This is a genomic window from Enterobacter sp. FB, from assembly GCF_000805795.1.
Taxonomy (GTDB): domain Bacteria; phylum Pseudomonadota; class Gammaproteobacteria; order Enterobacterales; family Enterobacteriaceae; genus Enterobacter; species Enterobacter roggenkampii.
The window spans coordinates 1,195,836-1,247,122 of record NZ_JSZC01000013.1 but is presented as its reverse complement, the minus strand read 5'-3'; the positions used below and the strand labels follow the sequence as shown (position 1 = coordinate 1,247,122).

Genomic DNA, 51,287 nt, shown 5'->3' with positions numbered 1-51,287 from the left:
ACCCAAAGCAGCCTTTACGACAGTCTCATATCTTGTGAACTGAGGTGCAAATTCGAGGGCGTGATGCAGATCGCCAAAGGCAGTATGCAAGTCCTGAATGAGTCTGATGTTACCAGCAATGGTTGAGCCAAGCGTCTTGTGCGTCTGCTCCATTGCTTTTGCATTAACCTCTGCCATCTCAGTAGCATTCAGGTTAAGCGTCTTGAAATCTGCCTGAGCTCTCGCCACATCCTTCGCAGACTTTAATGCAGCGTCGAGACCTTTGGTTAAGCCGAAGCCAATGGCCATTAAACCGCCGCCGACGGCAGTCATTTTACCAATGGATGTTAATTGGTTTCTTAGTCTGGCAGCGCTGTTTTCAGCTGCAGCAAAATGCCTTGTTAGGCCAATCAGTCCTGCAGTTACGTTTTCGGTAAGACTCAGCCTGACCGCAACTTTATACGCTTCGATATCCATTAGATCGCTCCGGGCAGGCAATAAAAAACCCGCCGAAGCGGGTTAGCCTGATTTTTTTAGAAACATTCGCTGTATCGAATATCTTTCACCACCAGGTGAAATAACCATGGCGCACTCGACACACTTCTCATCCTGCCCATCAACCTTAAAATCTAGGCTTTTCAACCTATGCAATGGCACAGCATCGCCATTTGATGACTGGGCATAACCACTATCACCTTCTCTCTCAAATACATTTACCCTTTCACCTTTCAGGCAGGTATCTTTTGTGCATGTACCATTTTGCTCTGCATAGATTGATTCCATAGAGCAGAACGCGGTAACAGGTAACGCGAGAAATGAGAGTGCGATTATGGCGAGCTTCATGCAGAAATCCTCAGAGCGATATTTATACAAATATATCACTCGCCTGGCGTAATTCAACGCAACTTACAGGTCTTTCCCATACCCAAGTGAAGCGTGAACTACATCACCACCACATATTGCATTCACTGCGGCACGGCCAATTATCCCTTTGATTGCTGCTTCATTGTGGATTACAGCAGGGCCAAGAACCGGCCTTGGCGGCATTTTAACGGTGCCGAATTCATGGAATGCTAGCTTTTCCTCTTCGGAACCAACGATTGCCTCAAGCCCCTCTGACTCAGCCTTAATGCTGTCTCGCATCTTGCCAGTCCGTTCTAGTGGAGCATTTAGCGGATAGCCAAGCCTGGCCTTTTCCTGTTCTGTAGATTCTGCCAGGTCTTCCCATGCAGCAAATGGACCGACAGCAGGCTGGTAAAAGCCAATCTCATCCTGAGCGGTTTTCTTTATCTGCTCCGCCACCTGAGCGAGTGCCTTTTCTGCATGTTCCTGGACGGCTATTTTGGCTGCCGCAAATGTCAATGCCGCATCCATCAGGCTTGAAAGCTCTTTCATTCTTTCTTCTCCCATTTCCATGAGTTGAAGTCAAAAACACCGCCTTCAAACTCAGAAAACACGATGGACATAGCATGTTTTTCATAAGGCATTAACTCAGAAACAGAGAATGCAACGTTGAAAGGAACCCCGTTTTTCATTAACCAGCATAACTCTCGAAAATCGGGGTTCTTTGCTAGTTTTTTGTTGCTTCTTTCTCCGCAGATACGTCATCTGCCACAGACTTGTAAAGATGAGCGGCAATGGCATTCATACCATCACGTCCAAGAATTTTCATTCTACCTTCTAGTTGCTGAAGGTTCTGTGGCACAGAATATGACTCGCCATCAATCTCTGCTGCACATGCCGCTGGAATGGCGTACGCCTGCACATAAACTACGTTTTGTGAGCGCTCAGAGCCAATGGCAAAGATGAGGCGAGACTCTTCCAGAGGGTCAAGCTCACGAATTACGATCTGACGGCCGCGACCATCGGTGATTACGTTTGAGTCTTGCTCTGCAACCACTTCGTTAACCTGTGTGGTTTCTTTTACTGTTACGTTTGGCATTTATCAGGCTACCTGTAAACGGCGTTTAGAAGTGAATGTGAAGGTCTGACGAACAGTCTGATCGCCCTGCTTTTTACCCGGGTCTGTAAAGTTAAACTGAACGCCGGTATAGCGATACACAGATGTTCCGCCATCAGATTCCGTAATGGTTTCTGTGATGGTGCCTGCGGCGCGGTTGATGCCAGCAAAATAGTCTGATTCCCACTGAGCCCACCATGAGTCAAGCGTGGAATCTTGGCGTTCAGCTTCAATCGTTCCCTCCCAGTTTTTGGGGATCATGAGGGTATCGGTTTCGCCGGTAATTTTTGTGACGTCGATTTGGTTTACTTTCGGCTTTGCGTCGAAAGAGATAACAACAGGAATCGTAACAACCCCGTAAGCAGTGTTGATGTCAATCTGGACGTCGCGACCCACTGTGTAATTAGATAAAGGCATAGCTTTTGCTCCATAAAAAGCCCTCACGCAGAGGGCTTATATTTGACTTGTTTACAGGGTGGCGTTGCTTGAAACGGACACTGTTACGCTTGCACCACCTTCCAGGTTAATCAGGAAGAAGCGCGTAGTTGCCAGGTATTTAACCTGTACGTCTGCAACCATGTAACCAAGAGCTACTCGGTTGCTTGGGTTGTTGCTGGCATCGAGTTTGACGCTGAATGCAGGACCGCCGTTCGGGTCGCCAATCATCCCGGCGTCTACCAGTGATTGCAGGAATGACTCAATCGTGGACTTGGTTGAGCGGCGCAGGTCGGTAGTTTGCGGCTCACCTACAACGTAACCAAACGATGCTGCCAGAGTCGCTGACAGGTAGTTGGTCATGCGGGTGTAAGTATCATCGTTCTGGGTTGAAGATGATGCAGCGTTTCGACCAGATCGCAGGCCGAAGTAGTTACCGCCAGGGCATGGGTTGGTGATAACGTCCAGACGTGCGTTGCTCAGAGCGCCGATTTCGCTGATGCTGTAAGGCTGGTTAGCTAGCTGGCGCTGTGTCGCTACGACGTTAGTGATTGCCTTGTTGAGCGCGGAGATATGCGGTGACTGGGCAGCATATTTCGCAGCAACAAACGTTGCCGGTGCGCACATACGAGAACTCAGGCCGTTAACCGTGTCATTCCAGTAAATCCAGTCGCCAACCAGCACCTTCATTTGCCAAGAATCGACACCTGAGGAGTTCAGAGTGGTGGCGAGTGTGGAGTATGTGACGCCTGCAGCTGCCTGGGCGATACCAAACACCCCTTCAGACAGGCAGTAGGTATTAATAGTCGGCCACTGAGTTGAATCAGTAACGTCCACAAGGTTAAGCACCTGCACGCCTGAGCCACGCAGTGAATACATACCTTTGCGGGTTGTGCTTGTGCCATCAGTACCTACCAGCACCGCATCAGTGATGGTTGTGTTGCCATCGGTACCACCAGTCAGGGCCCATACCGTGGTCGTATCAGGCACTGCTGTCGAGGTTCCGATAGAGGCCAGGACATACTGACTTGCGCCACGTACAGCAGTAATGCCGTTGTTTACCGCGCTGACAAGGTTCGCCCACAGAGTCGCGCCGGAGCCAGTGATATTGTCAAACACTTCAGGAGTCTGTCCAGGGAAGTACACAGTCAGCTTGTAGCTGTTTACTGCTGTACCAGTGGCGATCTGCGCGGTAATGGTATTGCCTTTTGTTCCGGTGTATTTCGCCGTCAGCGTCATACCAGTCACAGGTGTGCCAGCGGTGTCTTTCAGTGCAATCGCAGCTGCAAGGTCAGTGCCGTCAGTTACGCGAACGCAGCGCAGGTTAGTTGCGCCAATTTGCAGAGAAATCGCGATAGCAGTGCAAAGGTCGTATTTACGCACCTGCTGAGCGCCGAAGTAGATAGCCTGGTCTGTGTCGGATCCGATGAGAACCGGAGAGTTTACCGGACCCCATGAGGCAATGCCGACAATACCCAGGCCATCGCTTGGCACGCCGTTGATATAGCGTGTTTTTGGTGCCTGGATGCCAACGTAGAGGTCAGCAGCAGACAGCGCGGTAGTGTTCAAGCTACCTACTTGATAAACGGGCATATTGGTTCCCCAAATAAAAAACCCGACACATTGGCCGGGTTATTAGTTGACTGAATGGTTTACTCTGCTTTTGCTGCCTTGTAGACATAGCAGGCCAGTTCTCCAGCTAAAATCTCCTGGATTTTGGCTGCGTCCGAGATGCGATCACCAATCTGGTAATCCATGAATGCATGACGCACAACCAGCTCATAACCGAGGTCGGCTGATGCGGTAGCTTTGGCATTATCGGCCATTTTGTTACTCCGGAATGGTTTTGATGAGGTTTCCTGACATATCGCTGACGTTCATCGTCTGAGCGACAATCTGGGTTGCGGTTGCGGTCTGAAGTGAGCTGAAATCAGCGCAGAAAATCATGTCATGACGGTAAACAAGGTACGACTGAGCCGAATCACTTGGCATTGAGCGCTTATATCTCAGAACAGTCGGCGAACCATCTGGCATATTCAGCGAAGTTAACGCAGAAAGGCCATTGTCTACGGCAAGAACTGTAGCAGCGCGAACTGCAGGAGACCCTGCCCAAACCGTAACCTGAAAGTCCTTTTCCTGACGGCGAAGAATGCGACCTACTACGTCTTCTGATCCGATTCGAATCTCAAATGATGCTGTTGCCGGTAGCGTGATTACCGTGCCTGAACTCGATGCGCCTGATATCTGCACCGCCAGAGCCGTTGCTATGGTTGCCAGCGTATCGCCTGACTGCACCGCGTAGGTGTGATGCTGCTTATTGCAGTAAAGGTTGATGTTTGTCGGGATTGTTACCGTACCAGCCAGCGTGATTTGCTGCCCGTTCACCGTAGCGGTAATACCTGAAACGCCTTTAGATAACCGTCGCCACGGCCTGCCGAGTGATTCTGTGAGTTTTTTTTCTGTGGTAAGCGGGTAAACGCTTATGTGGCACTTACCAGCCTTCAGATCGCGCTCCAGACGTTCTGGCTGAGGCCATCCAGCATAGATGTACGCTGAAAATCCGGTCACAGATGGGTTTGATGTGCCATTCGGGTACATAATCCCGGCAATAATCGACACCAGAGTGTTTTGAATGCCGTATACGTCTGCCATATCACGGCCTCACTTGTTGCGCTGTCAGTCGCCAGCCCAGGTCTGTCTGCTCTGCCGATGTCAGCTTGTATCGCCCGCCTATTTCGTCGGTGATGATGTCAGCAGTACGCAGGTAGACGCCTTCAACGAATGGAAGCAGCACGTTAAACCAGGGGTTTTTTGCGTCAGCCGGTAGGCCAACTTCGTTCTTCTCGCCTTTGCTACCCTGAAGCATTGAACATGGCCAGTTGGTCATGATCGGCACTTCATTCGCCGCAGTGTCTCCACCATAGCCAAGCTCACCAGGTCCGGCATCCATAGACGGGCGGGAAATCGTGATTGTGCGGTTGCAGCTCACCATCAGGATTGGCAGCAACTGCTGCATAGCAGCAACGAACAGCGTCCCCTCTATTCCAACAAAGTAATCACCAACCTGCCCCTGCGTTCCGTCGAAAATCCCATACCAGGTCGCCTTACCATAAACATTCGGCTTGCTGTATTTCATGTCACAAGCGTTGAGCGTCATTTTCAATGGTGTTAGCGCATTACCGGCATCAAGCGGGTTTGAGGCTGATGTTGGACGAAACCGCTGGTAGGTGGTTCCGACTACACGAGCCGCCTTAGCGTACCCTTTGTACATCTTGAGCTGGATTTTCTCGCCATCCATGCATCACCCCCTGACGACCTGACAGCCACCCTTACCTAACCATGGCCCAGGAGGAATACCGATAAACGAGCACATCTGGCGACGCCATTTATTGAAGAGGTTCATCCTATCTGAGACCTCGTTTTTGTTGTGCGTCCAGATCGCCGCGATATCAGTGTCCAGGTTGTCACTGGCATCCGTAATGGCTGTTTCGAGCACTGAAAGCTTTTCGAGGTAAACGGTGATTAGCACGTTTTCTTCCGAGGCACTCATGCTGTTAAGGCGGCTATAAAGCGTCTCCCATACACCAGGAGACACCCATCCATAAGCAAAGTCACGACTGGCATCTGTTGGAGTGCTGCCAATCATTGGATATCCGGCGTAACGACGTACGTCCGTCTTCTGCTGGTCAGTCAGCATCTCTCACCGCCTGTTATTTGTCTTCTACCCAGCCGCCAGAGTAGTAATTCACAACCTCATCAGGGTGAACCTGTGCGGTGTGCGGGGCGTCATATTTGTCAGGGTCGCGAACCATCGTTACATATGCAATGGCATCTTCCTGCGACTGCTCATCAGCATCATCTTGCTGCGCTTCAGGTGAGCTCTCGTCCTGGTCTGCCACACCTTCAACCACATCATCAGCCGCCTCTGCATGCTCTACATCTTCTGCGACTGCCGCGCCTTCTTGCTGCTGTAACTCAGCCAGCTTTTGAGCCTCGCGCTCTGCACGCTGCTCTTTAGTCAATCCAGCCATCTTTTATCTCCAGAAAGAAACAAGGGGCCGAAGCCCCTTTAGTTGTCAGCCAATCAACCAAGCAAAATTGCAGTATGAGCCGGTTTGATGTTCTGCACACCCCATGCCGCAGCGATTTCGTAACGAACGCGACGGTACTGTTTGTACATGGATACTTCGAACGCCATGCCAGTGCGCGGGTCCTGAATCATCATGCGGTCATCGGCCATATCGCCTTCTTCCGGCAGAGCTGGCGCACGGGTTGCCAGTACGATAGCGGAGCGGCTGAACGCGAAGTTAGCGGTATACGCAGCAGCCAGAGTCACGGTTGAGCCGCTGTTTACTGCTTCACGCAGACCAGGCGCACCGATGGTCAGGTTGCCGCCAGACAGCGCAGAGGTAACGACGTACTTGTAGTTACCGATGGTGACCACGTCACCTGCGATGATGGTACCGGAACCAGTCTGGACAGGAATTACGGTAGCACCGATTGCCAGAGCACCGTTGGTGACATAGCTTGCGCCAGTACCAGCAGTGTGACGGGCTACGCCAGCAGATTCACGCAGCACAAAACCGTGCAGTTCCAGCAGAGTACCCTGAGCACGCAGCGCGGTAGTACCGGCTTCGTTCGCTTTGGTTAACTGAGCGTTAGAGCGAAGGTTTGCACCAGCGGTGGTGTCGATAACGCACTGCAGATCGCTCAGAGGAGCACCGTTATCGGACAGGATTTTACGAACCTGCGCGGTGTCTCCGAGGCCTGAAGCGAAAGGAGTGGTGCCAGCGGTACCAGTAGCACGAGATGCCAGATATGCTGTCTTACCACAGTCCACTTCGATTTCGTTTACCAGGGTACGCATTGCCTGGGTAATTTGGTCACGACGCAGGTTAGCGTAGCCAGGACCAGTGTTGATACCTTTCTGTTCTTCACCAGTCCAGCGGAACGGAACCATACGGGATTTGGTGATGGTGAACGGAGTGTTGCCAACGGTCTGATCACCATCATCTGGTGGCAACTGACCAGGGCTCACGTCCTCAGCAGCCGCTGCTGGCGTGATTGGGATACGGATTGCCTGGTTCAGAGCAGCACGCTCAGCGGTGGCGTCCAGGGTGACGGACGGGATAAAACCTGCCAGTTCACGGGATACGATATCCAGTGATTCGTACAGGTCGGGGACAAGGCTGGTCAGGGTGTTAGCCATTTATGAATTTCCTTCTTAATCGGTAATGGTTACGCCGCCTTTGATTTGCTCCATCTGCTTGGCAGGAGGTAGCGCTTCAAATTGCGCGCGTGAAATTGAGGTTTGGTTATTGCCGCCACCCTGACCGCCTTTCGCGCCGGAGCCTGAAGCATTCGAGCCCTTGAGGATGTGGTCTTTGTATGGGTAGCTATCGATGAGGATTTCCAGCGCTTCGTCAAATCCAGCCACTTCACCAGGGTTGCTGCGACTGAAAAGCTTGTTGCCTTGCTTGTCATACGCCACTACCTGGTCGCCTTCGAGTTTGAAAGCGTCACCGAAGCGTGCCTGAACCATGTCGGCAGGAATTGCCATTTTTTCGGTAATGAACGGAGAGCGCAGGAAGCTGCCGCCAACCTTTTCATTCACCAGGGCGGCCTGAAGTGAGTCACGCTCCTGAACGATAGGCGCATACTTCTCTTCGATCGCCTTAATGGCCTCTGAGCGGACTTTGTCGACTTCACCGGCATCCACCAGTTTCTTAGCGTCGAGATTTTTGATGGTTTCCAGTGCCTGCAATGCCGCTTTTGGGTCCTGAATGCCTTCAAATGCCTTCAGTGCTCCCTCAGCTGTTTCTGCACGCTCGCGGTGTGATTTTGCTTCACCGTTCAGGCGAGAAATAGTTGCTACAGTACCGGCAACGTCAAAGGCGATCTCTTTACCTTCATCGTTGATGTACACAGGCTTGCCATCAGAGACTACTACGTGGCCGTTCTCATCGAGTTTCAGTTTCATTTATGGTCATCCAACCTTGCTGTGAGCCATCCGGCCCGGTGCGCCGCTCTGCATCCGCAGATTTCGGCCATAAAAAAAGCCCGGTGATTAGCCGGGCTCGTATTCGTTGTTAACGCTTACGCGTTGAGGTTTGTTTTCGTGCTTTCTGAGCGCTGAGGCTGCGACGCAATGCGTTTTGCCTCTTCATCCCAGGTTATGTTGTCTTTCACCAGTCCGCGCCGCTGCAGTTCGCTAAATAGAGTCTCGTTAGAGATGACGTCAGCGATATTCGCGTCGAGGAGAAGTTGTGCAGTGGCCTCAGCCAGTGAAGCAGCGCCGAAGTCGTTATAGATGGTCAGAGAGCCGCCAGCCTTCTCTCCAAGCCACTCAGCGGTAACCTGAAGCATCTGGTCTGCTGCGTCTTCAAAGTCCTGCACAATGCGTTGTAGAGCGCATGTACCAGCTTCATCTTCGGCTCTTGTCTGAGCAACTGTAATTCTGCCAGGCTTAATGACGAGGAGCTCAGCACCAATCTGTCGCATCAGGTCTTCAAGGCGCTCAAGGTCTTTGCTGCCGGACTCGATAGCTTTCCCTGAGTGCTCGACATACTTGAGGTCGGCTGCATCTTTCTCTGAGATGACAGCTGTCGAAGCACCTACCGTAATATCTTCGTCAGGGTCGAAGCCTTTGCCGAAAAGAATCGGCACGCGGGCAACGTGAAGAATGGTCTGCTGGTCGCTCTTTGACTGCCAGTGCTCGACGTTTAGATAAGCGAGCTCAGTCAGAGGTGGTTTTGAGCACATAAAGCCAAGCTTTTTACCGTACACTGGCACTGCAGGTACGTACTTCAGGGTTGTAGTGCCCTCGTCGTGCAGTACCCACTTAATTTCACCGCTTGTTTCGTCCTTTTGCTCGCGATAAACCCTCCATCTCCCGGAGTCAAGCACGCGAACCTGCTCAACACGCACCTCGGCAAACTCATCCTGAGGGTCTTGCTCTGTCACGCACTCAACGAAACGGAGGTGTGTTAACAACTCGCGCCCGTTAATGCGCTCAGAGCGCCAGTCAAGCAGGCTGTTTGCGCCGATTGATACCCAGTAAGGACGAACGCCTGATGCCTTTGTCTGCGCAACAGTCATCTCGCCATTAGTTGGTGGGTAATCAATCAGGACGATGTTAATTCCAAACCCCATCGCCCCTTCCAGCACGCCAGCCAGGAATGAGTGAAGGTTTGTACCCTGCATATCAATATCGTCGAACAGCTCAACGATGCGAGCAGGCACATCATCAGCCCACGTAACTGGTCTGGAGAATGGTTTGCCACTCAGAACTTCAACAGTGCGGGAGAATGCAGGGAGTAACGTTGCTACCGCCAGGCGGCGTTTGTAGAAATTATCGTCTTCGTTAGGCCATTGCGGGAGATATGTTTTCCCGGCCTCTCGCATCTCTTCCGTGCCGCCCAGCAAAGCGGTAATCATAGGCCAGCATTCTGCAATAGCCTCGACTTTTGCTGATCGCACTCTTACAGAATCGGTCATAGTTAATTCCAGTTATGCAGAAAACTTCCTGACTTTCGCACCGCGTCGCTTAATGAGTGGTGATAGCGCGTAACGAGTGCCGTCCATATAGTGGTTATTGGCGTCGACAATATCGGTCAGCACATCACCTGTAAGGCGATCGACTTTGTAGCTGTAGAGCCTTGCCTCTTTCAGCCATTCTTTGCAGCGCGGGTGAATGATGATTTCTTTGTAACTACGCAGGTGAGCAATGCCGTCTTCTACACTGCCACCCCATTTCTCGACGCCGGTAATCTTTGGCAGACTTTTACGCTTGCCATTACCTGTCGACCTGACATGACTGATTGTCTCTGGTCTTGCTGAGTCTGCGCGTACAGCGTGAAGCTCTATGCCTGGAATGCGTTGAATCATGTAATCGGCAATGTCGTCGTTTTCAAGCCCGACTTTACCTGCCTCATACTCAATCCAGAGGCGATCATCATGCACCCAGCATTTCACGCCAGCTGTCGGGTCCTGACTGAATCCCCAGTCAATGCCGTAATATGGCCCATTCCATCCTGATTCAGGCTCAAACTCTTCTACGCGATATTTGCCAGAAAGAATCTGTGCTTCGCTATTCTCACGATATGCGCCATCCCATATCCATGCATAGGCATTGTCATCAAGGCGCTTCTGGTCGTCGATGCGCTCTTTTTCAAGCACATCAGGAAACCACGGGTTATCCGTGTAGTTCATCTCTACGGCTATGCAGTGCTCTGATGGCTCTTTACGAAACCGCTTGTCCGTAGGGCTGCCGTTTTTCTCCGGGTTCCATGTAACCCAAATCTCTGAACCATCCTCACGAACAGTCGGAGCGAGCTTTTGCCAGGCCACTTCGCTAACAGACTCAGCTTCATCCACCCAGCACAACAAGATCCGCGCTTTTGACTTGATGCTGTCCAGGTTATGACGCAGTCCGCAGAAAACGTAGTTGATGCTTTTGTCGATGGTGCGAATGTATTTCTCGCCGATATCGAAATTGGCTGCCAGCCACGGAACCGCCCTGATTGCCTGCTTCACCTCCTCCATGCTCGACTCTTCAAGCGAGTTCATAAACTCACGAGCACAGAGAATCACCCCACTCTCGCCATTCATCATCGCCTGATAAGCCTTAACGGCTGTCATCATGGCAAACGTACGGGTTTTGGCGCTTCCACGCCCACCGTAAGCGCCGCGATAGCGCATGCCAGGCTTAGTGAATACAGGAGCAAGTTTCGCAGGTATTGGGAGTTGAACGGAGTCACTCATGCTTTGGCTCTACGGGAAGCAGCTGAATAGTTGTCGGCTTAGGCGTCATTGAGCCATCGGATGATTTAACGTCGATGTCCTGCGTGACTTTGTCTCCGTATTTCTTGGGGTTCATGCGGGCCAAAGCCCATTTGCGAGTGTCGATACGCAGGCGCGCCTTTGCAACCGCCGCTGCTTCTTCTGCGACTCTGTCAGCAATATCAAACATATCCTCAAATATTGCATCAGCGCGGGTATCAGCGGCTTTCGCGTATTGGTCGCGAAACTCTTCATGAGCAGCAAGCCAGCGAAAAACTGTGGCCTTGTTTGGCATGCCTGGACGTTCACAAACTTTGCGTAAGCTTTCACCTTCGGCGAGCAACGCACAAATATCAGCGGCCACCTCTGGTAAATAATCAGAAGGGCGGCCTGTTTTTTTCTCGGTCGCCATGTTGTTACCTTATTCGTCTTTTACGCGTTTTTGCATTTCTGTTTCAGCAGTGAATGTCTGAATGTCACCGCCACTATAGAGGTCTAATTCGGTTGCGACTTTCACAGCGTATTCTGCGCCCTTGTCACAATGCATAACTGCCCTTGCGATCATGCTTCCAGAGCCAATGGCGTAACTGTCAATCTGCAAGCTCACTGATGCGTGAATGTTTCCACCGTTCTTGGAAATTATCCAAGCCCTGCCTATTCCGGTGATGGCTAGCGCTGTGAAGTCAGGCTCAGGTGTGAACTCGCTTTTATAGGTGAGATTGCTTTCCATCAACTCGAACAACTGAGACTCGATACCACAATCGCCTGCCGTTCCTACAGCTAGCACCACCTCATCGTTCACGTACCATGGCGCGTTATTGGGATAGAAAATCTTTTGTTCACGCAATGTGCATACAGCGTCATTCGCCGATGACTGACTATCAGATGCCAGCGTTGCTCCATCCCATGCAATAGTGGTCATTTAGAATTTCCTGCTGGGTTTGCTTGATACTAGCCCGGTAATTTTGACACCAGGAAGCGATGAAACTTATATAAAGCTCTAAAATGCACACCATTAAGACGTGCATTGTGGAATTTTATAAAAATGTCTTTCCATCAGTCCGCCATAGCCATGCGATGTTTTTGCGCATAAGGAGACGCAGGAGGTATCACACACTATGGCTGCCGGGGTTACATCCCCACTCACCGGCTAGGGTCGAGCAAGTATCCGTTATCAGGCTCACTCGTAAATGAGCCTTGTAATGGCTAATTGCTTTTTCTGATGCTGTTTAAAAATTCTTTCTTTGGATGCCTGTAGTTAAGAATGTCATCAGGCATTTTAATAAACCGATTGTTTATGTCTTTCGCTGTAACAAAGCAACTATGCACACCGCATGCTCCAGTGTGGATTGTGTCGCTATATTCGAACAAAAGTTCCGCCATTTTTGATTGCCATTCTTCTGGCATTGCCTCCATAAATACTCTTGGCAATACGCAAAAAGCGGCGTGCGACTGACCAAACCATAGTTGCAGGTCTTTACGATATTCTTCATTCATCGTCTTTACCTATTTGGCTATTTACTATTCACTAAACGGCTTTATGCCGTATTTCAGAGCAAACTGAGCTGTGGTCATTTTGGTTACGGTGCCGGTGGTGTTGTCACCAACATAGACAGCCTCGCCTGATTTGGCTTTCACTGCCTTCCAGATAACGCTTGGCACGTTGACGCCGTTCCCGATCGTCTTGTCGCCTGGAATCATTCCGGTAACTACCCAGGCATCACCTTCTGCCAGCACCTGTTTGCGCACGGCTTCTTCCATCAGTCGCCAGGCCTTTCTGTTGAGGTCTGGTAACTGAGGTGTCATATTTGCAAGGCTGAAGGTTTCGAATTGCTCCTGGGCTGTTCCGGCGTCGCCTGCTGCAGTCATGTGGCCCATATCGTATCCGGACTTTGCGTAGTCCTTCTGTGTGGACTCAAACTGCTTAGGGACTTTTGGCTCGCTGTGGAAAGCGTCCTTACGCTTAAGCTGGAGAGAGCCTTTAACGTCTTCTGCCGTGAGGTGCTGAGCACTAACCACCGGGTCTTTCAGTGAATCGCTGTAAAGCACTGAGAACTGAGTGAAGCAAATCTCCTGGTCGTACTTAACCGGAGGAGGATTGTCATTCAGGAATTTGCCCGCGCAAGATGAACCGGCTAACGCTGAAAACGAAAAAGCCGCTACGAGAGCGGCTATCAGGTATTTGGTCATGGTTTTCTCTACGCTGCATAGAGCATTTTCATCTGCCCTTTAACATGAAACGCCGCCATACAGCGGGATTCAAAATCCCGGTAGTCAGCGCATCCATTTGCGATACTGGTTACGGCGATAATTTGATGCTCTACCAACTTCAGCGCGTCGGGCTTTAGGTGCTGATGAATCTTTTCGCCTTTTGCCAGTCGTGATTTTACTTCTTGGTAAACATCCCCTGGCAGAACCGGTCCGTAAACCCATTTGGCGCTAATCATCCCAAACAATGCAGGTCTACGGTTTGGCCTGTGACGTGGAAGCCCGGACATTTTGAATAACGCCGCATAGAATGGATCGCTAAATCGCTTTTCCCACGGCACTGATTCATCAAGCAGGAACATCGCTGTAATGCGTGAATCGGCAGCTGAGAAAGAACCACCACGGACAATCGCATCAATCTGCTCGTCACACCAGATTTCGAAGTCAACTGAAAGCCAGCGGGCAAACCTGATTGCAAGCTTTGGATGAATCCATGTACCACCTTGCGGGCCCGTCTTTGTTGCAACAAGTCGAGTCGCCTTAACAAACCTCAGCACTTTTGATCGTGATGCAGCGGATGATGTATCTAACCTTCTGATTTCATTAATTTCTGTCAGAAACCCGGAATTACAGAAAAGCTTTTTAGACAGAGCGGACATATATTCAAGCACATCTATCTGTCGAAGCCATGATGTTGTGTCTTTGCCGAATTTTGCGGCGACATCAGTAGCATTGATCCAGCCTTCATCATTAAAGCGAATCTTCAGCCCGTCATAATTCAAAGGAATAATGTTGTTCATCGTATTTACCTTTCTGTGGTATGAGCCTGCTCGCGTAGACATGGGCAGCCAAGAGCGGAACGATGAAATCCACCGCCCTGTCTCAGACTCACACTACGGAAAGCTCTTGTTTGAAGACGCACGCGAGTGCGCATGGAGATATCAACTACGAAAATTTCGTAGTTTTATGTGTTGCACTGCTAATTCGATTAGCTGGTTTGGAGCAATAAAAAAGCCCAGCCATTTCTGACTGAGCTTCGTTAATTCTTGTCGCAGCTTTCGCTCTGCTTTTCAGCGGTGCTTTGCCACTTCCGTCTATTCCGGCTTGCCAAGATGTGGATCGACCTCCTTGCGGGGCTACACATTCTTCACCTTGTCGGGGTTGTTCTTTACTTAGCGATTACGCCAGCTTCCTGACCTGCTCGGATGTAATCCTGCAGCGCTTTCAGTTTTTGCTGGTCGCTGATGATTCCGGCGCGGATGTCGTAAATGTTTCGTCCAGCTTCTGCTGAGAGCTCGACGGAGGCTGCATTGTCCATGCCGCTGGCGCTTGCAGCTGCACTTTTTGACAGGTTACAGGTTGCAAGACCGGCTTTGGCGAACTGCAGCTGGCGAGAGCCAGAGGTAACAGCATCACGAAGAGCTTTATTTTCTGCGAGCGCATTGTTTAACTCCTGCGTATGCTTCTGATCGCTTTTAGCCACAGCGCTTGAGAATGCGTGTTCCAGTGATGCGTTTTTATCACGCTGAGCACTGGCTTCATCACTGATGGCTTTGAGTTCTTCGGCGTGCTGCTGCTTAAGCGTGGCAATATCAGCGGTGAACTTATTATCAGTCACCCACCAACCGGCAAGTGCGCCAAGCAAGCCACCACACAGCAACGCAATTCCGCACCATTTCCAGCCAGGCTGAAACACCGTTGAGATGTTCATTTTGGCTGGTCATTGTCGAATTGCTTAATTGCACGAGCGATGATTCCGCAGACAGAAACGAATGCCACGATGTAGCCGAGGTATTGCGCAGGAATCAATGCCTTTACGTCATCAGGCACCTGGTCCCAGATACCAGCAATCACAGCCAGCACCGCGAGAATGCGCACTGACCACATTTTCCATAACTGAGGAAGGTTATCGATAAATTTCATGCTTATCCCACCAGGACGCTTTTAGCGACGCTATAACGAGCCTTCCGATCGTCCAGACCATTAGTCCCGCCGTTGATACGTTTTGTCAGTCCGACAATGTCATCTTTGTCTGCAAAGGAATTGCAGTTATTGGCTTTCCAGAACCAACCGGCAGAACGCGCTGCATTTTGGTCCTGAAGCAATAAATCAGGGTCATTCAACAGATCGAGGGAAAGAGCTTTACCACATTCGGCATAGTTAGCCTTGAATGTGACTTGCTTCAGTCCGCGTCCACGATATTTCCAGCCATCACCTGGCGCAGAGTTTCCGTACCGGCCGCCATAAACGATATTCGCAATATCAGCCTGGCGCGATGGCGAAAGAGCCAGCTCCCCGGGTTTACGACCGAGCTTTTCACGCTGAGCCGCAGTAAGCCGATCGCCAAAAATCACCAGACCTGCCACCGAATAATTCAGCGACTCAACTACTGAGCGCCAGCCGTTGGATTCTGTACCAATCTGAGCGATGAAGTGAGCTTCGCGCAAAGGAGTGTTGATGCCGAACTCATCCATGACTTTGACGACATGCGGGTACCATTTATCAGCAAGCGCGGAAGAAATTCCTGCAGCTCGCATAAACTGGTCTTTTGTCATGGTCTACCTCAGAAGGAAACTTCACGCTGAATGCTGCTGTAACTCGTTTTTGGCTCTATGGCCTGAACCGTCTTACCATCCGGCGAGATAATTACTACGCCGGGAGCATTCTGTGTGTTATTCGCCAGCTTTTGCTCTGCATTGTGCGCTCGCATCTCAGCTGCCGTTCTTTGCCGGTTCATATCACTGGCAAGCTTCACGGCATCACGACTACTGTTTACCGAGTCGTTGAATTGATTGCAGAGGATGGCGGTTAAGATAAGGAATACGACAGGTACGAAGTCGACAATATATCGCCCCACCCTGATCTCAGTTCTTGCCATAATTATCACCATTGTCACTTTGGCTGAACCATGGCAACTTTTTGAGGATTGCTGCTCCTTGCCATCCCGCAGCACCGCATCCCATACCGAGGATGTAAAGTGACCACTGTTTGTCCAGCCCATATAGAGCCATCATTGTTCCGGCAAAGATTGACACGATCATATGACTGCCAAGGCTGACTTTTTCAGCTGCCGGTCTGGTTTCGTACTTTGCCCATGAACCAAGCACCGTCATGATGAGCGCGAGAAGCAAAGCCGGAATAAGGTCTGTTCCGTTTGCCATTGCGTAGTCTCCACCATGATGGTGGCCTGTTAAAGCGACTGGCATGAGACTACCAGGCCGCATATTAGCGACCCCAAATGATTGGGGGATTTGTTCTTATTGAGAGGTGACGCATTGTGTTGCGAACAAATCCGATCTAATGTTTTGCCCGTCTGATCAGACGATATGGGCCTCGGTCTTTGTTCGTGACTCCAATCATGAGCAAGATGGCCGTAGGTTGTTCCACCAACTTACGGTCGCCCATTTTCACGAAGCCCAGCTCAATGCTGGGTTTTCTTTTTTGGCAGCACTCTAAACCCGTAGCCACAGAGCGATACGGTGAGGTGTGTGAGGTCTGGTTGTTGGATATAGAGTGCTTTCAGAAAGGTCGTGCAATTAAGGCCGGTTACGTTTATCCGGCGTCTTTCGACCGATTGCCTGAGGTAGCAGGTTTGGTGTGTGGCGCTGTTCGTCAGCATTTCCTTCGTCGCCATGGTTGGCCGAAACCCAACCATCTAGCATCAGGATTACCACAACGGAAAGAGCACTGAGTAGGGATTCGAACCCTCTACCAAGAATGGCGATCTCCGACATCGCTCAACGCTCTTACCTGTTATGGGCTCCGTTTCGTGGAGCTGACGGTCAGCGATCAACCTGACGCCGATATGGGATTTACTAAGCCGATATGACTGTTGTTACCCACGAATTAGAGTACTGGCTTACCAGGCGCGTCGACTCTTCACGATTATCGACTCAATACTCTAATTGATGGATGCCCTGAATTATTAATCACATCTCAGGGCCGCAATGCGCCAGATTTGTTGATGAGGAGCTGGAATACCTCACTGGTGTTTAGCCGTTAGGCTACTGCCAGGAATTGATCATCGTTTGCATTTATCTTTGTGGTCCGTTTCTTAAAAGTCCGCAAAGTCGCTAACGTGACGAAAACTGGAAAGAGCACTGCGATGCCGCCGTCCTCTAGCGCTCGTATGGTGCTTATGGGTTTTCAGTACCCTTACCAGATTTCGCCAATAAAAAAGCCCCTGCATCTCTGCCGGGGCTCTAGTTGTTGCTGGATAACCGCAACTCTTTCGTGTGGATCTTGCAGACCTCTCAGCCTGCGATGGTTGGAGTCGTCACGCAAACACGTGGTTTTACCAACTAGGCGGAATCGGTGGTGAGCCCCGCCTCTGTTATCTCACCGCCAACGAAGTCAGTTACCCATCGTTAGAGTTCAGATTAAACAAATATCGCCACTTTGTAAAGCACCATTTCTACAGAAATCCGTTTCCGTAGAAATTATTTATCATCGCGTGACTTTGCTCAACATCTGATTTGCATATTCCTCCTGCTTAATGCACTCACCTACCAGACTTTCGAAGAAGTCCTTGTATGACCTGCGCCATGTGGTTTCTGGTACATCAATCACCGTAGCGCAGATATATTGCCGTACGGCATCAGGCAACAAACGAGCATAACCACGCCCATTGCAGCGACCGCACGTTTTATAAGCTGGAACGCCGCCCTGTAGAATAGTTTTCTCTTTGTCTACCACCACGCCTTTGCCGTTGCACTGGCAGGCATTGGTCAGCACGCCCTTCCCTTTGCATTTATGGCACAGCACTTTCACCATTTCCCTGCGCTCAGCAAGATACGGCTGCCCGATGCTTTTCATCGTCATGACTTCAGCATCGACAAACTTTTTGCCACCACAACAATCACAGGTTCGCGTACTGGCAGCGCTACGGGAATAGTCAGCAAATGCGAATGTTGCGAGCACTTGCATTACTTTTTGCTTAATATCATTTTCGAGCTTACGTAAGGCGGCAACCTTATCGCAGTGCTCAAGTGCATATTGGGTCAGCAGTTCAATAGCTTTCTCACGGTCATTGCTGCTGATTTCCATCTTCCCTAAAAACGCGCTGTAACCTAACGTAACGAGACTTTGTGTCATACCCATGGCTGCCATCACGTCAGTACCAGTTAACGTCTCTGATGAGGTTGCGCGCGGCGTATCGTTTATCTGCGTAGACTTCGCGAAGTGAAACTTGACTGCGTTTTCCAGGTTCATCGTGAAATTCTCCAGATTGTGTATGGCCAGGCGATGCCAGCGAAAATTGATATCCATTTGAGGTTGGTTTTATAGCCAAGCTCTTTCTGCCTGGTATGCGTGTATTCAGTGGTCATGCCGGCCATGAATGCATAGGCGACCAAAAGTAGTGTGATCATCTTGCCCCCACGATGTAGCGCCATTTCTCCGGCGTGTAATAAACGTACATATCGCCACTTTTAACAAACCAGAGATTTCCCTGTCGTTTAAGCTTTTGCTCCATTCCTCCCTGACTGATGGTGTCAACCAAGACGCCCTCAGGCGGGAGCTCCTGCCTTGTATGTTTCCACTTATTCATCACGCCGCCTCCGGACCGTCTGGCTTATTCGTTCCAAGACGATTACGCACTTCCCGCAGTTGCTCGCGCACATAATCAAGACTGCGCTCAAGCTCCTGCTCTTTGTCTATCAGCACCTGCTCGTTATGCATATCTCGCTGACGCTGCCATTTGGCTTGCTGGATGTTGGTTACGCTGCACATGTTTCCTCCGACTTAACTCTTTTGATTAACGCGATGATGTCTTCATGGAGCCTGAGGTTTTCGTAAGCCAGCTGATAATCTCTGTAGTACGCCTTGCAAACCTTCCAGGTTTCACGTCTGTCCCACAGAAGCCATGCGCTGGTTTTCCACGAGTCAGGTATGTAGGTGCTTATGATGTAAATCATGCTGCCTTCCTCATGAATCTGCGCCCGTACTCCATCAGCACATCGCGATCGACAGTTGTCATTCGGCACTCACCAGCTCGTGGGTATGGGTGCCAGATAACGAACATTTGACCTTTGTTGTTGCCAGATACCGGGTTTCCAGTTGATGCACTCAGGAACGCCAGCCTTCCGCCCGTGATAAACCTGACCTCATGCGCCGTCTTTATCGCCTCCAGAAACCAGCCAACTGAGCAATCTGCATTAAGCAACATCACACAGCCAGTCCAGTGCTCTGCATTTTCTTGCGCCGCTTTCTGCACAAATGGCATTGGCTTGCTGTAGGGAGGGTTGAGCCACACATAGCCAGGAACATTTGGCATTACTTCATTCCATGGTGTTTTGAGTGTGTCCTGCTGCTCAGTGATGAAATGTCTGCATAGGCTGTTATCAATGCTTGCAGCTGCGTCGAGTACGAAATTGAACTCAGCATTTAGCGCATGAAATATCTCTGGCGGCGTTCGCCACAGGTCTTTAATTTCTGCCGGGGTGTTTGATTTATCCGTCATGCTGCCTCCCGGATAAGTTCATAGTCATTCAGGTAAAGCCCGCCAAAGCTGTACAGAATGCCTTCTCTGACGTTTTCTAACGTGCAGAAGGGGAAGTGGCTAAGGTAGAACTCAGCAGCTCTGTCAGCCTGATTGAGAAGCTCCGAGTAATGGTTAACTCGCATGACGAAAAGCACATCCTGGAAGATTGCTGCCGTTTCGCATGGGTAGTGGATTTTCTTGACGTATTCTCTGGTCATGCTGCCTCGCTTCTGCTTTCACGCAGGTCTTTAAGCTTCTGCTGATACTCCGCCTTAATCGCTTTGCACTCTTCTGTAGTCCAGCGATGGCGCTTATGGTCAGATTCGATTTCGTCTACAGCTGCATGCCCGATGCGTTCGATGAGCATCACGCGATAAGGAACCAGATTCCCGCTCTTGTGCTGATTGCATACGACGCATTGTTTATGGATATTGCGTTCATCAAATCGGAGTTGAGGTGCCGCAGCAGTTGTCCGGTAGTGACCGGCATCCCACTGAGCAGACGTGAACGTTCCGCACGAGATACATGGTAAGTCGCGGTCTCTTTCTCTGATGAAGGCGTTTACTGCTTGTTGGGCTTGTTTAATCCAGTAACTTCGGGGCTTTAAGGCGAGCTTTCGAATCTTTAACTTGTCTTTCTGCTGCTGATATTCTCGTCGTCGTTTCTTGTCTGCTGCTTTCTCTGCTTTTTCTCTCTCCTTGCTTCTTCGCTCCAGTGCTAGTTCAGTTCCGTGATCCGGGCTGCACCACCACTGATTTGAGAATGCCGGATAGAACCACTCATTGCAGACTTTGCATTTTCGCCTGGGTGCTTTAGCCATTTTTTAAGCTCCTACGATAAACATGGTAAGCCCAAGTGCGAAGGTTGTGATCGACTATGTCGCTATAATCGTCTTTGTATTTGCGCTTCATTGATTTGCATCGCAAGAAGATGACCAATGCAAATAATGGATAGGCAAGCATCATGGCAAACAGAAGTAATGAACCAACTGAAAGCTTAATGATGAAAACTGGAATATAACGAACTTCTGCATCTGGAAACTCTGCAATCTCATCGAGCAAGTTACTTGCTATGTTCGATGTGCACTGCGCCGATGCTGATATGCAGTCAATGAAGTTGAAGTCATATCCTGCCGCTGCCGCCCACGCAGGATTATCCTGGAAGTGCCTGAAAGTAATTTCCCCGTATCTACTGAATATCATCATCTTCCTCCGTCATAAATCCGTTTGGGTCGCGATACGCTATTGCCATAGCAGCACATTCCTCACAAACGTGAGTCTCATCGTCGGATAGTTCCTTCGTGCAGCCTGCGCACAACGTTCGACGTATGCTCTGCTGCTCGTATGATTGGGCTTCGTGTTGGCTAAGCATGATTGGCCTCGTGAATAGCTAATGCCATACCTCTGGGGGTTAATGACCGTATAACCTTGGTCTTTGGTGATTTCCCTCCAAGCTTTTTGTGTTGTGTTACCAACGGTGCAAAACTGATCCACCCCAGCGGTTGAAAATTGATCCAGGGGTTAATCTGCTCCTCTGAATACAGGGGAGCTTATGATCACTTTTGAGATTCGTATGGAAATTAAAGTCCTGCACAAGCGGGGAATGAGTATCCGGGCCATTGCCAGGGAGCTGGGTATTTCGCGCAATACTGTCCGCAGCCACCTGAAAGCCAAATCTGAAAAGCCGCAGTATTCACCACGCCCGGCACCATCATCACTGCTCGATGAATACCGTGATTACATCTCTAAGCGGATCAGCGATGCGCATCCCTACAAAATCCCGGCGACCGTTATTGCCAGGGAAATCATGGAGCTGGGCTATCGTGGAGGGCTTACTATCCTGAGAGAGTTCATCCGTAAACAGACCCTGCCAGCACAGGCAGAACCGGTCGTTCGCTTCGAAACCGAGCCCGGACGGCAGATGCAGGTTGACTGGGGGACCATGCGAAACGGCAAGTCACCCCTGCATGTGTTCGTCGCTGTTCTGGGATACAGCAGAATGCTTTACATCGAGTTCACCGACAACATGCGCTACGACACGCTGGAAGCCTGTCACCGCAATGCGTTCAGCTTCTTCGGCGGTGTACCGCAGGAAGTCCTGTACGACAATATGAAAACGGTGGTGCTGCAGCGTGATGCTTACCAGACCGGGCAGCACCGGTTCCATCCTTCCCTGTGGCAGTTCGGCAAAGAGATGGGCTTCTCTCCCCGCCTGTGCCGTCCCTTCAGGGCGCAGACTAAAGGCAAGGTGGAGAGGATGGTGCAGTACGCCCGCAACAGCTTCTATATCCCGTTAATGACACGCCTGCGTCCGATGGGGATCACCGTCGATGTTGAAACCGCAAACCGTTACGGCCTGCGCTGGCTGTACGATGTGGCCAATCAACGTAAGCATGAAACTATCCAGACCCGCCCCTGCGATCGCTGGGTGGAGGAACAGCAATCCATGCTGGCACTGCCACCGGAGAAAAAACAGTATGACGTGCAGGTTGATGAAAGCCTGATGACCTTCGACAGGCAGCCGTTGCATCATCCGCTCTCCATCTATGACACGTTCTGCAGAGGAGCCGCATGATGGTCGAACTGCAACATCAACGGCTGATGGTGCTTGCCGAACAGCTCCAGCTGGACAGTCTTATCGGCGCAGCGCCGGCGCTGTCGCAACAGGCGGTGGATCAGGAATGGAGCTACATGGACTTCCTGGAGCACCTGTTACATGAGGAGAAACTGGCCCGGCATCAGCGTAAACAGGCGATGTACACGCGGATGGCAGCCTTCCCGGCGGTAAAGACGTTCGAGGAGTACGACTTCACCTTCGCCACCGGCGCTCCTCAGAAGCAAATCCAGTCGCTGCGATCCCTGAGCTTCATAGAGCGTAACGAAAACATCGTGTTGCTGGGGCCATCGGGCGTGGGAAAAACGCATCTGGCGATAGCCATGGGCTACGAAGCAGTACGGGCGGGCATCAAGGTTCGCTTCACAACAGCAGCGGACCTGCTGCTACAGCTGTCCACTTCACAGCGTCAGGGCCGTTACAAAACGACTCTCAATCGTGGTGTCATGGCCCCGAAGCTGCTTATCATCGATGAAATAGGTTATCTGCCGTTCAGTCAGGAGGAAGCCAAGCTGTTCTTCCAGGTCATCGCCAAACGTTACGAGAAGAGCGCGATGATCCTGACCTCCAACCTGCCGTTCGGGCAGTGGGATCAGACGTTCGCCGGTGATGCAGCGCTGACATCGGCGATGCTGGACCGGATCTTACATCACTCACACGTCGTGCAAATAAAAGGGGAAAGCTATCGACTGAAGCAGAAACGAAAGGCCGGGGTTATAGCTGAAGCTAATCCTGAGTAAACAAGGTGGATCAATATTAAACCGTTGGTGGTGGCGGTAAGTGGATCACTTTTTACCCGTTGTTGACATGTTGGTCTGAATACCCACTATTGACGTCAACAGGCCTCTTTTCTGGGAAAACAAATCCATTCCCTACCCATAGGCAGGTTTTCTTTGGATAGGCATCTCTTGGTTTAATGTACTGAGGGAAAAAGGGGTGTTTATCGCCTTCAGGCAAATATCCACCAAACTCATATGGATGAAATGTGTAGTCAGGCTTTCTCCATTTAGTGGCCAGCACACTGACGGGATTCTCAATCATGTATGGAACTCCATATTTATCACCCAAGAATTCAGCGATTCTTGCTTTCTCTATCGCTCTATCCTGAAAGTGAGGGTCGGAAATTTTCTTTCTCGCAAAATGAGCTGCGCCACTAACAGCAATATCGGTACATGGCGGGAAAGAATAAATGATATCCGGAGCCGGAACTCCCATTTTGCACGGGTCAAAATCCTTATCTATCCAGATATTTATGTAGTGAATATTTTCGTGTTGTACCTTGGCTTTGTTGTATGGACCATGGTCGGCATCATCTGCGTTAAAACAATAAACCTGATGCCCATCAATTGCCGCTTGATGACCCATATATCCTGAGCCGTCAAATAAAGACCAAATAACCATATCAATGCACCCTCTCACTAACCGGCTGCTCGTCATTGCTGACGATGCTGATAATCAGGCTCTTTCCGCCGAAGTCGACGCAAAGCGTTTTGTCCTCTTCATCCTCAAGCTCGTCTTCCAGATAATCGGCGATCGCATTAACCAGCAGGTCAATTGGGTCGATGTCGTCTCCTGATGCATCAGTAAGCAGGTCATCAAGTCGACCCTGGTAATCTTCGATAAGGCTCATAGCTAACTCCACATTCTGGATTGATACTGACTCCTACCCTTTGGCTCGCTGGCGTACTCTGGAAGCAAGGCTCCGACTATCCACAGGCGTGGGTCAGCACTAAGATGCTTTGTTGTTTGTACGTTTCGGGAGTGGTAGAGAGTGATTAGTTGGTTTGCTTCGTCGGTAGTCATTGGCGGGTGGTAGAAATACGTTCGCTTCAATCGTACCTCCTGTCAGTGAATCTGACGCCCTGTCCTGTTGCCCACGCAGTCGTATACTCTATGAGGCTCGCCATGCGTCCTACGCTCATCTCTGCGCTGCTTTCGCGGATGTTGACGTACTCACCCTCTAACCCGGGAACAACTTCAGCCTCCTGCTTTGTAGCGACCGCATGGCCGCTTATCAGCAATACCTTCCACTGTTCAGGCTTAAGTTGCTTTCCACACCATGTGACCTGACGAGCGATATCACCAAGCATCGCGTGAAATTTCGCGTTCTGGTCAATGTTGCGCTTGTAGTCAGAGATTCGAATGGTGATGGGTCTGTCGTTGTCGAGGGGTGATGTGAGAATGGCGTTTATTGCTGACTGCTGTTGCTGCTTACTTCGAAGGAAGATTGTTTGCTTTGTCATGATGTCCTCTAATGATTCTCACCATGTCACGGTAAATTATTGGATATGACCTGCATGAGGCGAAATTCGTCTTAAGAAGATTCCCCATAACAGGCTGCTCTTTGTAGTTCTTGGTCCATTTACTGAATAACCATCGTCGCCACAAAAACCATTTCACTATTGGCATACTCACTCCTTCACTTTGATTCCAGCGGCGCGGATGGCGTCAGCGCAATAATCGATGGCGCAGTTGTGACCTTTGTCGAACTCATCCTCAACCATCACTTTGTCATCGAGTTTTATCTCGATAGCTGCGCGAGAAAGGTTCCAGAATCGCCATGCCAACCGCACATCCCATGCCATGTACTCTTCATCGCCATTCTTTGCTCTTCGCATGTCTACGCAGTCGCCAAGTTTTGCCATTTCAGCCTCGAAAGCCTTTCTTGATTCGTCCATATTCCTCTCCATTACTCGCCATCCTTCAGTTTTTCGCCGCACTCACAGCAGAATTTATCCCATGCCTTTGAACTTCTATGCTGGCACTTGCCTTCTGGCCACATACAGATAGCGCAGTAGCGACCATCACCTGCGTGAAGTGTTCCGCCGTCATGCTTGCAGTAAGACTGGAATCTGTCCTGAAGCGATTTAAAGTCGCGATACTTCACGTAGGAATCCGAGATGTCATCGCCTTTGGTATTGAGCCATGCATCGTTGCAATTCACTGCGTATGTTTTTACTTCCATCATTCCTCTCCATCACCTGGCTAAACTACTGCCTTTTTGATTGTCATTTCTATTGGGCTTTCCGTGTTGTGCGGTCTGAATGTCACATCAACTACAAAGCCGATTTTGCAGAGCATCTCCAAAAGCATGTCTATCGAGAACTTCGATACATAGCCATGAAGCAAGTTGCTAACTCTTGGCTGGCTGACTCCAAGCCGTTTTGCAGCAACAACCTGTGTCCATCCTTCCTGCCTAATTAGCTGAGTTATAGTGATAATCAGCTTCGACTTAAGTGATGCCATGGTCAGCTCAACCGGATCATTGATAATCAGGCTAAAAGGTTCGTTTGTTTTTATCATCATTACTCTCCATCAGCGTGCTGGGGTGTTATCAATCTTGTCCGCTATAAACAGTCCAGTTACCTACACCTTCCCATTCGAATTGTCGGTTGCTGATTCGCTCCCAACTACGACCGAACAGAAGGTCTGAGTACCAATACTTGAACGTTTTCAAAATGTCTTTGGCGCTTGGCTTGCCGCCATACATCTTCGAAACCTTACATTGGCATCTCGTTATGCTTGCAGCTTCTATGGCTGGCCATATAAACCAAACAAACACGACCGTTATCGCGGCAAGCGCTATCAATGCGTTAAACAAAAGCCCGGAGTAAATCAGGTAAGTCGTCATGATGCCCTCACCTCTCTCAATTTCTGGTTGATAAATGCAGTCAGTGGGTTGGCTGCGCCAAAGTTAAACACCGGCTTCTTGCTGTATACCCATGCGTTCTTATGGCACCAGTCACGATGCAGCTCACCGTTTTCATGAAGATGCTTGAGCATCTTCGTAACGAGACGTTTGTCGATTCCTGTTGCGGTTGATATCTCAACTGCCATTCCGGTTTCATGATCGTCCAAATACCGCAGAACAGCTTCTGTGCGCTCATGATGGAGTGAAGCAAGTCGATAGTGCTTAACGCTGTTACTGATACGCTCAATCTCAATCTGGCCGTCTGCGATAAGGTCACGCAGTAGCAGGTTGATATGTGATTTCTGGCATCCGCGGAGTTTTGCGAATTGTGGTGCTGAGGTGGGGATGTTTGTTTCAAGGTGGTTGAGTATTTTGTCTCGTGTGTTCATGGATTATCTCCAGTCGTTTGATTTCGACTCCGTCTGGTTGGCTGAGAACTGCTTGGCGGCTTCCTGCTGGTCAATATTCACGAAGTGACCATTCTTCCAGCCCATGTAGAAAGTCTGCGGCCGACCAGATCGATATTTTCCGATGATGATTTCCGCGATTCCCTTCATGTTGCTGTTCTCGTCGTACACTTCATCGCGATAAGGGAAGATGATTACGTCGGCGTCCTGCTCGATGGCACCAGATTTTGCCAAATCACCCAATCCAGGGCGTTTTTCCTGACGGCCTTCTGGACCACGATTAAGCTGAGCCAGCAAAATTACCGGAACCTTGTTGCGAAGGCAGAACTGCTTAAGCTTTCTGGTGATGTCAGCGATGGCCTGATGCTCTGGAATGTTTGTGGGTTTCTCAATCAGGCCGAGGTAGTCGATAGCTAGGAAGCTAAGGCCACCATCCATGTTCATGCGCTCCGCATGAGCTATGCACTCATCGACGGTAAAGGAACCATCTATGACGTGGTTATCTTCATCCAGAAGAGTTCCCGTTGCCGCTGTAAGGCGTGTGTATTGCTCCTGTATCATGTTGAGAGGGTTTCGCAGTGTTCCCACCGATAACCCTGCTCGGTCAGCTACGTGACGCTCTACCACCTGCATATCAGACATTTCCATCGAGATAAGCAGCCCCTTCCCTTTCTGCCTCCCAACCGAGTTGGCGATATTGATGGCAAGTTCCGTTTTACCCATTCCCGGGCGACCAGCGATTACAATCAGGTCCGTTCTGTCCAGTCCACCGTATGCATCGTCCATAGGCTGAATACCAGTCTTGAGATACAGGCCAGACTCCTCTCCCTTCATCCTGTTTTCCAGAACAACCATGTAATCATCCAGCAAGTCACCGATTCGGCGCGGTAGCTTGTCGTTGGTTTCGAACTGGAGTTTTGACAGGATCCCGCTTACTTCTGCGATCCGGTCATTCAGGTCATGCGTTCCCGCACCTGCTAGAAGTTCTGCCGCTCGCTTAAGCTCAGCCTCACCACGGCGTAACATCCAGCACTGCCTGACACGCTTAGCCCAACCACGGATATTTGCTGCAGATGAACACTTGCATGCTACCTCAACCACAAAATCCTTCGTGGCAGCAGGTACTGCATCCTTAACGGTGAACATGTCTACCGGCTCAGCCTTGTTCAACAGTGTCACAATCGCCTGGTACATGCTTTTCAGGTGGAAGTTCTCGAATGCATCAGCAGGAAGCTTCCCGGCAATTTCTCGGCAGTCAATGTGATCGCCTTTGACCATCATCGAGCCAACCAATTGGTGCTCAAAATCGTAACTCTCCATCAGCTTCCCGCTCCTAAAATCTCGTCAATCTTCTTCTGCGTCAGGGCAGTATCAATCCCGTAAACCTTTCCTTCAGGGTTTCCACCAAGCGCCCATTGAGTCGGCTTATACCCATGCTCGATGTATCCGTTCAGGATGCTGTCGATATCACGCGGCTCCTTTCCAAGCTCTTTGCACTGCTTCAGGTACGAATCCCAGAGGCGATTGATTCCGGCCTCAGTGGTTTTGGTAATGCTCAGGATGGTTGGCATTCCGAGGCGTTTAGCTTTGCAGTTCCACGTATCTTTGAAACGCTCGCGGTCGAATGTCAGTAGCGCTGATCGCTTGTTGGTTTTCTTAGCACGGGGGTTAGTGCCTTTCTGACGGGGTGTTAATTTTTCATTATCAGACAAGCCCACTTCGTGGGTTTGGGTAATGTTTTTATATTCTTGTTCTAATAACTTCTTACTCTGTTCTACCTCGTTAGTGACCTGCTTTGTTACCTCAACGACATCTGAGCCAGCGTGGTTGCTAGGTTTGTTTGTTACCTCGTTAGTGACCTGCTTTGTTACCTCAAAATCGGCCTGATAATCTGTGTAATTTATGACCGAAATTACGGTGCCATGACGGTTACCAGCGAAGGTGATCATCTTCTCTTTTGCAAAGAATTCGAGCATGTCGCGAACCTGTTTAGCGGACTTCTCATTCCCTTGAGAGTCTTTAAGTTTCCTCGCCAGATAGGAGATTTTCGTCACAAGCTGCCCAGGCTCTAAGTCCCATTTCACGCCGTCAAATTCAACGCTACGTGGCTTGTACTGAGCAAGACCGATAATCCTTACCCACAATGCAAACTTGGCTGTATCAGTCGCCCAATCCTTTGACAGAAGACTCCTGAACAGAGCAAAGTGACCCTGTTTTTGGTTTTCCATCCGGGAACTCCTGCGCTCGTGTGCGGCGCTGAAATCGTAAACAATTGCAGTGCTTTCCATGGCTATCGACCCTCACGGAATACTTTCAGGATCTCGTTGAACTGCTCTACAGAGAAGTCCTGCTTGAGAAGCCTTTCGAGGAAGGAATTTGGAATGAACGTATATCCGTCTTCAACCGGCAAATCCTTCAGGAGAGCCTTAGCTTCAGACTTCATAAGCTCAAACTTAGCTACGCTGGAAAACATCATTGCGGTGTTTGGTTCAATGGATTGAAGGAAGCGAGAACGCTTAACTTCTTTGTGCAATTCGGTATTTTTTCGCATATAATTACTCCTGAAGTTAGTGTTGTTGACGTAACACAGTGACTCAAAAATCCAATGTGATTTGCTCTAAACGCTCAGTTACCGCTGGGCGTTTTTTGTTTTCTGGCATAACAGCTGCAATAGCCTGTCTTGCCACTTCACGAATCAGGCTTGTCTCCCAGACTTTTTCCAGAAGAACGAACGTAACCGCCATATCGTGGATGTTTAATCGACTCACCTTTGAATCAGCCCATCCCGCCATCTTTGCGAAATTTGTCTGACCCATTGAAACGAGTCTGGCACGAAGCTCTGTTTCCACTTCGCGTACCTTTTTGCTGTCTTTTGCAAGCTCCATAAAATATTATTTTCCTTAGTTAAATAGTTAGTTACGCATCTGTTGATGCGTTGGTTTATCCCCGCATTTCGGCGGGAATGAGGCCAGATCTGTTAAAGAGCGGTACTGCTTATGCGGCCATCAATTCAGGCCAAATGCTTACCCAATCACCAGGATGCAGATCCTTACGAGTCACGGTACCGTTACTGAACTTCTCGATTAGTACGCATAACGCAGCGCCTAACTCATGATTCTTGCTAAGAGCTTTACGCAAATAGCCGATTGAAGTTCCGCATCGGGAGGCAAACTCGCGCTGCTCCTCAAGTGAGAGGGAGTTTAGATATGTACGAAGTTTCTCCATATCCCTTCTCCTTTCTCGTTGCATCATGAATAGAGTTTACCTACAGGTAAAACATAAATCAATACCCGCAGGTTATTTACCGCGAGGTAATGTTGGATAAGATCTCTGCTATGGATAAATACGAACAGAGAAGACTGAAGCTCATTGAAATCCGGGACAGGTTCTGTAACGGGAAGGCAGCTGAGCTGGCACGTCGAATAGAAAGAGAGCCATCGTATATTTCAAGAATGCTCTACCCAGAAGGAAAAGCTGGGAGAAAACGCATTGCTGATGACATGATGGAAATCATAGAAAACGCATTCAGCCTACCTAGAGGCTGGATGGACTCGATCACATCTGAGATGCCAAGCGCAAATGAAGAACTGGAATTTGCCGGAAGCATTCGCGCAGGATATGTTCCTGTAATTGGTGAGGCCGTTTTGGGAGTAGATGGCTCAGTGGATATGATCGAGTTCAGAGCCGGTTGGCTTCGAATTTATAGCGGTGATAAGGATGCCTATGGCTTAAAAGTCAAAGGCGATAGCATGTGGCCTCGTATTCAGTCTGGAGAATATGTTGTCATCGAGCCAAACACTACGGTTCATGCGGGTGACGAAGTTTTCGTTCGAACAAAAGACGGTCACAACATGATTAAAATTATGAATAGAACCCGCGATGGGGACTATCAATTCAGCAGCGTCAACAGTGACCATAGACCGATAACTTTGAGTGCGGATGATGTTGTAAAAATGCACTTTGTCTCCGCAATAGTTAAGCATACACGCTATGTAGATCAGGACGACGTTCCACGAGTTGAAGAGGACTAACTGAAGTGTATATTCCTGGGGCTTTGATACTAGCCATCTTGGTTTTCTGCATGCACAAGCTCTATACAAGAGCAGGAGCCGAGCAAAAATCAGGCCTCAGGAGAAAACAAAAGCTTATTTGCGAAGCTGAAACAGTAATTGAGAAGTACAGAAACCTTGCATGGAACGAGATGGAAAAATCTCAGCAAGAGATGTACACCTGCGCAATGACTCGCCTTTCCGCGCTTAACTCACTGAAATCACATCAAACAGTCAACGAAAACCTCCTTCCAGCTTGGCCTGAAAATCCAAACCCATAACTAAACAATAAAAATAAATTACCTGATTTTTCAATCGGGTAAACTTTTTCGCCTAAAATATTTACCCATAGGTATAGACAATGATTTTACCCGTAGGTATATTTAACCCATCAGCAGGAAGCACTACTAACCAGAATGCTGAATCGCTCTTTAACATTGATGGGATTGTCCCGCCGAAATGCGGGAACCAAAGAGCAGTTGGCTTTGGGATTGGATGAATGCGCAGACTGATGCGCAGGCCATCAAGCTACAGAATGAGGCAGTAGCAAGCTGGAGATCAGTACCGGCCATCCAATCGCCAAAGCCAATCATCGGAGGTCAGCATGATTATCGTTACTTACCTGGCTGATGATAACGCCAGAAATCGCCGCAGAGCACGCAGACAGGCTCAACGTGAACAGGCAATGCAGGACGCTTCTCTTGCACGCCGGGTAGCAAATAGCACATGCAGTACACGCGTAACCAAAGCCATTTCGCTTGCAGGAACGCGTCAGAAGGAAGTTGAAGGTGGAGCTGTGTGTCTGCCAGAAGTGGCTCTGTACGCAGCTGGCCATCGTAAGTCTAAACAGGTTACAGCGCGTTAATGGGGTGAGAGATGAGAGAGGATGAAATCAAAAAAATTGACGCAGCAATTAGCTTGCTCAAAAGCATGAAGCAGGACATCAACAGAATGAACAAGCTTAGCGCTGTTAACTGTCTTGATTTAACACCAAGGCAGGCACAGAAAAGAAACGCAGACGCAGACTGGATAGCAATGGAGCAAATTAAGCGTCGCCATGAATTACATGCTCTGGCTGTAGAGATTTGCTTTGCAGATCGCAGGGAAAGTTATAAACAGATTGAATTAACTGACGGCTGGCATCGCTTCAATTACCAACCACGCGAGCCTAAATAACCACCACTTCCAATGCTTTCAGGACGATTAAATGAAAATTAAAACCATGGGTGCAAGCCCGTTAACCGGTCAGATATTTCAAGGGACGCTCAACACCGAAAAAGGAATGTGGGTTGGGAAAAAAGAGGATGTTACTGAACAAGCAGTTAAAGCAGTAGCTGAACATCTGATGATTAAAAAACAGAAATATGCATATGGGGTGAAGGATGGAAAGTTCTTAATCCTCAGTCACCAGATAGTTGATGAATTACCAGCGGAGTTCGCCGACAACGCATAGTCGGCCTTCTTTTGGCAGCAAGCCACAGAGGTGAATATGAAAGAGTTTAAGGGTACGACTGGAAAATGGAGAGTGAATGGGAAATATATCGACTCGACCCAGCCTGACGGAATGGTTCAGGAAGTCGCATGGCTAGGTGATGTAGGTTACGGCGACAGGATGGCAAACGCCAACCTGATCGCAGCAGCTCCTGATTTGCTCGAAGCTCTGCAAGAGCTTGTCTTCCTTTACGAGCATGACGAAGGGTGCAGAGAGTTAACCGAATATAAGCGAGCCAAGGCAGCCATCAGCAAGGCTCTGGGGGAGGAGTGATGAGCAAGAAATACATCGTTGAAGTTATTGAGCGCGAGACAAAGGAAGTGGTTAAGCACTTTGAGTTTGATAACTATCGAAAAGCAGATCGCGTTGAGGAGGGTCTTCTCCGTCAAAGCAATCTGGATAAGTTTGATGTAGTAATGCGCGTTGAATAGCAGCTGATAGCTAATTCTCTGAGTTAGCTATTGGGTGTAATACCGCACCACATCATCTAAAGGAGACTTTGGTGATGTTCTGATTAATACCCCCTTGTTGTCATCTTCGCCCGGCTTATGTCGGGCATTTTTTTAACCGCATATCCATAGCACTTCATTCGAGGTGTTTTCGCTATGCCAATCAATTTAAAAGGAGCACACCATGCAACAGTTCGCTATTGCAGGGGCGGCATCGGTTCGCCCTTTCGACCCTATCTTATCCGTCCAGCATTCACGCCAGAACATCATTACCGGCGCAGACTTCAAGCAGCCTCGCGTTAAGAGCTTGCTGGAGCGTCTGGTTGAATTCCTGAATCAAAAGGTGCAGCCGTGACAGGTGCTGAGCAGAGATGGAGTGACGAGGAGTTATATCAGCTCCTTAAAGACGTATTTCCGGTTCCGCGTGAGGAGAATAACCATGCGCCTGACGATGACAGACAAAACAGAGATTAAGCAAATCATCGCGAGCTTTAACGATGAGGATAATGCAGCGATTGATAAGCAGGTTGAGATGCTGTGCGCAAACATGCGTCCGGTGCTCAACATGCTGGAATCACATAAACCAGACGACCACACGAAGGCTGCTGTTGAGTGGCTTGGCGAAGACGACTGCAATTATCAGGAATTCGCTGGCGAGGTTATGTGGGACATATTCAGACCGCGCATAGAGGTTGAGTATGCGATTGGCATATTCCTGCGCCGTCATACTTTCGAGGATGCAGCATGAAACCTGGTGTCTATTACGGAATGCCGAACGAGGACTATCACGCTGACGATGCTATAGGCTCAACGACAGTCAAGGCAATCAGCGTTAGTCCTGCAAACCACTACTTTAACAAATTCACCGGCAATAAATCGGCGCACATTGGAAGTGCGATTCATGCGGCGCTGCTTGAACCTGATTTGTACGATAAGCAATACACGCTGCGCCAGGATATAAGTTCAAGGAGCTCTAAAGAGTACAAGGAGCTCGCATCCAAATTAGCTCCTGAATATATCCTCATAGGGAGCGAGGTCGACACTGTTAGTAGGATGGCTTGGTCATCAAGGATGAACGATGACTTTATGGACTACATGAACACCAAAGGTGACTCAGAAGTATCTATGTTTGCAGAGTGTCCAGAAACAGGCCTGATGCTTAAATGCCGCTTTGATAGGCTGTCTGACACTCTCCCCTACCCTCTTGACGTTAAGAGCTGCAGAGACGCGTCAGAGCGCGGATTTAGCAATGCTTTCGGTCATTACAAATACCACATTCAGGCAGCCTTTTATCTCTACGTTCTCAAGCTCGCAACTGGTATCGAATATAACCAGTTCGCCTTCTTCGCTATCGAGAACTCTCCGCCATATCGCAACTGCATGTACTACATCGGCGAGGAATCGCTGGAGCTTGGATATCGCGAAATGTTCGCAGCATTAGACAAGCTCGTAGCCTGTAAAGAAAACGAATCCATGAAGTACGAAGGAATCGTGCTTCCATCCAACGAAATTAACGTTCCGGCATATTTGCTTGATAACGAATACGATGACGAGGTAATTCTCTAATGGACCTTTCACGCACAATCATTCCAAAGTCCGATCAGCTCAACTTTGAAGATGTTCAGACTCAAAGCATTACTGCAGTCATTAAAGCTGTTCGAGCTGGTAATTCCGAGCAGCCAGTTTTCATAGACCTGGAAGGTTTCGACGGACGCCCATACAAGCCATCCAAATCAATGCGTCGCGTGTTAATTGGCGGTTGGGGGGCAGATGGTCACTCATGGGTTGGTCGCTCTCTTACGCTCGTTGGTGACGCTTCTGTGCGATTCGGTGGCGTAGCTGTGGGCGGTATCAAGATTCATGCGATGAGCGACGTTGAGGCTGATTTCTCAATGATGCTGTCAGTATCTCGCGGTAAGCGGCAGGAGCACCGAGTACGCAAGCTAGAAGTAAAGCCACAGGCAACACCTGAAACAGCCCTGAAGTGGTTCTCTGATAACGCATTTAGCATGGATGCTACAAAGCTTGAGGTTGCATATAACCGCACGAAGGGAGTTATCGGAAGCAACAATGAACTTCTCGCTAAACTCGATGAAATCCACAATCTGCGCAAGGCGGATTTAGCTAACTCCTAATTTATCCCAATGCGAAAACTAAACGTCACTCCTGAAGAAATGAAGGCGGTGTGCGGCCGTATGGTCGCGCCCCGCGCAGCTGACCATCTCGGACTTACGTTAGCCCAATTCTATTACCTCGCTCAGAAGTATTCGTTATCCACAGCCTGCACCAAGCAACTCTGGAGTCCGCAAGACGAAGAGACGCTAGCCGCTCTTTATCGCCAGGGCTACCTGCAAAAGGACATCGCCGAAATGATGGGCAGAGGTTACACGGCTGTCAGGTCAAGAGTTACAAGGCTTCGCAAGCGAGACATGAACATGAGGAATTCATCATGATCGGAAATTACTATGACCCATTCGTAACACCTCAAGAGCTTATCGCAGGACACCGCTTCAAACCCATCAACGATATCCACGCGAAGAAATGCTGAAGCGTCAATCATTCCCAAGCGTGAACGAGAACAAATTCCTGACAGCGTGGTTAAACCAGAGGGCGAAGAAATGACGCTAACTCAATCTCGGCTTAAGGAGTTATTTCACTACAACAGTTATACAGGCGTCTTCACAAGAATAAAGTCTACATCCAGCAGAGCCATTAAAGGCGATATCGCCGGAACAACTAACTCACATGGCTACCTGCGGTTTTGCGTTGACGGCGTTGTTTATCTTTCTCATAGGCTCGCATGGCTATACGTATATGGAGAGTTTCCAGAAGGAATAATGGACCACATTAATGGTGACAGGAAAGACAACAGGATCTCCAATCTCCGTATTGTCTCTTTAAGGCAAAACGCGCTTAACAGGAAGATACAGTCCACCAATACTTCCGGAATAAAGGGCGTTTCATGGTGCCGGAAATCTAACAAATGGAAGGCCTCAATTACGTATGAAGGCAAGCACATCAACGTTGGCTCCTTTTCTGATAAGCAGGATGCTGCTGAAGCGATCAAAAAAGCTCGGGCAGAGATTCATGGTGAGTTTGCGAATGATGGAGGTAACGCCCAATGAGCAACATCGACAAACAGGCGCTGCGTGAGCGCTACTCTGAGAAGCTCACTCCGAAGTGCCATATCTGCGGGTCTGTCATGACAATCCAGCGTGCCGGTGCTGGAAGTGTCGTATACGGATGCACTGGCCGCATTGACAAGGATGGCGAAGGATACAAGTTTGCTGAGGGTCGAGACTTCGCAGACGACCATTATGCTCGTTCTCGTGTGACAGTCCCAGATGAAAGTGATCCTGATGTACTGGCGCTGCTGGATGAGCTGAAAGCCAAAGAAACCGAAAACGAGCGTATGGCTCGTGAGCTGTTAAACAGGAGTGGTGAAATTGAAGGTCTGCGCCAGCGCATAGCAGAGCTGGAGTCGCGTGAAATCAATATGCCGCCATATTCGTTCTTCGACTTCAAGCAAGGCTCTACGTTCAAAAGTGGCGCTTATTGCCATATTGATTCTGTAAACAAAGAGCTATCCAAGCATGGAATCAAGATGATCGCCGCAGCCGGTAAAGGAGATTGAAATGAAAAACCAAAATTACGATCAGCGTAAAGATTTGCATCTGTGGTTCGGTCTTTCATATGCCGCGTTTCTGGTAATGCCTCGCGTAGCAATGATGCAAATGCCGAAGGAATGGCAAGAGAGAATGGCTGAACTGCTTAATCAATACGACGAAACCATTGATACATCTGCGTTTGGGGTGAAAGGTTGCCGAGTTCAAGCCATTAATAGTGAAGGTAAGCTAATGAAGATGCCTGGTGAGTTACTTAACTACCGCCATCCTCAACCCGAAGATGTGGCGCAGTTAATGCTCAAGCATGAGGAATAACCCATGAGAACTATTACCAAAGAATGGCTGGAGAGTCAGATTTCTGCAATCAAGGCGGTTGGCATCACTGACAGCAATACACTACAGGCGTTCATAATCGCGCTGGCATCGCTCGAAGCGGAGCCTGTGTGCTATCTCACTTGGCATCAAGGGTTCCGTGCTCCTGATGACTGCGAGGAATACGTTGTTGAAGCTAAGCCGGGTGACAAGTCCTGCGATGGTTCACCTGCGTTTCCAGTGTATGCCGCCCCGCCAGCGCCGGTATCTGTGCCCACATTCGAGAAATGGTGTGAGCTGACTGAGCAGAAACCTGTCGGATGGGTGCGTGATGCTATGAAAGAAGCGTATGACGCATGCCGCGCCGCCATGCTTCAGGGTACCGAACCTGTAACGACGGCTAACAAGTTGCCAGATGATTTCGACTTTGACCGCTTCAACGATGTCGTGTGGTTGGAGGCTGTCGCAAGCAATCCACACATGCATTCACCAACAACATCGACCATCGCTATGGTGGCGCTGGAGCTGAACAAGAAATTAGCCGATGGCAAGCCTGAGTTAACTGTCTGGTATGGCTCAATGCCAGAAAGTAATGGTAAGGCTAACTGGACAGCAATTCTGCATCGCAAGGGCGAAGGTCGCTGCATGGATGGGTTCACCATTGACCGTTCTGAATATCCAGGCCGCGTACTTTATGCCGCAGATCGCGTCCGTTACCTCATCGGTGAGAAAAGTGAGCGCCCAAGAATTTTGGATTATGACGCTGACGCGCACAGCGGATATGTTAAGCCAGGTAACTCTCCGGTTATTCCGGATGGTTGGGTGGCTTGCAGTGAGCGGATGCCAGAAAACCTGGTAAGCGTGCTCGTTACTGGAACCTGGTTTCATCATGCTGTTGCTTTCTGGGATGGTTTGTCCTGGTGCGACCTTGATTTTGAGCAACCTGTCACCCACTGGATGCCACTGCCAGCAGCACCGCAGCAGGAGGCGTGATGGTTACCGGTGGATATACGCTCGACCTCACATGCGACTGCTTGGACTGCCAACAATACATGGGAAATCCAGATTATCGCACTGAGGCGCAGGGATATAAGCAGTTTGTTGGTAGCAACTCAACGATGTGTTTTAGGGCAGCGAAAAAAAGAGGCTGGAAATTTAACGCCAACAAAACTCACTGCTTAGCACCTGGTCATGCATACCGTAAAGATGGTGGCAGCGATGCCTAACCCATTCGACGCATAAAAAACCAGCACCCAGCGGGTTTTTCTTTATCCGGAGTCACCATGCACGCCAATCCAATTATCTGGCTCATAGTCGGAATTATGGCTCTGAGCGCTATCTCTTCACTCGCACATCAATCAGAGGGCTTGTTATGGCTAAATTTGCTGTGGGCGCGTTAGTGCAGCTTAAGTCTGGAGGCATCAAAGGGATGGTTGAGAGCCAGATTGAACCGGATAGCGACCATCCGAAATACTGGTGCAAATGGGATGACGGCAACTACTCGGTGCATCACGAACACGAACTTCGCGCGGCTACTGTTGATGAGCCTCGCGTGTATAAGAAATTAGCTTAAGGAGATTGATGTGAAACTAATTGATATTTTGGTGAGGGAATTGCCGAAGCTTGGCGGCTGGCCCATTGGTGCTGACAGCATATATCAAAACGCCAAGGGTCATCTTGTTGGAGTTCAGGGATGCATTGTTAGTCCTGTGGACATGGTATTGGGTATCGTTGCTGAGGATGTGCACAGATCTGTCACCCGCGAGCAATACGAATCCGCACTTGCAGCCAGCAAGCCAGACTGGGATGGAGAAGGTGTGCCTCCTGTTGGAGCAGAAGTGCAATGCATCTGCAACCAATTCCCAAGTGAAGGACAAGAGAAGTTGCTAGGTAAAATCCTTTATTCTGGTGAGTACACAATCCTTCATACCTATAAGACCAACGAGCAACATCATGTTCCAGTCGAAAGCGTACTCATGACAAAGCATTGGTCAATCACTCCTATTAGATCCGAAGCAGACAAGAAGAGAGAAATCGGTGTTCTTTCACTTGCTCGTGCAGACCCAACTGTTGGCAGATTTGAATATGGAGAGAAAATGAGTGATGGACGGCTCATTGGCTATGCCTGGTATGAGCTTTACGACAAGATTGCAGCCGGAGAAGTAGCTGGCATCCGCATCGACTAGACCGCCGCAATGGCGGTTTTTTATTGGAGATAGATAATGTCAGTCAGTGAAGAAATCAAAATTGAAGGTGGCTACGTTTATGAGTCACAGAATATTGATGGTGACAATTCTAAGTTCATCGTTACTGCCATTGGGCTTGACCACGTTCTGTTTGCTGACTTCCCGATGATTAAATTCAACGGAAGCTATCTAGAGTATTGTGCAACAAGGAAGGAATTTCAGAAGCGATTCAAACTATCGGAGTAACCATGGAATCACAGCCTCACACTCGATGAGGCTTATCACCTTTTCCGCAATGGAGAAATCAATGAGCGATATGATTCAGCTTGTGCCCAATAAGTGGGTATCAGAGAAGGTTCTGATGGCGATTACCGGTCTTACCAAGAACGCGATAAGATTAGCCAGAGAAACGTCATGGATGGAGGGTAAAGAGTACCGCCATTACTCATGCGACTGCCAGCCAAAAGATAACTCCCCTATCCTTTACAACCGTCACGAAGTCGACAAATGGGTTGAACGTCAGCAGCCCGCGATTCCCCGCAAGAAATCTGCTTAAATACCCCTTCGATTAACCAAAGAGGAAGATGCATGAAGTATCCAACCGGGGTTGAAAACCACGGGGGCACGCTGCGCCTGTGGTTTATCTATAACGGTGTCAGGGTAAGGGAAAGTCTTGGTGTACCTGATACAGCGAAGAACAGGAAGATTGCCGGAGAGCTGCGTACAAGCATTGTCTACGCAGTAAAGACGGGAACTTTCAACTATGCATCACAGTTTCCAAACTCCCCTAACCTTCAGCGATTTGGTGAGGTGAGCAAGGCGCTAACCATAGGAGAGCTTGCAGAAAAGTATTTATCTCTTAAAGAGACTGATGTCGCATCGACGTCGATAAAGACATACCGGACGATAATCAAAAACGTTCTTCTCATTCTCGGTGAGAAGACGATCGCATCGTCGATAAGTAAAGAAAGGATTCTTGAGGTAAGGAAGGAATTGCTGACCGGTTATCAGCTCCCAAAGACGCAGTATGTAGTGACTGAGCCCGGGCGTTCTGCGGTGACGGTCAATAACTACATGACTAACCTTTTCGCCATCTTTCAGTTTGGCGTTGAAAACGGTTATCTCGATGACACACCATTTAAGGGAATATCGCCACTAAGAGAGTCGAGAGTCGTACCTGACCCGCTATCCAGGGAGGAGTTTGTCAGGCTCATTGAAGCTTGTCGCAGCCAGCAAGCAAAAAACATGTGGTCTCTTTCTGTCTACACAGGAATCCGCCCTGGTGAGCTGTGCGCTTTGGGGTGGGAGGATATCGACCTTAAGGCGGGAACGATGATGATAAGGAGGAATCTGGCGCAGGATAAATTTACCGTACCCAAGACTCAGGCCGGAACAAACAGGGTAATACACCTGATCGAACCTGCAATCGAAGCGCTGAAGAGCCAGCTTGAAATCACCAGGCTTGGCAAAGAGCACATGATTGACGTTCACCTGCGAGAGTACGGTAAAAAAGAGAAGCACAAATGCACTTTTGTCTTTCTCCCATCCGTAACTTCAAGAACGGGTTTATGTGGGGATCACTTCACGGTCGATTCAGTAAGGCAGATATGGGATACGGCAGTAAAGCGCGCAGGAATTCGTCACAGGAAATCATATCAGTCACGTCACACTTATGCTTGCTGGTCATTGACGGCTGGAGCTAACCCTGCATTCATTGCTTCGCAGATGGGTCACGCTGATGCGCAGATGGTTTTCCAGGTTTACGGAAAATGGATGTCAGAAAATAACGATGCTCAGGTAGCGCTCCTGAACTCAAAATTGAGTGAGTTTGCCCCATCAGTGCCCCATGCAACATTAAGAGCCGTGTAATTCCCTTCTGTTTCAGTACGTTAATCCTGATAAAACTTGAAATCCATAAACTCCAGGGCGGTGCCCAGCCAGCCGGAAACGGCGGCTTTCACCAGATCGGATGTGGTTCTTTGAGGTTGTACTTGCGTCATAATGGCTATCTCTGAAAGGTAAGATGCGTACCACATAGCGCCTGTCTGCGCAGGCGCTTAACCGCGTAAATGATTATTGGCCGAACGTGAGCAAAACTTTGCAGCACTGCCGCTGGTCTTTCTCAAACAGTTCAATAGCGTCTTTAACGTGGTGATAGTCAAAGGTATGGGTGATCAGTTTTTCCGGGTCGATCAGCCCCCTCTTCAGCCAGTCGATAACGACCGGGAATTTGTTGGCGTTCAGGCGCGAGGAGAAGATCGCCAGCTCTTTGCCGGTGATGCCCTGCTGAACAATCTGGCTCGGCTCGCTGGAGAACCCCATCAGCACGATGCGCGCCGCCGGTGAGGCCAGGGTTATCGCTTCCTGCAAAATGGAGGGATGGCAGGCGGCATCAATGATTAACGTCGGTTTGATGCCTTTTTCCTCCAGCGCGGCCTGCAGCGACTGCTCGCCGTTATTAAAGACCCAATCCGCGCCGCTGCGCCGGGCCATCGCCAGACGCTCGTCTATGCGATCAACCACGATAACCTGCTTCACCTGATAGACGCCTTTCAGGGCCTGAACCGTAACCAGCCCCATCGGCCCGGCGCCATATATCAGCGCGACGTCCTGTTCAGTCGGTTTCGCCTGCCCCGTTACGTTGGCGGCAATGGTGAAGGGCTCAACCATGACGGCGTGCTTATCAGGAATGTCATCCGGAATGGGCCAGGCGTTTTGTGCGGGCACGACCGCATATTCGCTAAAGCCGCCGTCACGGTGAACGCCCAGCACCACCAGCGAGGTGCAGACGTTCGGTTTTCCCACGGAGCACGGGTAGCAGTGCCCGCAGCTGATTACCGGATCGACCGAAACGCGCTGGCCCAGGCGCGCGCTGTCAACGCCCTCGCCCACGGCGTCAATCACGCCAAAAAACTCATGGCCGATGACGCGCGGATACTTCGCAAACGGGTTATGGCCGCGGTAGATGTGGCTATCCGACCCGCAGATCCCGGCAAGCTTGATACTGACGCGGACGTCACCTGCGCCAGGTATCGGGAGTTGACGCTCTTCAATTACCAGTTCGTTCGGCTGTTGAATCACTACGCTTTTCATCGTTTGCTCCTCGCTTACCAGTTCCACAGCGTGCCGTCTTCAAGACGGGCCACCGGCAGATAGGCCGGATCGTACTGGTATTTCGCCGCCAGCTTTTCATCAAACTCGATGCCCAGCCCCGGCTTGTCGCCCGGATGCATATAGCCGTTATCAAAGCGCCAGCTGTGCGGGAAGACCTCCAGCATCTGTTCGGAGTAGCCCATATATTCCTGCACGCCGAAGTTCGGTACCCACAGGTCGAAATGCAGCGCCGCGGCATGGCACACGGGCGACAGATCCGATGGACCGTGCGAGCCGGTGCGCACCTGATAGAGCGACGCGAAGTCCGCGATGCGGCGCATCCCGGTGATGCCGCCCGCGTGGGTAATGGTGGTGCGGATATAGTCGATCAGCTGCTCTTCGATGAGCTGCTTGCAGTCCCAGATGCTGTTAAACACTTCGCCTACCGCAATGGGGGTGACGGTGTGCTGGCGGATCAGGCGGAAGCAGGCCTGGTTTTCCGCAGGGGTGGGATCCTCCATCCAGAACATGCGGAACGCTTCAATGCTCTTGCCGAAGCGCGCCGCTTCGATGGGCGTCAGGCGGTGGTGCATGTCGTGCAGAAGATGCTCATTGAAGCCGAATTTATTACGCACCGCGTCGAACAGCTTCGGCGTGAAGTCGAGGTATTTTTCGGTGGACCAGAGCTGCTCTTCCGGCCAGTCGCCTTTGGTCGCAGGCTCGTAGGCCAGCCCCTTCCCTTTGGCCATGCCGTAGGTGGTTTTCATGCCCGGCACGCCGCACTGCACGCGGATCGCCTTAAAGCCCATCTCTTTGTGACGGGCGTAATCTTCCAGCACGTCGTCAATGGTGTGGCCGGTGGTGTGACAGTAGACCATCACCCCTTCCCGGGAGGCGCCGCCCAGCAGCTGGTAGAGCGGCATGTTGGCCGCTTTGGCTTTGATATCCCACAGCGCCATATCCACGGCGGAGATGGCCGACATGGTAACCGGACCGCGACGCCAGTAAGCACCTTTGTAGAAGAACTGCCAGATGTCTTCGATGCGGTGCGCATCGCGGCCAATGAGCTGGGGGCAAAGGTGATCCTTCAGGTATGAGGCCACGGAGAGCTCGCGTCCGTTTAGCGTAGCGTCACCGAGGCCGACAATCCCCTCATCGGTGGTGATTTTAAGGGTGACAAAGTTCCGCCCCGGGCAGGTAACAAACACGTCAGCCGCGACAATCTTCATAATTCCTTTCCTTACATCGTTCGTTGTGATGCCGGGAATTTACGCATCAACCCTACTACCATACAAGTATAATGATCGTAAAATAAGCTAACGATCACAAAACCGGGGGCTCATGCGCGGCCCCATCCCGCCACAATAATCAGCATACCGCACAGGGCAATCAGCGCGCCGGCCCAGTCATAGACGCTGAGCTTGACACCGTCCACCACGCGTAGCCACAGCAGCGCCGTGCAGACATAGACGCCGCCGTAAGCCGCATAAACGCGCCCGCTGGCCGCCGGGTGCAGCGTTAACAGCCAGACAAACAGGGCCAGCGCAACGCTTGCCGGAATGAGCAACAATACGGATCCACCCTTTTTGAGCCAGAGCCAGGGCAGGAAGCAACCGATGATTTCACACAGCGCAGTCGCAAAAAAAAGCAGCGTCGTTTTAAGCATATTTCACGTCAGGTGAGGATTTATTTAACCATCATACCTGATGATGCCCTTTACTTTTCCATACTCGCTCCGCGGGTATGCCGTCATTTCGCTTTAGTGTAGAATCTGTACGGGGTAACTTGATTATCTGCACCCATTTAAAAGGAAACGCTATGACCACATTAAGCAAACGCCTTTGTCTGACAGCCCTGCTGGCGCTGTCATCGTTCGCCTTTGCCGCCTCTGCGACAGCGGAAACCAGCAAGCTCATTATTGAGTCTGGTGACAGCGCGCAAAGCCGCCAGAACGCCGCCATGGACAAAGAACAATGGAATGACACCCGTAGCCTTCGCCAGAAGGTCAACAAACGTGCCGAAAAAGAGTGGGACAAAGAAGATGTCGCTTTTGACGCGCGCGATAAGTGTCAGCAAAGTGCAAACGTCAATGCCTACTGGGAGCCTAACACCCTGCGCTGCCTGGATCGCCGCACTGGCCGCACGGTAGCCCCATAATGTCGGCGCCCTGCGACGTTAAACTCCGTCCGCTGGAGCGTGAAGACCTGCGCTTTGTCCACCAGCTCGATAACAATGCCAGCGTGATGCGCTACTGGTTCGAAGAGCCTTATGAGGCCTTTGTCGAGCTGTCCGATCTCTACGATAAGCACATTCACGATCAGAGTGAACGTCGTTTTGTGGTGGAGTGTGAAGGTGAAAAAGCCGGGCTGGTGGAGCTGGTTGAAATCAACCACGTTCACCGTCGGGCGGAGTTCCAGATCATCATCTCCCCTGAGCATCAGGGAAAAGGCCTTGCGTCACGCGCGGCCAGGCTGGCAATGGATTACGGATTCAACGTTCTGAATCTCTACAAGCTTTACCTGATTGTGGACAAAGAGAACGAAAAAGCGATCCATATCTATCGCAAGCTGGGCTTTATGGTGGAAGGTGAGCTGATTCACGAGTTCTTTATCAACGGTGAATACCGCAACACCATCCGCATGTGCATTTTCCAGCATCAGCACCTGGCCGGACATAAACCGTCAGGCGCCAGCCTGCTGAAACCTACCGCGCAGTGAGATCGATGACAAACCGTGTCATAAACCGTTGAGCTGTCTTTCTTGCCGGGTGGCGCTGTGCTTACCCGGCCTACAGGGTGCTTCATTGTAGGCCCGTGCAAGCGTAGCGCCGCCGGCGAAACGCACAAAATGCACTTTACGCTCAGTAATATTCAATCGTGTTCTTGATGGTGTACTTGTGCTCAACGGCGGGTTTGACGCTGTCGTCCGTGATGGTCAGATCGCAGCTCACCGGGTTATTGTGGCGATCGTAGTCGCAGCTCTGCGTCACGTTGCCCAGCGACTTGTCATTCAACATGCTGACTGCCGAGTAATCCATTCTTTTGCGCAGGTCTTTCGACGGCGTCGACTGGACGGACAGATGCTGATCGCCGGAGACGGTGGTTTTGCCCAGCGGGTAACCATCCGCGTCGTAGCGATACTTCACTTCCATCTCTTTACCGTGCGCCGCCACCACAAATCCGTTGTCGTCGGTATCCCACGTTACCCCGGCTGACGGCAGTTCGGCCAGCTGGCATTTGCCCTGCAGCTTCACTTTGCGCTGCTGGGTTTCCGCATCAAGATAGTAATTGGCATCCAGCACCAGCGCCACGCTGGTGTTGGCCTCCAGGTCGTGTAGCTCCAGCGTATCGAAACACCCTTCCGTCGAGACGGTGCCGGTGACCCGTTTAGAGACTTCGCCCTTCTCGTTGAACAGCGTCTGGGTAAAGTCTTTGACCGGGCCGCGCAGCGGATCAAAATCAAATTCGTTTGAAAAACTCGCCATCTCGGGCGTAAACGACAGCGGCGCGGAGCTGTTGTCGCACCCCACCAGTGTTGCTGCCAGGAGCGTTATCGCTGCATATTTCTTCACATTCATTTCCGTACAGGGAGATTATTCTCAATCATATTAGCAAATACAGATGTTTACACGAAGCCTGCTAAAATTAATCTCTACACAGAGAAAAGGAGCTACAGATGAAACGGTTACCCTGGATTACCGCCCTGCTGTTAATGAGTGCCTCAACGGCCGCGCTGGCGGCACCGGATTCCTGCGAGCGCGTGAAAAGCGACATTCAGCAGAAGATCGTCAACAACGGCGTGCCTGAGTCAGGTTTTACGCTGAACATTGTGCCGAACGACCAGGCCGATCAGCCGGGCACGCAGGTCGTAGGCCACTGCGCTAACGACACCTTTAAAATTCTGTACACCCGCACAGGCAGCGGTGCGGCAGCTGAACCTCAGTAATTGAGCGTCAATTCCCTTTGATTTGATAAGGATTAAGATCTACTACCCCCAAATAAGTAACACTCACCCCATCATTAGCCCGGATATCATTTCGGGAGAAATAATACGCAATAATAATGATGGGGTGAGCCATGTCCGATGCTGAACATTACGACGGCGGAATTAGCCGTCGAACTCTCGTAAAATCTACGGCGATAGGTTCTCTGGCGCTTGCCGCTGGTGGGATCTCGCTTCCCTTTGGCCTTAAAAGCGCTGCCGCTGCGGTAAAGCACGCCGTCCAGCCTCCTGAAGATACCGTGGTGTGGGGCGCCTGCTCGGTCAACTGCGGCAGCCGCTGTGCGCTGCGTCTGCACGTCCGCGACAACGAAGTGTACTGGGTCGAAACGGATAACACCGGCGAGGATGTGTATGGCGATCACCAGGTGCGCGCCTGCCTGCGCGGACGTTCTATTCGTCGCCGCATCAATCACCCTGACCGTCTGAACTACCCGATGAAGCGCGTGGGCAAACGCGGCGAAGGCAAGTTCGAGCGCATCACGTGGGATGAAGCGCTCGACACGATCGCCGCCAGCCTGAAAGACGTGGTGGCCAACTACGGCAACGAAGCGGTGTATATCAACTACTCTTCCGGGATTGTCGGCGGCAATATCACCCGCTCCTCCCCTTACGCTTCGCTGGTGGCGCGCCTGATGAACTGCTACGGCGGCTTCCTGAGCCACTACGGCACCTACAGCACGGCGCAAATTGCCTGCGGGATGCCCTACACCTACGGCAGCAACGACGGCAACAGTACCTCGGACATCGAAAACACCAAACTGGTGGTCATGTTCGGCAATAACCCGGCGGAAACGCGCATGAGCGGCGGCGGGATTACGTACTATCTGGAACAGGCTCGCGAGCGGTCCAACGCGCGCATGATTGTTATCGACCCGCGCTACACCGACACGGCAGCAGGACGCGAAGATGAATGGATCCCGATCCGTCCGGGAACCGATGCCGCGCTGGTGGCGGGTATTGCCTGGGTATTAATCGACGAAAACCTGGTCGACCAGCCGTTCCTCGACAAATACTGCGTTGGCTACGACGAAAAAACGCTGCCGGAAGGCGCGCCTGCTAACGGTCACTACAAAGCGTATATTCTCGGCCAGGGCGATGACCACACGGCGAAAACGCCGGAGTGGGCCTCCCGCATCACCGGTATTCCCGCCGATCGCATCGTTAAGCTTGCCCGCGAAATCGGCTCCGCTAAACCGGCTTATATCTGTCAGGGCTGGGGACCTCAGCGCCAGGCGAACGGCGAGCTGACCTCCCGCGCTATCGCGATGCTGCCGATCCTCACCGGAAACGTCGGGATCAACGGCGGAAACAGCGGCGCGCGTGAGTCCACCTACACCATCACCATCGAACGTATGCCGCTGCCGGATAACCCGGTCAAAACGCAAATTTCCTGCTTCAGCTGGACGGACGCCATCGCCCGTGGGCCGGAGATGACCGCCCTGCGCGACGGCGTGCGCGGCAAGGATAAGCTGGACGTGCCGATTAAGTTCATCTGGAACTACGCGGGCAACACCCTCATCAACCAGCACTCCGATATCAATAAAACCCACGATATCCTGCAGGATGAAAGCAAGTGCGAAATGATTGTCGTCATTGATAACTTCATGACGTCGTCAGCGAAGTATGCCGATATCGTGTTGCCGGACCTGATGACCGTCGAGCAGGAAGACATCATTCCAAACGATTATGCGGGCAACATGGGCTACCTGATATTCCTTCAGCCCGTGACCGCGCCGAAGTTTGAACGCAAGCCCATCTACTGGATCATGAGCGAAGTGGCGAAACGCCTCGGGCCGGATATCCACCAGAAATTCACCGAAGGACGGACGCAGGAACAGTGGCTGCAGTATCTGTATGCCAAAATGCTCGAAAAAGATCCCAAACTGCCGTCCTATGACGAGCTGAAAAAAAGGGGCATTTACAAGCGCAAAGATCCGAACGGCCATTTTGTGGCCTATAAAAAATTCCGTGAAAACCCGGAAGCCAATCCGCTGAAAACCCCATCGGGTAAGATTGAAATTTACTCCAGCAAGCTGGCGGAGATTGCGGCCACCTGGGAGCTGGAAAAAGATGAGACCATCAGCCCGCTGCCCGTCTACGCGTCAACCTTCGACGGCTGGGACGCGCCCGAGCGCGCGCGGTTCCCGCTGCAGCTGTTTGGCTTCCACTTTAAGGCCCGTACCCACTCGAGCTACGGTAATGTAGACGTGCTGAAAGCCGCCTGCCGCCAGGAGGTCTGGCTTAATCCCGTCGATGCCGAAAAACGCGGCATTAAGAACGGCGATACGGTGCGCGTCTTTAACGACCGCGGCGAGGTACGAATTGAAGCGAAAGTGACGCCGCGCATCATGCCCGGTGTCAGCGCTATGGGCCAGGGGGCCTGGCACGACGCCAATATGAGTGGCGATCGTGTCGACCACGGCTCATGCATCAACACCCTGACCACGCACCGCCCGTCACCGCTGGCCAAAGGCAACCCGCAGCACACCAATCTGGTACAGATCGAGAAGGTGTAACGGGTGAATGGCGTGACCGTGGTTTATTCTACGGTTTGTATTATCGGTTAACTCAGTCGCGCGGACACCCTCCGCGCGAGCAAGGAAGATGTAATGAAAGATGTCTCACATCGTGAATCGTTCGCGTTCAGCGCCCGGGTGCTGGGTGCGCTGTTTTATTTCGCACCAGACAGCGAGCAGGCCGCGCCGCTGGTGCAAGCCCTCACCGCAGGCGAATGGGTTCAGGACTGGCCTCTGCCTTCGGAAACGCTGCGACCCGTAGCCGACACCTTTGCCGCGTCTGCCGACGAACCGCTGAGGGACGCCTGGCAACGGCTGTTTGTTGGCCCTTACGCCCTGCCCGCGCCACCGTGGGGCTCCGTCTGGCTGGACCGTGAATCCGTGCTGTTTGGCGACTCGACCCTCGCGCTGCGCCAGTGGATGCGGGAGAACGCTATCGCCTTTGAAATGCAGCAGAATGAACCGGAAGATCACTTCGGGACTTTGCTGCTGCTGGCGGCATGGCTGGCCGAGAACGGCCGCGATGAGGAGTGTGCTCAACTTCTGGCGTGGCACCTGCTGCCGTGGAGCACCCGCTTCCTGTCCGTGTTTGTCGACAACGCCGGGCATCCGTTTTATACCGCGCTGGGTAAGCTTGCGCAGCTGACGCTCGCGGACTGGCGATCCGGGCTCCTTATTCCGGTTGCGGAAAAGACGCTGTATCGCTAAGGGGTGTGGCTTGCTCGCGGGTAGCGAGCAAGCTACGGTCAAAAGAGGAAGCTTAAAAAATTTAACTCGAAACAGGAGGCATATTGAATTTAATAATATAAAATAGCTTTTCCTGGTAAGGTCAACACTTTCGTTTGATACATACAAAACAAAACCATGACTAAAAATTATTCTTTCGAAGATAAACGCAAGAAATTACTTGTTACAGCCGTGATATTCAGCGTTTTAGGTGGATGGCTCTGGTATATGTCATGGGCATCTGGCATCTCCCATAATACTATATTAAAAAAATCCGTCCCTGAATGGATGACATATATTTCACTTGGCGTTTTGATTGGAACAATTTTTGTTATGCGCGCTTTTTACCTGCGCACTTTTAACAAAACATTAGAATATATTGCCAGTGCTTTTTTTAGCGGCTTTTGCCTTGGGTTTGTATTGAGCTTAAATTGTTATGATATTTATGTCTATCTCTTCCCGGACAAAATAATTGGCTATGAATCTGAATATGAGGTTGTCTTTCCGGGGCCTTCGAGAGGTAAGCATGGCCATTGTGAAGCGGGTCTCTGGTTAAAAGATCAGAACACCAACAGATGGATTCAGCTTTGTACAAACAAAGAATATCTGCACAGCCACCGTAAGCAGGGAATGACTGGGGTGTGGGTAACGGCCCGTGTGAATAATATTGGAAGTTACATTGTGAGTTATGAGTTTATTTATTTGTAGGCACGACCCTATCTATTTTTGTTCTGGCGAAAATGAATGGTACTCAAGGCCCGCTCCTTGCTTATAGCCGTCAGCCTGATACGTCGCACCAGAGATTGCGCATTCACAGCGGAGAAACCGGCTACGGGCAGGGTCATCTCAAAATCGAATCAGGGTAAATCTCATTCATACCCCCACATTTAGTGGTGGATACGTGACGACTGTTCCTCTATTCTGCTTTTTCAGCGAGCAAGCCGGAGTCATTTTTAGTGGATAATCCCATACTTCAGAAAACCATCATTATCTTTATTCTCATCCTGTGGGTAATAGACGAAGTCAGGAGAAAGAAAAAAAAGCGTTATGACTCCGCTATAGCAGAGGCTAATGCCAGAGAACGCTATGAATGGCGCTATCTCAGATGGGGTTGGCAGGCAATACGAGTGGCGGCGGCAGTGTATATCTTTGTTCAGCTGATTCAGTTTTTACTGAGATAGATGGCAGAAGAAAGTGAGGCAGGCAAGGAACATCTCACTGTCCAGGCCAACAGTAGCTGAGGCTCGGTGGTAGAAATTGTGAGTGTTCCCTGCCTGCCAGTAGCATGTGCTACAAGCCTTTCACCACTATTTGGTTATGTATCACCGACTGATTCCCCCTCACTCGCACTCTCTTTGCTCTGAATGAACCGAAGTGCCAGGTAGAGGTCTGGCGCCAGAATCATGTCATCATCATTCATTGTTGGCCGACTGTCTTTAAACCAGCGTGTTAACTCCGTTTTCCTGCCCGCAAGGATTAATTTAATCTGTCGACCTTTCAGATCGCGCTTTAACTCATTAATGGTTGCCAGGACACTGATGTCTGAATAGGTGAAGCAGGCAACGGCATCAATGACCACCCATTTAGGCTGTATGGCTGCCCCATCAACCAGGTTCAATACCCGACGTTTAAAATAAGCCACATTAAAATAGGTCAACGGTGAGTTAAATCGATACATCAGCACGCCCGGGACCATTTTTATATCGGTGGTATTCCCTAACGAGTGAATCATTCCCTCTTCGTCAGTGCCCAGCAGGTGCTCAGAGGGACGAAATACCGTACGAAGGAACTGCAACAGGCCAAGCAACACCGCAAGGCCGATCCCCTGGATAACGCCGATAATTAACACACAGCCAAACGTGAAGAAGGCCAGGCGAAAGGCCTGTTTATTTCTGCGCCTCAAGTTCCATAGCCCACGTAAATCAATCAATGACCACGATGCATACATTAGAACAATCCCTAACGCAGATACCGGAATGAATTGTAATGGCTGAGTGAAAAATACCACGACGATACCGATGATTAAGGCGGCGACCACGGAAACCAGCTGACTTTTCCCCCCAACCGAATCATTCACCGCGGTCCGGGAATCGGCACCACTGATAGCAAACCCCTGAGATAACCCAGACATAATGTTCGCAATACCCAGAGCCCGGAACTCTGCATCCGCATTAATTTCGTAGCCATTTTTTGCGGCGAAACTGCGGGCGGTCAGCATCAGACTGACAAAACTAACCAACGCCAGGTTCAGCGCCGGGATCACCAAATCACGCATCGGCCCC

The 51,287-nt window shown here is 50.5% G+C and carries 82 protein-coding genes (2 of these 82 cut by a window edge); 31 read left to right on the top strand and 51 right to left on the bottom strand.

Annotated elements, in window-relative coordinates; all coding sequences use genetic code 11:
- The 33 genes from PI91_RS12985 to PI91_RS24740 all read right to left on the bottom strand — a co-directional run.
- On the bottom strand, window positions 1–456 hold the 5' end (the start) of the coding sequence (locus PI91_RS12985; RefSeq protein ID WP_039266300.1) for a hypothetical protein. It extends 1,680 nt beyond the left edge of the window; only the first 456 of its 2,136 coding nucleotides appear in the window; its start codon is at window positions 454–456; the stop codon falls past the left edge of the window.
- Window positions 457–498: 42 nt separating this feature from the next.
- On the bottom strand, window positions 499–822 hold the full coding sequence (locus PI91_RS12980) for a hypothetical protein (RefSeq protein ID WP_039266299.1): 324 nt from the start codon (window positions 820–822) through the stop codon (window positions 499–501).
- A gap of 63 nt (window positions 823–885) precedes the next feature.
- Window positions 886–1,374, bottom strand: coding sequence for an HK97-gp10 family putative phage morphogenesis protein (locus tag PI91_RS12975; RefSeq protein WP_039266298.1), 489 nt, complete (start codon window positions 1,372–1,374; stop codon window positions 886–888).
- A 175-nt stretch (window positions 1,375–1,549) separates the two neighbouring features.
- Complete coding sequence (locus PI91_RS12970; RefSeq protein WP_052232729.1) at window positions 1,550–1,921, bottom strand: hypothetical protein; 372 nt, start codon at window positions 1,919–1,921, stop codon at window positions 1,550–1,552.
- Between the two features lie 3 nt (window positions 1,922–1,924).
- Complete coding sequence (locus tag PI91_RS12965) at window positions 1,925–2,356, bottom strand: hypothetical protein (protein ID WP_039266297.1); 432 nt, start codon at window positions 2,354–2,356, stop codon at window positions 1,925–1,927.
- A gap of 51 nt (window positions 2,357–2,407) precedes the next feature.
- A complete protein-coding gene (locus PI91_RS12960) occupies window positions 2,408–3,967 on the bottom strand; it encodes a tail protein (protein WP_039266296.1) in 1,560 nt (519 codons plus the stop codon).
- A gap of 59 nt (window positions 3,968–4,026) precedes the next feature.
- The gene (locus PI91_RS26165; RefSeq protein WP_165602728.1) at window positions 4,027–4,200 is read right to left on the bottom strand and encodes a hypothetical protein; all 174 of its coding nucleotides are present in this window, start codon (window positions 4,198–4,200) and stop codon (window positions 4,027–4,029) included.
- A gap of 4 nt (window positions 4,201–4,204) precedes the next feature.
- Window positions 4,205–5,026 (bottom strand): hypothetical protein, encoded by an 822-nt coding sequence (locus tag PI91_RS12955; RefSeq protein WP_039266295.1) that lies wholly within the window; start codon window positions 5,024–5,026, stop codon window positions 4,205–4,207.
- Between the two features lies 1 nt (window position 5,027).
- Window positions 5,028–5,672, bottom strand: a complete 645-nt coding sequence (locus PI91_RS12950; RefSeq protein WP_039266294.1) for a hypothetical protein — start codon at window positions 5,670–5,672, stop codon at window positions 5,028–5,030.
- Between the two features lie 3 nt (window positions 5,673–5,675).
- Window positions 5,676–6,071 (bottom strand): hypothetical protein, encoded by a 396-nt coding sequence (locus PI91_RS12945; RefSeq protein WP_039266293.1) that lies wholly within the window; start codon window positions 6,069–6,071, stop codon window positions 5,676–5,678.
- A gap of 13 nt (window positions 6,072–6,084) precedes the next feature.
- The gene (locus tag PI91_RS12940; protein WP_039266292.1) at window positions 6,085–6,405 is read right to left on the bottom strand and encodes a hypothetical protein; all 321 of its coding nucleotides are present in this window, start codon (window positions 6,403–6,405) and stop codon (window positions 6,085–6,087) included.
- A 53-nt stretch (window positions 6,406–6,458) separates the two neighbouring features.
- A complete protein-coding gene (locus tag PI91_RS12935) occupies window positions 6,459–7,583 on the bottom strand; it encodes a P22 phage major capsid protein family protein (protein ID WP_039266291.1) in 1,125 nt (374 codons plus the stop codon).
- 15 nt (window positions 7,584–7,598) lie between these two features.
- Window positions 7,599–8,354 carry a DUF6651 domain-containing protein gene (locus tag PI91_RS12930; RefSeq protein ID WP_039266290.1) on the bottom strand — a complete coding sequence of 252 codons (756 nt, stop codon included), beginning with the start codon at window positions 8,352–8,354 and terminating at the stop codon, window positions 7,599–7,601.
- Window positions 8,355–8,470: 116 nt separating this feature from the next.
- A complete protein-coding gene (locus PI91_RS12925; RefSeq protein ID WP_039266289.1) occupies window positions 8,471–9,871 on the bottom strand; it encodes a DUF4055 domain-containing protein in 1,401 nt (466 codons plus the stop codon).
- 12 nt (window positions 9,872–9,883) lie between these two features.
- A complete protein-coding gene (locus PI91_RS12920) occupies window positions 9,884–11,137 on the bottom strand; it encodes a PBSX family phage terminase large subunit (protein ID WP_039266288.1) in 1,254 nt (417 codons plus the stop codon).
- Window positions 11,130–11,567: a ubiquitin carboxyl-hydrolase gene (locus PI91_RS12915; RefSeq protein WP_039266287.1), complete on the bottom strand. Its 438-nt coding sequence runs from the start codon at window positions 11,565–11,567 to the stop codon at window positions 11,130–11,132. Before PI91_RS12915 ends, PI91_RS12920 begins: the two co-directional genes overlap by 8 nt.
- A gap of 9 nt (window positions 11,568–11,576) precedes the next feature.
- Complete coding sequence (locus tag PI91_RS12910) at window positions 11,577–12,077, bottom strand: hypothetical protein (RefSeq protein ID WP_039266286.1); 501 nt, start codon at window positions 12,075–12,077, stop codon at window positions 11,577–11,579.
- Window positions 12,078–12,361: 284 nt separating this feature from the next.
- Window positions 12,362–12,652: a hypothetical protein gene (locus PI91_RS25730; RefSeq protein ID WP_039266285.1), complete on the bottom strand. Its 291-nt coding sequence runs from the start codon at window positions 12,650–12,652 to the stop codon at window positions 12,362–12,364.
- A 24-nt stretch (window positions 12,653–12,676) separates the two neighbouring features.
- Window positions 12,677–13,345 (bottom strand): DNA/RNA non-specific endonuclease, encoded by a 669-nt coding sequence (locus PI91_RS12900; RefSeq protein ID WP_039266284.1) that lies wholly within the window; start codon window positions 13,343–13,345, stop codon window positions 12,677–12,679.
- 8 nt (window positions 13,346–13,353) lie between these two features.
- Window positions 13,354–14,163 (bottom strand): KilA-N domain-containing protein, encoded by an 810-nt coding sequence (locus PI91_RS12895; RefSeq protein ID WP_039266283.1) that lies wholly within the window; start codon window positions 14,161–14,163, stop codon window positions 13,354–13,356.
- A 368-nt stretch (window positions 14,164–14,531) separates the two neighbouring features.
- Window positions 14,532–15,074, bottom strand: coding sequence for a lysis system i-spanin subunit Rz (locus PI91_RS25725; protein WP_052232728.1), 543 nt, complete (start codon window positions 15,072–15,074; stop codon window positions 14,532–14,534).
- The gene (locus PI91_RS12885; RefSeq protein WP_052232727.1) at window positions 15,071–15,286 is read right to left on the bottom strand and encodes a hypothetical protein; all 216 of its coding nucleotides are present in this window, start codon (window positions 15,284–15,286) and stop codon (window positions 15,071–15,073) included. The genes PI91_RS25725 and PI91_RS12885 overlap by 4 nt, the downstream gene beginning before the upstream one ends.
- Before the next feature lie 2 nt (window positions 15,287–15,288).
- Window positions 15,289–15,918, bottom strand: coding sequence for a glycoside hydrolase family 19 protein (locus PI91_RS12880; protein WP_039266281.1), 630 nt, complete (start codon window positions 15,916–15,918; stop codon window positions 15,289–15,291).
- 8 nt (window positions 15,919–15,926) lie between these two features.
- Window positions 15,927–16,241, bottom strand: a complete 315-nt coding sequence (locus PI91_RS12875; protein ID WP_039266280.1) for a hypothetical protein — start codon at window positions 16,239–16,241, stop codon at window positions 15,927–15,929.
- A complete protein-coding gene (locus tag PI91_RS12870; protein WP_039266279.1) occupies window positions 16,228–16,524 on the bottom strand; it encodes a hypothetical protein in 297 nt (98 codons plus the stop codon). Before PI91_RS12870 ends, PI91_RS12875 begins: the two co-directional genes overlap by 14 nt.
- A gap of 1,285 nt (window positions 16,525–17,809) precedes the next feature.
- Entirely contained in the window at window positions 17,810–18,574 is a 765-nt protein-coding gene (locus PI91_RS12865; RefSeq protein WP_039266278.1) for an antitermination protein, read from the bottom strand.
- 154 nt (window positions 18,575–18,728) lie between these two features.
- The gene (locus tag PI91_RS12860; protein ID WP_039266277.1) at window positions 18,729–18,911 is read right to left on the bottom strand and encodes a hypothetical protein; all 183 of its coding nucleotides are present in this window, start codon (window positions 18,909–18,911) and stop codon (window positions 18,729–18,731) included.
- Complete coding sequence (locus PI91_RS12855; RefSeq protein WP_039266276.1) at window positions 18,911–19,093, bottom strand: hypothetical protein; 183 nt, start codon at window positions 19,091–19,093, stop codon at window positions 18,911–18,913. Before PI91_RS12855 ends, PI91_RS12860 begins: the two co-directional genes overlap by 1 nt.
- A 181-nt stretch (window positions 19,094–19,274) precedes the next feature.
- On the bottom strand, window positions 19,275–19,823 hold the full coding sequence (locus PI91_RS12845) for a phage N-6-adenine-methyltransferase (RefSeq protein ID WP_039266274.1): 549 nt from the start codon (window positions 19,821–19,823) through the stop codon (window positions 19,275–19,277).
- Entirely contained in the window at window positions 19,820–20,062 is a 243-nt protein-coding gene (locus tag PI91_RS12840) for a hypothetical protein (RefSeq protein WP_039266273.1), read from the bottom strand. The genes PI91_RS12845 and PI91_RS12840 overlap by 4 nt, the downstream gene beginning before the upstream one ends.
- Window positions 20,059–20,664, bottom strand: coding sequence for a recombination protein NinG (locus PI91_RS12835; protein WP_039266272.1), 606 nt, complete (start codon window positions 20,662–20,664; stop codon window positions 20,059–20,061). Before PI91_RS12835 ends, PI91_RS12840 begins: the two co-directional genes overlap by 4 nt.
- Window positions 20,657–21,049: a hypothetical protein gene (locus PI91_RS12830; RefSeq protein WP_232764401.1), complete on the bottom strand. Its 393-nt coding sequence runs from the start codon at window positions 21,047–21,049 to the stop codon at window positions 20,657–20,659. Before PI91_RS12830 ends, PI91_RS12835 begins: the two co-directional genes overlap by 8 nt.
- On the bottom strand, window positions 21,033–21,215 hold the full coding sequence (locus PI91_RS24740; RefSeq protein ID WP_071580353.1) for a protein NinF: 183 nt from the start codon (window positions 21,213–21,215) through the stop codon (window positions 21,033–21,035). The genes PI91_RS12830 and PI91_RS24740 overlap by 17 nt, the downstream gene beginning before the upstream one ends.
- Window positions 21,216–21,395: 180 nt before the next feature.
- Here PI91_RS24740 and istA point away from each other — a divergent pair, with 180 nt between their 5' ends.
- Together istA and istB are read left to right on the top strand one after the other, a co-directional pair.
- A complete protein-coding gene (gene istA / locus PI91_RS12825; RefSeq protein ID WP_000627495.1) occupies window positions 21,396–22,418 on the top strand; it encodes an IS21-like element ISSen3 family transposase in 1,023 nt (340 codons plus the stop codon).
- The gene (istB, locus tag PI91_RS12820; RefSeq protein WP_001531258.1) at window positions 22,415–23,197 is read left to right on the top strand and encodes an IS21-like element ISSen3 family helper ATPase IstB; all 783 of its coding nucleotides are present in this window, start codon (window positions 22,415–22,417) and stop codon (window positions 23,195–23,197) included. Before istA ends, istB begins: the two co-directional genes overlap by 4 nt.
- Window positions 23,198–23,249: 52 nt before the next feature.
- Here the strand turns inward: istB and PI91_RS12815 are convergent, their stop codons facing one another.
- The 13 genes from PI91_RS12815 to PI91_RS12750 form a co-directional block, all read right to left on the bottom strand.
- Window positions 23,250–23,858, bottom strand: coding sequence for a hypothetical protein (locus PI91_RS12815; RefSeq protein ID WP_052232725.1), 609 nt, complete (start codon window positions 23,856–23,858; stop codon window positions 23,250–23,252).
- Between the two features lies 1 nt (window position 23,859).
- Window positions 23,860–24,087 carry a hypothetical protein gene (locus PI91_RS12810; protein ID WP_039266271.1) on the bottom strand — a complete coding sequence of 76 codons (228 nt, stop codon included), beginning with the start codon at window positions 24,085–24,087 and terminating at the stop codon, window positions 23,860–23,862.
- A 199-nt stretch (window positions 24,088–24,286) separates the two neighbouring features.
- On the bottom strand, window positions 24,287–24,700 hold the full coding sequence (locus PI91_RS12805) for a recombination protein NinB (RefSeq protein ID WP_039266270.1): 414 nt from the start codon (window positions 24,698–24,700) through the stop codon (window positions 24,287–24,289).
- 168 nt (window positions 24,701–24,868) lie between these two features.
- Window positions 24,869–25,135 (bottom strand): hypothetical protein, encoded by a 267-nt coding sequence (locus PI91_RS12795; protein WP_039266907.1) that lies wholly within the window; start codon window positions 25,133–25,135, stop codon window positions 24,869–24,871.
- Window positions 25,136–25,146: 11 nt separating this feature from the next.
- Window positions 25,147–25,425: a hypothetical protein gene (locus PI91_RS12790; RefSeq protein ID WP_039266268.1), complete on the bottom strand. Its 279-nt coding sequence runs from the start codon at window positions 25,423–25,425 to the stop codon at window positions 25,147–25,149.
- 17 nt (window positions 25,426–25,442) lie between these two features.
- Window positions 25,443–25,763: a helix-turn-helix domain-containing protein gene (locus PI91_RS12785; RefSeq protein ID WP_198527863.1), complete on the bottom strand. Its 321-nt coding sequence runs from the start codon at window positions 25,761–25,763 to the stop codon at window positions 25,443–25,445.
- Window positions 25,764–25,791: 28 nt separating this feature from the next.
- On the bottom strand, window positions 25,792–26,088 hold the full coding sequence (locus PI91_RS12780) for a hypothetical protein (RefSeq protein ID WP_039266267.1): 297 nt from the start codon (window positions 26,086–26,088) through the stop codon (window positions 25,792–25,794).
- On the bottom strand, window positions 26,085–26,537 hold the full coding sequence (locus PI91_RS12775) for a hypothetical protein (RefSeq protein ID WP_039266266.1): 453 nt from the start codon (window positions 26,535–26,537) through the stop codon (window positions 26,085–26,087). The genes PI91_RS12780 and PI91_RS12775 overlap by 4 nt, the downstream gene beginning before the upstream one ends.
- A 3-nt stretch (window positions 26,538–26,540) precedes the next feature.
- Complete coding sequence (locus PI91_RS12770; RefSeq protein WP_039266265.1) at window positions 26,541–27,875, bottom strand: replicative DNA helicase; 1,335 nt, start codon at window positions 27,873–27,875, stop codon at window positions 26,541–26,543.
- Window positions 27,875–28,783 (bottom strand): replication protein, encoded by a 909-nt coding sequence (locus PI91_RS12765; protein ID WP_232764399.1) that lies wholly within the window; start codon window positions 28,781–28,783, stop codon window positions 27,875–27,877. Before PI91_RS12765 ends, PI91_RS12770 begins: the two co-directional genes overlap by 1 nt.
- Before the next feature lie 62 nt (window positions 28,784–28,845).
- Window positions 28,846–29,106: a hypothetical protein gene (locus PI91_RS12760; protein WP_039266263.1), complete on the bottom strand. Its 261-nt coding sequence runs from the start codon at window positions 29,104–29,106 to the stop codon at window positions 28,846–28,848.
- Window positions 29,107–29,149: 43 nt separating this feature from the next.
- Complete coding sequence (locus tag PI91_RS12755) at window positions 29,150–29,440, bottom strand: CII family transcriptional regulator (RefSeq protein WP_039266262.1); 291 nt, start codon at window positions 29,438–29,440, stop codon at window positions 29,150–29,152.
- A 109-nt stretch (window positions 29,441–29,549) separates the two neighbouring features.
- Window positions 29,550–29,780 (bottom strand): YdaS family helix-turn-helix protein, encoded by a 231-nt coding sequence (locus PI91_RS12750; protein ID WP_039266261.1) that lies wholly within the window; start codon window positions 29,778–29,780, stop codon window positions 29,550–29,552.
- Window positions 29,781–29,890: 110 nt separating this feature from the next.
- Between PI91_RS12750 and PI91_RS12745 the strand changes: the two genes are divergently transcribed.
- From PI91_RS12745 to PI91_RS12660, 22 genes are all read left to right on the top strand, one after another.
- Complete coding sequence (locus PI91_RS12745; protein ID WP_039266905.1) at window positions 29,891–30,586, top strand: S24 family peptidase; 696 nt, start codon at window positions 29,891–29,893, stop codon at window positions 30,584–30,586.
- Between the two features lie 50 nt (window positions 30,587–30,636).
- Window positions 30,637–30,885 carry a hypothetical protein gene (locus PI91_RS26025; RefSeq protein WP_157841588.1) on the top strand — a complete coding sequence of 83 codons (249 nt, stop codon included), beginning with the start codon at window positions 30,637–30,639 and terminating at the stop codon, window positions 30,883–30,885.
- A gap of 323 nt (window positions 30,886–31,208) precedes the next feature.
- On the top strand, window positions 31,209–31,469 hold the full coding sequence (locus PI91_RS26425) for a hypothetical protein (protein WP_071580351.1): 261 nt from the start codon (window positions 31,209–31,211) through the stop codon (window positions 31,467–31,469).
- A gap of 11 nt (window positions 31,470–31,480) precedes the next feature.
- Window positions 31,481–31,780, top strand: coding sequence for a hypothetical protein (locus PI91_RS12740; protein WP_039266260.1), 300 nt, complete (start codon window positions 31,481–31,483; stop codon window positions 31,778–31,780).
- A gap of 31 nt (window positions 31,781–31,811) precedes the next feature.
- On the top strand, window positions 31,812–32,057 hold the full coding sequence (locus PI91_RS12735) for a hypothetical protein (protein WP_039266259.1): 246 nt from the start codon (window positions 31,812–31,814) through the stop codon (window positions 32,055–32,057).
- A gap of 36 nt (window positions 32,058–32,093) precedes the next feature.
- Window positions 32,094–32,369: a hypothetical protein gene (locus tag PI91_RS12730; RefSeq protein WP_039266258.1), complete on the top strand. Its 276-nt coding sequence runs from the start codon at window positions 32,094–32,096 to the stop codon at window positions 32,367–32,369.
- The gene (locus tag PI91_RS26160) at window positions 32,369–32,527 is read left to right on the top strand and encodes a hypothetical protein (RefSeq protein ID WP_198527862.1); all 159 of its coding nucleotides are present in this window, start codon (window positions 32,369–32,371) and stop codon (window positions 32,525–32,527) included. Before PI91_RS12730 ends, PI91_RS26160 begins: the two co-directional genes overlap by 1 nt.
- A 202-nt stretch (window positions 32,528–32,729) precedes the next feature.
- A complete protein-coding gene (locus PI91_RS26155; protein WP_172621903.1) occupies window positions 32,730–32,900 on the top strand; it encodes a hypothetical protein in 171 nt (56 codons plus the stop codon).
- An 84-nt stretch (window positions 32,901–32,984) separates the two neighbouring features.
- Complete coding sequence (locus PI91_RS12725) at window positions 32,985–33,293, top strand: hypothetical protein (RefSeq protein WP_039266257.1); 309 nt, start codon at window positions 32,985–32,987, stop codon at window positions 33,291–33,293.
- The gene (locus PI91_RS12720; protein ID WP_039266256.1) at window positions 33,290–34,111 is read left to right on the top strand and encodes a PD-(D/E)XK nuclease-like domain-containing protein; all 822 of its coding nucleotides are present in this window, start codon (window positions 33,290–33,292) and stop codon (window positions 34,109–34,111) included. The genes PI91_RS12725 and PI91_RS12720 overlap by 4 nt, the downstream gene beginning before the upstream one ends.
- Window positions 34,111–34,680 (top strand): hypothetical protein, encoded by a 570-nt coding sequence (locus PI91_RS12715; protein ID WP_039266255.1) that lies wholly within the window; start codon window positions 34,111–34,113, stop codon window positions 34,678–34,680. Before PI91_RS12720 ends, PI91_RS12715 begins: the two co-directional genes overlap by 1 nt.
- 406 nt (window positions 34,681–35,086) lie before the next feature.
- Window positions 35,087–35,167, top strand: coding sequence for a DUF2737 family protein (locus PI91_RS26625; RefSeq protein ID WP_369804039.1), 81 nt, complete (start codon window positions 35,087–35,089; stop codon window positions 35,165–35,167).
- The gene (locus PI91_RS24720) at window positions 35,164–35,670 is read left to right on the top strand and encodes an HNH endonuclease (RefSeq protein ID WP_039266253.1); all 507 of its coding nucleotides are present in this window, start codon (window positions 35,164–35,166) and stop codon (window positions 35,668–35,670) included. Before PI91_RS26625 ends, PI91_RS24720 begins: the two co-directional genes overlap by 4 nt.
- Complete coding sequence (locus tag PI91_RS24170) at window positions 35,667–36,179, top strand: ead/Ea22-like family protein (protein WP_052232723.1); 513 nt, start codon at window positions 35,667–35,669, stop codon at window positions 36,177–36,179. Before PI91_RS24720 ends, PI91_RS24170 begins: the two co-directional genes overlap by 4 nt.
- A gap of 1 nt (window position 36,180) precedes the next feature.
- Window positions 36,181–36,486, top strand: a complete 306-nt coding sequence (locus PI91_RS12695) for a hypothetical protein (RefSeq protein WP_039266252.1) — start codon at window positions 36,181–36,183, stop codon at window positions 36,484–36,486.
- 3 nt (window positions 36,487–36,489) lie between these two features.
- Entirely contained in the window at window positions 36,490–37,476 is a 987-nt protein-coding gene (locus PI91_RS26420) for a DUF551 domain-containing protein (protein WP_052232722.1), read from the top strand.
- Window positions 37,476–37,709, top strand: coding sequence for a hypothetical protein (locus tag PI91_RS12685; protein WP_039266251.1), 234 nt, complete (start codon window positions 37,476–37,478; stop codon window positions 37,707–37,709). The genes PI91_RS26420 and PI91_RS12685 overlap by 1 nt, the downstream gene beginning before the upstream one ends.
- 146 nt (window positions 37,710–37,855) lie before the next feature.
- On the top strand, window positions 37,856–38,056 hold the full coding sequence (locus PI91_RS12680) for a hypothetical protein (protein WP_039266250.1): 201 nt from the start codon (window positions 37,856–37,858) through the stop codon (window positions 38,054–38,056).
- A gap of 10 nt (window positions 38,057–38,066) precedes the next feature.
- Window positions 38,067–38,669 (top strand): hypothetical protein, encoded by a 603-nt coding sequence (locus tag PI91_RS24160; protein WP_052232721.1) that lies wholly within the window; start codon window positions 38,067–38,069, stop codon window positions 38,667–38,669.
- Window positions 38,670–38,705: 36 nt separating this feature from the next.
- Window positions 38,706–38,915: a hypothetical protein gene (locus PI91_RS12670; RefSeq protein ID WP_039266249.1), complete on the top strand. Its 210-nt coding sequence runs from the start codon at window positions 38,706–38,708 to the stop codon at window positions 38,913–38,915.
- A gap of 61 nt (window positions 38,916–38,976) precedes the next feature.
- A complete protein-coding gene (gene xisR / locus PI91_RS12665; RefSeq protein WP_031274995.1) occupies window positions 38,977–39,225 on the top strand; it encodes an excisionase family protein in 249 nt (82 codons plus the stop codon).
- A 32-nt stretch (window positions 39,226–39,257) separates the two neighbouring features.
- Window positions 39,258–40,538, top strand: a complete 1,281-nt coding sequence (locus PI91_RS12660; protein WP_039266248.1) for a site-specific integrase — start codon at window positions 39,258–39,260, stop codon at window positions 40,536–40,538.
- 204 nt (window positions 40,539–40,742) lie between these two features.
- Here the strand turns inward: PI91_RS12660 and PI91_RS12655 are convergent, their stop codons facing one another.
- From PI91_RS12655 to PI91_RS12645, 3 genes are all read right to left on the bottom strand, one after another.
- Window positions 40,743–41,762: a Zn-dependent oxidoreductase gene (locus tag PI91_RS12655; RefSeq protein WP_039266247.1), complete on the bottom strand. Its 1,020-nt coding sequence runs from the start codon at window positions 41,760–41,762 to the stop codon at window positions 40,743–40,745.
- Window positions 41,763–41,776: 14 nt separating this feature from the next.
- A complete protein-coding gene (manD, locus tag PI91_RS12650) occupies window positions 41,777–42,991 on the bottom strand; it encodes a D-mannonate dehydratase ManD (protein WP_039266246.1) in 1,215 nt (404 codons plus the stop codon).
- Window positions 42,992–43,101: 110 nt separating this feature from the next.
- Window positions 43,102–43,428 carry a YnfA family protein gene (locus PI91_RS12645; protein ID WP_008502413.1) on the bottom strand — a complete coding sequence of 109 codons (327 nt, stop codon included), beginning with the start codon at window positions 43,426–43,428 and terminating at the stop codon, window positions 43,102–43,104.
- Between the two features lie 152 nt (window positions 43,429–43,580).
- Here PI91_RS12645 and PI91_RS12640 point away from each other — a divergent pair, with 152 nt between their 5' ends.
- Complete coding sequence (locus tag PI91_RS12640; protein ID WP_008502414.1) at window positions 43,581–43,919, top strand: DUF1283 family protein; 339 nt, start codon at window positions 43,581–43,583, stop codon at window positions 43,917–43,919.
- Entirely contained in the window at window positions 43,919–44,479 is a 561-nt protein-coding gene (gene speG, locus PI91_RS12635; RefSeq protein WP_008502415.1) for a spermidine N1-acetyltransferase, read from the top strand. The genes PI91_RS12640 and speG overlap by 1 nt, the downstream gene beginning before the upstream one ends.
- Before the next feature lie 142 nt (window positions 44,480–44,621).
- On the opposite strand, the gene PI91_RS12630 is transcribed toward speG, so the two are convergent.
- Complete coding sequence (locus PI91_RS12630) at window positions 44,622–45,338, bottom strand: YnfC family lipoprotein (RefSeq protein ID WP_039266245.1); 717 nt, start codon at window positions 45,336–45,338, stop codon at window positions 44,622–44,624.
- A 98-nt stretch (window positions 45,339–45,436) separates the two neighbouring features.
- Here PI91_RS12630 and PI91_RS12625 point away from each other — a divergent pair, with 98 nt between their 5' ends.
- The 5 genes from PI91_RS12625 to PI91_RS26415 all read left to right on the top strand — a co-directional run bounded on the left by PI91_RS12625 (window position 45,437) and on the right by PI91_RS26415 (window position 50,186).
- Window positions 45,437–45,706, top strand: a complete 270-nt coding sequence (locus tag PI91_RS12625; protein WP_021241220.1) for a DUF1161 domain-containing protein — start codon at window positions 45,437–45,439, stop codon at window positions 45,704–45,706.
- Between the two features lie 131 nt (window positions 45,707–45,837).
- Entirely contained in the window at window positions 45,838–48,279 is a 2,442-nt protein-coding gene (gene ynfE, locus PI91_RS12620) for a selenate/tellurate reductase subunit YnfE (protein WP_039266244.1), read from the top strand.
- A gap of 93 nt (window positions 48,280–48,372) precedes the next feature.
- Entirely contained in the window at window positions 48,373–48,987 is a 615-nt protein-coding gene (gene dmsD / locus PI91_RS12615; protein ID WP_039266243.1) for a Tat proofreading chaperone DmsD, read from the top strand.
- A gap of 156 nt (window positions 48,988–49,143) precedes the next feature.
- Entirely contained in the window at window positions 49,144–49,713 is a 570-nt protein-coding gene (locus PI91_RS12610; RefSeq protein WP_021241217.1) for a hypothetical protein, read from the top strand.
- A 248-nt stretch (window positions 49,714–49,961) separates the two neighbouring features.
- Window positions 49,962–50,186, top strand: a complete 225-nt coding sequence (locus PI91_RS26415) for a hypothetical protein (protein WP_039266242.1) — start codon at window positions 49,962–49,964, stop codon at window positions 50,184–50,186.
- Window positions 50,187–50,320: 134 nt separating this feature from the next.
- Here PI91_RS26415 and PI91_RS12600 read toward each other — a convergent pair whose 3' ends face one another.
- On the bottom strand, window positions 50,321–51,287 hold the 3' portion of the coding sequence (locus tag PI91_RS12600) for a SulP family inorganic anion transporter (RefSeq protein WP_039266241.1). 755 nt of this gene lie beyond the right edge of the window; only the last 967 of its 1,722 coding nucleotides appear in the window; its start codon lies off the right edge, out of view; the stop codon is at window positions 50,321–50,323.

Excerpts from the sequence above, each read along its gene's own strand:
- PI91_RS12980 (WP_039266299.1), bottom strand. The coding sequence starts at position 822 with ATGAAGCTCGCCATAATCGCACTCTCATTTCTCGCGTTACCTGTTACC.
- PI91_RS12975 (WP_039266298.1), bottom strand. The coding sequence starts at position 1,374 with ATGAAAGAGCTTTCAAGCCTGATGGATGCGGCATTGACATTTGCGGCA.
- PI91_RS12970 (WP_052232729.1), bottom strand. The coding sequence starts at position 1,921 with ATGCCAAACGTAACAGTAAAAGAAACCACACAGGTTAACGAAGTGGTT.
- PI91_RS12965 (WP_039266297.1), bottom strand. The coding sequence starts at position 2,356 with ATGCCTTTATCTAATTACACAGTGGGTCGCGACGTCCAGATTGACATC.
- PI91_RS12960 (WP_039266296.1), bottom strand. The coding sequence starts at position 3,967 with ATGCCCGTTTATCAAGTAGGTAGCTTGAACACTACCGCGCTGTCTGCT.
- PI91_RS26165 (WP_165602728.1), bottom strand. The coding sequence starts at position 4,200 with ATGGCCGATAATGCCAAAGCTACCGCATCAGCCGACCTCGGTTATGAG.
- PI91_RS12955 (WP_039266295.1), bottom strand. The coding sequence starts at position 5,026 with ATGGCAGACGTATACGGCATTCAAAACACTCTGGTGTCGATTATTGCC.
- PI91_RS12950 (WP_039266294.1), bottom strand. The coding sequence starts at position 5,672 with ATGGATGGCGAGAAAATCCAGCTCAAGATGTACAAAGGGTACGCTAAG.
- PI91_RS12945 (WP_039266293.1), bottom strand. The coding sequence starts at position 6,071 with ATGCTGACTGACCAGCAGAAGACGGACGTACGTCGTTACGCCGGATAT.
- PI91_RS12940 (WP_039266292.1), bottom strand. The coding sequence starts at position 6,405 with ATGGCTGGATTGACTAAAGAGCAGCGTGCAGAGCGCGAGGCTCAAAAG.
- PI91_RS12935 (WP_039266291.1), bottom strand. The coding sequence starts at position 7,583 with ATGGCTAACACCCTGACCAGCCTTGTCCCCGACCTGTACGAATCACTG.
- PI91_RS12930 (WP_039266290.1), bottom strand. The coding sequence starts at position 8,354 with ATGAAACTGAAACTCGATGAGAACGGCCACGTAGTAGTCTCTGATGGC.
- PI91_RS12925 (WP_039266289.1), bottom strand. The coding sequence starts at position 9,871 with ATGACCGATTCTGTAAGAGTGCGATCAGCAAAAGTCGAGGCTATTGCA.
- PI91_RS12920 (WP_039266288.1), bottom strand. The coding sequence starts at position 11,137 with ATGAGTGACTCCGTTCAACTCCCAATACCTGCGAAACTTGCTCCTGTA.
- PI91_RS12915 (WP_039266287.1), bottom strand. The coding sequence starts at position 11,567 with ATGGCGACCGAGAAAAAAACAGGCCGCCCTTCTGATTATTTACCAGAG.
- PI91_RS12910 (WP_039266286.1), bottom strand. The coding sequence starts at position 12,077 with ATGACCACTATTGCATGGGATGGAGCAACGCTGGCATCTGATAGTCAG.
- PI91_RS25730 (WP_039266285.1), bottom strand. The coding sequence starts at position 12,652 with ATGAATGAAGAATATCGTAAAGACCTGCAACTATGGTTTGGTCAGTCG.
- PI91_RS12900 (WP_039266284.1), bottom strand. The coding sequence starts at position 13,345 with ATGACCAAATACCTGATAGCCGCTCTCGTAGCGGCTTTTTCGTTTTCA.
- PI91_RS12895 (WP_039266283.1), bottom strand. The coding sequence starts at position 14,163 with ATGAACAACATTATTCCTTTGAATTATGACGGGCTGAAGATTCGCTTT.
- PI91_RS25725 (WP_052232728.1), bottom strand. The coding sequence starts at position 15,074 with ATGAACATCTCAACGGTGTTTCAGCCTGGCTGGAAATGGTGCGGAATT.
- PI91_RS12885 (WP_052232727.1), bottom strand. The coding sequence starts at position 15,286 with ATGAAATTTATCGATAACCTTCCTCAGTTATGGAAAATGTGGTCAGTG.
- PI91_RS12880 (WP_039266281.1), bottom strand. The coding sequence starts at position 15,918 with ATGACAAAAGACCAGTTTATGCGAGCTGCAGGAATTTCTTCCGCGCTT.
- PI91_RS12875 (WP_039266280.1), bottom strand. The coding sequence starts at position 16,241 with ATGGCAAGAACTGAGATCAGGGTGGGGCGATATATTGTCGACTTCGTA.
- PI91_RS12870 (WP_039266279.1), bottom strand. The coding sequence starts at position 16,524 with ATGGCAAACGGAACAGACCTTATTCCGGCTTTGCTTCTCGCGCTCATC.
- PI91_RS12865 (WP_039266278.1), bottom strand. The coding sequence starts at position 18,574 with ATGAACCTGGAAAACGCAGTCAAGTTTCACTTCGCGAAGTCTACGCAG.
- PI91_RS12860 (WP_039266277.1), bottom strand. The coding sequence starts at position 18,911 with ATGAATAAGTGGAAACATACAAGGCAGGAGCTCCCGCCTGAGGGCGTC.
- PI91_RS12855 (WP_039266276.1), bottom strand. The coding sequence starts at position 19,093 with ATGTGCAGCGTAACCAACATCCAGCAAGCCAAATGGCAGCGTCAGCGA.
- PI91_RS12845 (WP_039266274.1), bottom strand. The coding sequence starts at position 19,823 with ATGACGGATAAATCAAACACCCCGGCAGAAATTAAAGACCTGTGGCGA.
- PI91_RS12840 (WP_039266273.1), bottom strand. The coding sequence starts at position 20,062 with ATGACCAGAGAATACGTCAAGAAAATCCACTACCCATGCGAAACGGCA.
- PI91_RS12835 (WP_039266272.1), bottom strand. The coding sequence starts at position 20,664 with ATGGCTAAAGCACCCAGGCGAAAATGCAAAGTCTGCAATGAGTGGTTC.
- PI91_RS12830 (WP_232764401.1), bottom strand. The coding sequence starts at position 21,049 with ATGATGATATTCAGTAGATACGGGGAAATTACTTTCAGGCACTTCCAG.
- PI91_RS24740 (WP_071580353.1), bottom strand. The coding sequence starts at position 21,215 with ATGCTTAGCCAACACGAAGCCCAATCATACGAGCAGCAGAGCATACGT.
- istA (WP_000627495.1), top strand. The coding sequence starts at position 21,396 with ATGATCACTTTTGAGATTCGTATGGAAATTAAAGTCCTGCACAAGCGG.
- istB (WP_001531258.1), top strand. The coding sequence starts at position 22,415 with ATGATGGTCGAACTGCAACATCAACGGCTGATGGTGCTTGCCGAACAG.
- PI91_RS12815 (WP_052232725.1), bottom strand. The coding sequence starts at position 23,858 with ATGGTTATTTGGTCTTTATTTGACGGCTCAGGATATATGGGTCATCAA.
- PI91_RS12810 (WP_039266271.1), bottom strand. The coding sequence starts at position 24,087 with ATGAGCCTTATCGAAGATTACCAGGGTCGACTTGATGACCTGCTTACT.
- PI91_RS12805 (WP_039266270.1), bottom strand. The coding sequence starts at position 24,700 with ATGACAAAGCAAACAATCTTCCTTCGAAGTAAGCAGCAACAGCAGTCA.
- PI91_RS12795 (WP_039266907.1), bottom strand. The coding sequence starts at position 25,135 with ATGGACGAATCAAGAAAGGCTTTCGAGGCTGAAATGGCAAAACTTGGC.
- PI91_RS12790 (WP_039266268.1), bottom strand. The coding sequence starts at position 25,425 with ATGATGGAAGTAAAAACATACGCAGTGAATTGCAACGATGCATGGCTC.
- PI91_RS12785 (WP_198527863.1), bottom strand. The coding sequence starts at position 25,763 with ATGATGATAAAAACAAACGAACCTTTTAGCCTGATTATCAATGATCCG.
- PI91_RS12780 (WP_039266267.1), bottom strand. The coding sequence starts at position 26,088 with ATGACGACTTACCTGATTTACTCCGGGCTTTTGTTTAACGCATTGATA.
- PI91_RS12775 (WP_039266266.1), bottom strand. The coding sequence starts at position 26,537 with ATGAACACACGAGACAAAATACTCAACCACCTTGAAACAAACATCCCC.
- PI91_RS12770 (WP_039266265.1), bottom strand. The coding sequence starts at position 27,875 with ATGGAGAGTTACGATTTTGAGCACCAATTGGTTGGCTCGATGATGGTC.
- PI91_RS12765 (WP_232764399.1), bottom strand. The coding sequence starts at position 28,783 with ATGGAAAACCAAAAACAGGGTCACTTTGCTCTGTTCAGGAGTCTTCTG.
- PI91_RS12760 (WP_039266263.1), bottom strand. The coding sequence starts at position 29,106 with ATGCGAAAAAATACCGAATTGCACAAAGAAGTTAAGCGTTCTCGCTTC.
- PI91_RS12755 (WP_039266262.1), bottom strand. The coding sequence starts at position 29,440 with ATGGAGCTTGCAAAAGACAGCAAAAAGGTACGCGAAGTGGAAACAGAG.
- PI91_RS12750 (WP_039266261.1), bottom strand. The coding sequence starts at position 29,780 with ATGGAGAAACTTCGTACATATCTAAACTCCCTCTCACTTGAGGAGCAG.
- PI91_RS12745 (WP_039266905.1), top strand. The coding sequence starts at position 29,891 with ATGGATAAATACGAACAGAGAAGACTGAAGCTCATTGAAATCCGGGAC.
- PI91_RS26025 (WP_157841588.1), top strand. The coding sequence starts at position 30,637 with ATGCACAAGCTCTATACAAGAGCAGGAGCCGAGCAAAAATCAGGCCTC.
- PI91_RS26425 (WP_071580351.1), top strand. The coding sequence starts at position 31,209 with ATGATTATCGTTACTTACCTGGCTGATGATAACGCCAGAAATCGCCGC.
- PI91_RS12740 (WP_039266260.1), top strand. The coding sequence starts at position 31,481 with ATGAGAGAGGATGAAATCAAAAAAATTGACGCAGCAATTAGCTTGCTC.
- PI91_RS12735 (WP_039266259.1), top strand. The coding sequence starts at position 31,812 with ATGAAAATTAAAACCATGGGTGCAAGCCCGTTAACCGGTCAGATATTT.
- PI91_RS12730 (WP_039266258.1), top strand. The coding sequence starts at position 32,094 with ATGAAAGAGTTTAAGGGTACGACTGGAAAATGGAGAGTGAATGGGAAA.
- PI91_RS26160 (WP_198527862.1), top strand. The coding sequence starts at position 32,369 with ATGAGCAAGAAATACATCGTTGAAGTTATTGAGCGCGAGACAAAGGAA.
- PI91_RS26155 (WP_172621903.1), top strand. The coding sequence starts at position 32,730 with ATGCAACAGTTCGCTATTGCAGGGGCGGCATCGGTTCGCCCTTTCGAC.
- PI91_RS12725 (WP_039266257.1), top strand. The coding sequence starts at position 32,985 with ATGCGCCTGACGATGACAGACAAAACAGAGATTAAGCAAATCATCGCG.
- PI91_RS12720 (WP_039266256.1), top strand. The coding sequence starts at position 33,290 with ATGAAACCTGGTGTCTATTACGGAATGCCGAACGAGGACTATCACGCT.
- PI91_RS12715 (WP_039266255.1), top strand. The coding sequence starts at position 34,111 with ATGGACCTTTCACGCACAATCATTCCAAAGTCCGATCAGCTCAACTTT.
- PI91_RS26625 (WP_369804039.1), top strand. The coding sequence starts at position 35,087 with ATGCTGAAGCGTCAATCATTCCCAAGCGTGAACGAGAACAAATTCCTG.
- PI91_RS24720 (WP_039266253.1), top strand. The coding sequence starts at position 35,164 with ATGACGCTAACTCAATCTCGGCTTAAGGAGTTATTTCACTACAACAGT.
- PI91_RS24170 (WP_052232723.1), top strand. The coding sequence starts at position 35,667 with ATGAGCAACATCGACAAACAGGCGCTGCGTGAGCGCTACTCTGAGAAG.
- PI91_RS12695 (WP_039266252.1), top strand. The coding sequence starts at position 36,181 with ATGAAAAACCAAAATTACGATCAGCGTAAAGATTTGCATCTGTGGTTC.
- PI91_RS26420 (WP_052232722.1), top strand. The coding sequence starts at position 36,490 with ATGAGAACTATTACCAAAGAATGGCTGGAGAGTCAGATTTCTGCAATC.
- PI91_RS12685 (WP_039266251.1), top strand. The coding sequence starts at position 37,476 with ATGGTTACCGGTGGATATACGCTCGACCTCACATGCGACTGCTTGGAC.
- PI91_RS12680 (WP_039266250.1), top strand. The coding sequence starts at position 37,856 with ATGGCTAAATTTGCTGTGGGCGCGTTAGTGCAGCTTAAGTCTGGAGGC.
- PI91_RS12670 (WP_039266249.1), top strand. The coding sequence starts at position 38,706 with ATGTCAGTCAGTGAAGAAATCAAAATTGAAGGTGGCTACGTTTATGAG.
- xisR (WP_031274995.1), top strand. The coding sequence starts at position 38,977 with ATGAGCGATATGATTCAGCTTGTGCCCAATAAGTGGGTATCAGAGAAG.
- PI91_RS12660 (WP_039266248.1), top strand. The coding sequence starts at position 39,258 with ATGAAGTATCCAACCGGGGTTGAAAACCACGGGGGCACGCTGCGCCTG.
- PI91_RS12655 (WP_039266247.1), bottom strand. The coding sequence starts at position 41,762 with ATGAAAAGCGTAGTGATTCAACAGCCGAACGAACTGGTAATTGAAGAG.
- manD (WP_039266246.1), bottom strand. The coding sequence starts at position 42,991 with ATGAAGATTGTCGCGGCTGACGTGTTTGTTACCTGCCCGGGGCGGAAC.
- PI91_RS12645 (WP_008502413.1), bottom strand. The coding sequence starts at position 43,428 with ATGCTTAAAACGACGCTGCTTTTTTTTGCGACTGCGCTGTGTGAAATC.
- PI91_RS12640 (WP_008502414.1), top strand. The coding sequence starts at position 43,581 with ATGACCACATTAAGCAAACGCCTTTGTCTGACAGCCCTGCTGGCGCTG.
- speG (WP_008502415.1), top strand. The coding sequence starts at position 43,919 with ATGTCGGCGCCCTGCGACGTTAAACTCCGTCCGCTGGAGCGTGAAGAC.
- PI91_RS12630 (WP_039266245.1), bottom strand. The coding sequence starts at position 45,338 with ATGAATGTGAAGAAATATGCAGCGATAACGCTCCTGGCAGCAACACTG.
- PI91_RS12625 (WP_021241220.1), top strand. The coding sequence starts at position 45,437 with ATGAAACGGTTACCCTGGATTACCGCCCTGCTGTTAATGAGTGCCTCA.
- ynfE (WP_039266244.1), top strand. The coding sequence starts at position 45,838 with ATGTCCGATGCTGAACATTACGACGGCGGAATTAGCCGTCGAACTCTC.
- dmsD (WP_039266243.1), top strand. The coding sequence starts at position 48,373 with ATGAAAGATGTCTCACATCGTGAATCGTTCGCGTTCAGCGCCCGGGTG.
- PI91_RS12610 (WP_021241217.1), top strand. The coding sequence starts at position 49,144 with ATGACTAAAAATTATTCTTTCGAAGATAAACGCAAGAAATTACTTGTT.